The organism is Pseudoxanthomonas taiwanensis (genome assembly GCF_010093135.1).
Classification (GTDB): Bacteria; Pseudomonadota; Gammaproteobacteria; order Xanthomonadales; family Xanthomonadaceae; genus Pseudoxanthomonas; species Pseudoxanthomonas taiwanensis.
The window spans coordinates 1-51,705 of the sequence record NZ_PDWK01000014.1 but is presented as its reverse complement, the minus strand read 5'-3'; the positions used below and the strand labels follow the sequence as shown (position 1 = coordinate 51,705).

Sequence of the window (51,705 nt, the reverse complement as noted above, 5' to 3'; positions counted from 1 at the left end):
AACCAATCTGGTCGAAGGCATCAACAACAAGATCAAGGTCATCAAGCGGGTGGCCTACGGCTACCGGGACGACGCCTACTTCTTCCTGAAGATCCGGGCGGCCTTCCCCGGACTTGGGTGAAGAACCTCTTTTTCCCCGGGTGGCCACATGGCACGTGCCGCGCGGTGCGGCGCGGGGCGCCCGAGGTGCGGCGCATCGTCCCCGCCGGGTCCGGTGGCGCGGCCGGGAGGCTGCCCCGCTCCCGGAGGGAGAAGGGCCCATGGTCAACGCAGCAACAGGGGGATCGTCCCGCGTGCCGCGTGTTCGCTGCGCACCGAGCGGCAATAGGGGCCATTCATCACGAAACGCCGGCAGGTATCCGGGCGGTCGTCGTAGATGCCGCAGTTGCGATGCTCCGCATCCAGCGCCACGCACCAGCCATCGGCGCCGTGCGCCATCACCCGTGCCCCGCCGGGCAGCAGCTCGGTCAGGTGTTCGGGGACATGGTCGTCATCGTCCAGCACCACCGTCAGCCGGCAGCACACCGCGTCGCAACGGCTGCACTCGGCCGCGCAGCGCGCGTGCCGGGCGCCGTGGCGGCTCATGCCTGGCCGCCGGGAACGCCGCGGGTGTAGTGCAGCAGCCGCCCGCGGTAGGGCGGCGCCTCGCCAGGCTGCAATGCGCAGCGCCGCTCCTCCAGGGCGAAGCCGCGCGCGGCCAGCTGGCGGTTGAGGTGCGCGCTGTTGCCGCGCCCCGGGTCGGCCACCAGCACCTCGGCGGCCGCGTGCGCGTGGCGGTCGATCACCCCGCCCAGCAGCGGCGCGTGCGCGGTCTCGTAGAGCACGTCGCTGGCGATGATCAGGTCGAAACGGCCCAGCTCCGGCAGCGGCGCGTCCCATTGCAGGTGGCGGTAGTGCAGCGCCGGCAGCTCGTTGAGCGCGGCGTTGTAGGCCAGGAACACCTCGGCCAGCGGGTGCATGTCCGAGGCGACCACGTCGGCGCCGCGCCGTTGCAGCACCAGGCTGGCCAGGCCGATGCCGCAGCCCAGCTCGAGGATGCGCTTGCCGCGGATGTCGAAGTCCTGCATCGCCCACGCCAGCAGCTGCCCGGCCGGCCACAGCTGGCCGAACAGCGCCCACTGCGCCGAGGAGATGCCCAGGCGCTCGCCGTGCCCGTCCGGATCCCAGAACTGCTGGCGATCGGCGAGCACGCGCAGGCGGTAGTCGTGGCCGCCGATGGCGACGTGTTCTTGGCGGGTTTCGTAGCCAGGCATGTGCTGCTCCCCGGGCTTGGCCGCGCAGGGCGGGCCTCTCAGGTGTGGAAGGGAGCGAATCGGGGCCGCAAGGCCGCGCGGGACGCGCGTGGGAGCACGGAGCTCGCCGCCATGGTACCACCCGGGCCGATGAACCCAGGCCCAAGCGCCGGGCGGGCGCCGCCGCGCGCCACGCCCGGAGGGACATCCGGGGAACTCAGCCGCCGCTGCAGGAGCAGCCGCAACCGCAGCCGCCGCCGGCACCGGCCGGGGTTGGCGCGACAGGGATCCCGGCCGCGGCGAGGATGCGGTCCACTTCTTCCGGGTCAAGCACGGTGAGGACCTGGACGCTGCCGTGGTCCGGATCCAGCGCCACCTGCGCGCCGGGATCGTGCGGGCGCAGCGCCGCGCTGATGGCGGCCAGGCGCGACAGGCCGGCGCCGGTATCGGCCTGGGCGGAGGGATGGCTCATGCGTTCCTCGTGGCGTGACCGGAGTGGCCGCACGTTAGGCAGCACGCTCGCTTCCCGCCTTGACCCTGGTCAAACCCGGCGCAACGCTCCGGGCTGACCTGGGTCAAGGCGGCATCCCTGGACGGGAGACAGACTGCGCCCATGCACATCGAGACCGTTCCCCTGCCCCGCCGCGGCCATGCGCGGCCCTCGCCTGCCTGGCTCGCGCATGCCCCGCACCGGCTGATGTTCTTCATCGGCGCGGCCAATGTGCTGCTGGCGATGCTGTGGTGGGCGCTGTGGCTGGTGTCCGCGCGCTGGGGCGCGTGGACCATGCCGGAGTTGCCGGTTCCCGCCGGATGGCTGCACGCCTTCCTGATGCAGCACCTGGTGCTGCCCAGCTTCGTGTTCGGCTTCCTGCTGACCGTGTTCCCGCGCTGGATGGGACTGCCGGAACTGCAGCGCCACCACTACCTGCCGGTGGGCGCCGGCCTGATGGGCGGGCAGCTGGCGATCCTGCTCGGGGCCGCCGGCTGGGAAGCGGGCCTGACCGTGGGCCTGTGGATGGCACTGGCGGGCTGGAGTACCGCGCTGTTCCTGCTGGGCCGCCTGCTGGTCGACGAGCGCGGCCGCACCTGGCACGCCCGCTCCTGCTTCGCCGCGTTGCTGCTGGGCTGGCTGGGCCTGGCCATGTTCCTGGCCTTCGTGCTGGGTGCATCGGCGCAATGGGCCTTCGCCAGCATCAAGCTGGGGAGCTTCGGCCTGCTGCTGCCGCTTTACGTCACCGTCGCCCATCGCATGTTCCCGTTCTTCGCCGGCAATGCCGTGCCCGGCTACCGCGCCTGGCGGCCGCTGTGGTGGCTGCTGGCGGTGTGGGTGCTGGCGCTGGCCCATCTGGCCCTGGAGCTGGTGCACGGCTACGCCTGGCTGTGGACCACCGATGCGCCGCTGCTGGCGCTCACCGCACTGGCCGTGTGGCGCTGGTGGCCGCGCGCGCGCATGCCGGGCCTGCTGGCGGTGCTGTTCATCGGCACCGCATGGCTGCCGGTGACCTTCGGCCTGTACGTGGCGCAGAGCCTGGCCTATGGGCTCACCGGCGAATTCATCCTGGGACGTGCGCCGATGCACGCGCTGTTCGTCGGCTTCTTCGGCAGCCTGCTGGTGGCGATGGTCACCCGCGTGACCCAGGGCCATTCCGGGCGTCCGCTGCGGATGTACGGCATCGCCTGGTTCGCGTTCGTGGCGATCCAGGTCGTGGCCACCCTGCGCATCCTGGCCGACGTGCTGCCCGATCCGGGGCTGTGGCAGGCACTGGCCGCGGTCGGCTGGCTGCTGGGGCTGTCGCCGTGGGTGGCGCGCATCGGCCATATCTACCTCACCCCGCGCCGCGACGGTCGTCCCGGCTGAGCCACTCCCATGATCGAGTTCTATCCGCAGATCAAGCTCGTCCACGTCAGCGCCGTGATGCTCAGCGGCAGCTTCTTCGCCCTGCGCGGGCTATCGCTGCTGGCAGGCCTGCAATGGCCCCGGCACGCGTTGCCGCGCTACCTCAGCTACACGATCGACACCGTGCTGCTGACCGCGGCGCTGATGCTGCTGACCATCCTGCCGCGCGAGCTGTACGCCAACGGCTGGCTGCTGGTGAAGCTGGGCTTCGTCGCCAGCTACGTGGTGCTGGGCATCCTCGCCTTCCGTCCGCGCCGCGGGCCCGGGGCGCGCGGGGGACTGCTGGCCGCCGCGGCGCTGTGCTTCCTGCAGGCCTACTGCATCGCCCGCGCCCACCATCCATTAGGCGCGCTCTACCTGCTCGGCGGCTGAGCGGAGGAACCATGGAACACGAGTGCCCCGAGCTTCCCGATCCGTGCCTGGCGGCCAGCCCGCTGCTGCAGGAATCCTGCGATGCGGCGGGCGTGGCGCTGTTCCTGGAAGCGGTGCCGCCGGCGGATCCGTCCGCCGGCTAGCCACGCTGCCTCAGTAGCTGTACTGCAGCTGCAGCCAGAGCTTGCCGGTGTCGGCGCTGTAAGCCGGGTCGTCGCTGCGGTAGCGGGCCAGCTTCAGCAGGCCGGTCAGGCCCTGCACGCCCGGTACCGCGTGCGCGTAGGAGACATCCAGCTCCCGTCCATAGCTGCCGCCGCCGCGCTCGGCGGCGAAGTCGTGGTACCAGGCCTGCAGGCTGCCGCCGGCCAGCGGCACGGTGGCGCCCGCGTAGCGGTCGTCCACGCCCTGCGCCGGCGTGGTCAGGAACACGTCGGCCCAGCCCTGGAAGGCATGCCGGGTCGCCAGCGGGGTCTGGAAGGCCCGGTTGCCCTCGCCCTCGCCGCCGCCCAGCGACTCGTACCCGGCCTTCAGCACGCTGCCGCCGGCCAGGGCGTAGCCCAGCTCGGCCAGTACGTAGCGGCTGTCGAGCCGCCACGGGTTGCCCGCAAGGTCCCGCTGGCGCGCGTATTCGCCCGCATAGCTCCATCGGCCCCGGCTTCCCTCCAGGCGCAGGCCGCTGGTGCGGCTGTCCAGGGTGCCCAGCGGCGCGGCCGCGGTGACCGCCATGTCCTCCAGTTCCACCCGGTAGTGGTAGGCGACCAGGCGCAGCGGCGGCGCAAGCTGCAGCGCGGCGCGCAGCAGATGGCTGTCGCCGCTGCTGTCGGAGGGGTTGGCACCGGTGGAGGCGCTGCTGTCGGCCGGCCCGAAGATGGTGCTGACCCCGCCGATCCAGGCGTAATCCAGCGCCAGGCGCGGCGTGGCGGCCAGCTGCAGGTGCACGCCGTCGTAGGTCTGTTCGTTCTGCCGCCACGCGCTGCCGCCGACGAAGCGCTGGTTGTCCAGGTTGATCCGCTGCCGGCCCAGGGTCGCGACGGTGCGGGTGCCGGCGTGGCGCAGCAGGGCCTGGTTGATCTCCGCGCCGGCCGGATCGGCGACCACGGGATAGGCGCGGCGGCCATTGCGGGTGTCGTTGTAGCGACCATCGTCCTGGCCCAGCACCGCGTCGGCCTCGGCCAGCGCCGACCAGCCATGCCACGGCGCGCTGCGTGCGCCCACGCGCAGGCGCAAGGTGTTGGCGACCGCATCCTCGCCGAAGCCGGACTGGTCGACGCGTTCATGGCGGTAGCGCAGGTCGAGCCAGGTGCCGGGGCCTGCGTCCTGCGCGGCCAACGCGGGCAGGGGAAGCATGGCCAGGGCAAGCAGGGGTGCGACGTGGCGCGGACGGTATTGGGCAGTCATGGGGGAGCCGGAGTGTGGGGTTGCGCGCACGCTAGGCCCGCCAGCGCCAGCGAGCCATGACGAGGGTCAAGACGCCGCGGCGGCGGAGTGATCCGCGCACGCGGCTGACGCACGTCAATGCGCCGCGGCAGCCGCGCTGCGAACGTGCAGCGGCCCGCACCCGCCCGCCGATCGCCATGGCCCATCTGCTCGACCTGCGCCACCTGCCGCCACCCGAACCAATGCAGCGCATCCTCGATGCGCTGGAGGTCCTGCCCGTACGCGCGGTCCTGGTGGCGCTGACGCCGTTCCGTCCGGTACCCCTGCTACCCATGCTGGAAGCGCAAGGCTGGGCATGGCGGCTGCGAGATCTGCCCGAAGGCGGTTGCCGCATCGCGATCTGGCGGCGGCCGCGCAGCCGGGCCGGCTCCATCGCTGCGCCCGCTGCGGGCGCGGCAACGGCACGGGCATGAGCGGCCTGGCCTTCGCCAGCGCGCCGCCGGCGGTGCGGCCGCTGCGCTTCCTGCTGTGCGCGCCTGCGTGGGGCGTGGTTGCCGGCGCACTGCTGGTCGCCGACCCGCACCTCCTGGACGGCGGACGCTGGTCGCCGCCGGTGGTGGCCCTGGTACATGTGTTCACCCTGGGCGTGCTTGGCAACGCCATGCTCGGCAGCCTGCTGCAGTTCCTGCCGGTGGCCGCCGGCACGCCGGTGCGCGCCGGGCGCCTGCTGCCGCTGGCGCATGCGGCGCTGAACCTGGGCCTGGTCCTGTTCGTGCTGGCGTTGTACCGCTGGCCTGCCGTGCTGCCCGCGGCGGCGACCCTGCTGGCGGCATCGTTGTTGCCCGTGCTCGCCCCGCCGCTGCCGGCGCTGCTGCGCCAGGGCACGCAGCGGCTGCTGCGCGCGGGCATCGGCGCGGCGCTGCTGGCACTGGCGGCGACGGCGTTGCTGGGCGTGGTGGCGATCGCAGTGCTGCGCGGCTACCTCATGCTGCCCCTGGACCAGGTGGTGGACGCCCACGCCATGCTCGGTGGCGGCGGCTGGCTGCTTGGCCTGCTGGCGGCAGTCGGCGGGGTGACCGTGCCCATGTTCCAGGGCACCGCGCAGGTGGCGCCCCGCGCGCAGCGCGCCTGGACCCTGGCGGCGGTGGTCCTGCCGCTGGCCGCGGCAGTGGCGCGATTGCTTGGCATGCCGGCGACCGTGGTCACGCTGGCCCTCGCCCTGCAGGCCGGCGTCCTTGCCGCGGCGGTGCTGCGGCTGCAATGGCATGCGCCGCACCGGCGCAATCCGGCGCTGGTGCGCTTCTGGTGCGCCGGCTGCATCGCACTGTGCCTGGCGGCCGCGGCGGCCTGCGCGGGTGCAGCCGGCGCTCCAGGCCTTGAAGCACCGGCGTGGGCCATGCTTGCGGGTGTGCTGGGCCTGGGCGTCGGTGCGCCGCTGCTGGTCACCGGCATGCTGCTGGAGATCGTTGCATTCATCGCCTGGGTGGACCTGCGCGGCCGCTGCCCGCGCGGCATGCGCATTCCCGCGGTGGGCCGCCTGCAGCCGGAGGAAGACAAGCGCCGCGTCCTGGCCCTGCACCTGGTCGCAGCGCTGCTGCTGCCGGCCGCGTTCCTCGGACCGCTGGCGACGCTTGCCGCCGGCCTGGCCCTGTCTGCGGCGCATGCGGCAACCGCGCTCTGCCTGCTGCGTTGCCTGCGACGCGCGCGCCACTTCCGGCTGCATCCGGAAGCCTACCGATGAGGTGCGGATATCCGGCGGCGGTCCCCGACAGCGCCGCCACCGGCAACATCCGGCTCAGTAGCTGAAGTTGAGCTTGATCCAGGCCGTGCGCCCCGGCTCGGCGATGCGCTCCGGCTCGGAGGGGTAGCCGAAACCGCTGTTGCCGGCGGCATTGAGGTGCTCGCGGTAATTGCGGTCGAACAGGTTGTCGATGCCCGCGGCCAGCTGCACGCGCTGCCCGAAGCGGTAGCCGCCGTTGAGCGAGAACACCGCGAAGCCCGGGCTCGGGCCCAGGTCGCGGCCGACCACGTTGCCCTGCCCGGTATTGCTGCGGTGCTGGGCCGCGGCCACGCGCAGCAGCGCGCCCCAGGACCAGGGACCGCGCTCGCCACTGGCGGTCCGGCGCTCCTCCAGCGGCGGCATCTGCGGCAGCGCGCCCTCCGTGGTCCGGCCCCCGGCATAGGCCAGGGCGCCGCCCAGCTTCAGTCCGGGCCGCGGCTTCCNGTCCGCGCCCAGTTCGCCGCCGGCGATGTCCGCATCCAGGTTCCGTGCACGCGTGCTGCCTCCCATCATCCCGCCGGGGACATAGTCGAACACGATGTAGTCGTCGATCCGCCCGGCGTAGACCGAGGCCCAGGCTTCCACCTTGCCGGCGCGGTACTGCAGGCCGGCGTCGAGCTGGGTGGTGCGCTCCGGCTGCAGACCGATGAAGGCATTGGCCGCGCCCTGCGGCCCCATCGTGGGCGAGAACAGCTCCCAGTAGTCCGGCATGCGCTCGGCGTGGCCGAGGCCGGCATACCAGCCGAAGCGCCCGGCCATGTCGTGCTCGTAGCGGACGAAGCCGCCGGCGAGGGTTTCCCCCCGGCGCTGGCCCGCGGTCGGGTTGGGCATGGCGTCCATGCCGCTGCCGGTGCGCGCGCGCCGGTCCTCGGCACGGGCGCGGTCCACGCGCAGGCCGGACATCAGGTGGTGCACCTCGTCGATGTGCCAGTGCGATTCGGCGAACGCGCCGACGGTGCGGGTGCGTGCGTCATGGGTCCAGGGCGCCTGGCGCCAGGCGTCGCGGCCCATGCCGCTGCGCCGGCGGTGTTCGCCCTGCCTGCCGTCCACGCCGGCGGTCACCTCCCAGCGGCCGTGCTGGAAGGTCAGGGCAATGCGCCCGCCCTCGCTGGTGTCGCCGACATTGCTGGCCATCGGCATGGGCATGGCCGAATCCGAATCCGGGTCGCGCAGGCTGTAGTTGTCCATCACGTGGTCGACCTCGTTGCGGTAGAGGCTGGCCACCACCGCATCGAGCACGCCACCCATGTGCTTCTTTTCAAAGCGCAGGCCGAGGCTGTCGCGGCGGAACCGCGAGCCGTCCATGCCGCGGCCGGCATAGCGGGCTTCGGCATCGCCGGTGCCAGCCGACAGCTCCAGCACGGTGTCCGCATCTGGGGTCCAGCCGATTGCCGCGTCGGCGTTCCACTTGTCCCAGGCCGAGGGCACGCGGCGGCCGTCACCGGCGCGGTAGTCGCTGGCCTCCGAACGGTTGCCGGCGACACGCGCATAACCGCGCGGGGTGCCGGCACTGGCATCCAGCACCTGGTCGTTGCGGCCGTTGCCGCCGGCCAGCAGGCTGCCCTGGGCACGCACGCCCGGGCGGTCGAAGTACGGGATCTCGCGCTCGAAGCGCACCGTGCCGGCCGAGGCGCCGCCTCCCCACAGCACGGTCTGAGGACCCTTCACGACGGTCAGGCGGTCGTAGGTCTCCGGCGCGATGTAGGACATGGCGTTGTCCATGCGCGAGGGACAGGCGCCGCTGAGCACGCCGTCGTTGGTGAGCAGGGCGATGCGCGAGCCGAACATGCCGCGCAGTACCGGATCGCCGTTGGTGCCGCCACTGCGCAGGGTGGAGAAGCCGGGGATGGTCTTCAGGTAGTCGGCGCCATCGCTGGCGGGGACCGGCTGGCGCGGCAGCTTCGGATCGGTGGTGAAGGTGGCCGCGGCCACCGGGGCCACGCCCAGTACCACCACCCCATCCAGGTCGGTGGTGGCCAGTTCGGCATGGACATGCCCGTCCGCGGCCACGGCGGCGGGGACGGCGGCGCAAAGCGCGGCGACCAGGGCATGGGCAAGGGGATTGCGGATCATGGCTGCGCCTCGTGCGCGTTTCCTCGGGGTACGGGCAGTCTTGCGCCGGCCGCCGCATGCGCCTTGATGGTGGTCAATCGCAAGCCCCCGCAGGCGGCCGCCATGCACCGGCTTGACCTGGGTCAAGTGGAGCGCAGGTCGTGCCCGCCGCGGGTAGCGGATTGATGCAAATCAAGGTCCGTCCGGTGGCGTACGCGCACTGTTCGTCCCGCAGCCCAACGAGACGAAGGAGACGAAACATGAAGATCCGTCACCACCTGGCCATCGGCGCGCTTTCGGCGGCAATCGCCCTGGCTTCCGCTCCCGCCTTCGCCGCCAAGGCCAAGGCTTCCGATGCCCCGCTGCCGGTCGTGCAGGCGCAGCTGACCGCGCCGCCGCTGGTCCCGGCCCCGATCTCGCGCAAGACCCCGGCCAAGGTCGTGGTCGACCTGGAGATCGTCGAGAAGGAGATGCAGCTGGACGACGGCGTCACCTACAACTTCTGGACCTTCGGTGGTTCGGTCCCCGGCAGCTTCATCCGCGTGCGCGAGGGCGACACGGTGGAGTTCCGGCTGAAGAACCACCACAGCTCGCACTTCTCCCACAACATCGACCTGCACGCGGTGACCGGCGAAGGCGGCGGCGCCGAGGCCACCTTCACCCTGCCCGGCCGCGAGACGCAGTTCACGTTCAAGGCGCTCAACCCCGGCCTGTACGTCTACCACTGCGCGATGGCCCCGGTGGCGATGCACGTGGCCAACGGCATGTACGGCCTGATCCTGGTCGAACCGGAGGAAGGCATGGAGCCGGTGGACAAGGAGTTCTACGTCATGCAGGGCGACTTCTACACCGAGGGTGCCAACGGCGAGAAAGGCCTGCAGGCCTTCAGCCTGGAGAAGGGCATCGCCGAGGATCCGACCTACGTGGTGTTCAACGGCTCGGTCGGCGCGCTCACCGGCGACAACGCGCTGCAGGCCAACGCCGGCGAGAAGATCCGCATGTACGTCGGCAACGGCGGCCCCAACCTGACCTCCAGCTTCCACGTCATCGGCGAGATCTTCGACAAGGTCTACTTCGAGGGCGGCAGCAAGTACCAGGAGAACGTGCAGACCACGCTGATCCCGGCCGGTGGCGCGGCCATCGTCGAGTTCAAGGCCGACGTGCCCGGCAACTTCGTGCTGGTCGACCACAGCCTGTTCCGCGCCTTCCACAAGGGCACGCTGGGCATCCTCAAGGTCGACGGCGAGAAGCGCCCGGAGATCTACACCGGCCAGCAGCACGACGTCGAGTACCCGGAAGCCGAACCCCAGGGCCACCAGCACTGAGCGCAGCCGCCGCCATGTCCCGCAGCATGCCCCTGTCCACCACCCTCGCCGCCTTCCTGGCGCTGGCTCCGGCCCTGGCCGGGGCCGCCGCCACCGACGCGGCGTCCGGCGGCGGGATCGCATGGCGGTCCATTCCCGGCGGCGCGTTCCGTTCGGCGGTGCGCTTCGAGGAGGAGCGGCCGGTGCTGCCGGTGGCGCCGTTCCAGCTGATGGAGCGCCCGGTCAGCAACGCCCAGTTCGCCGCATTCGTGGCGCGCCGCCCCGAGTGGCGGCGCGACCGCATCCCCGCGCTGTTCTCCAGTCCCGGCTACCTGGGCCACTGGGAAAGTGCCGACGCCCCCGGCGCCAGGCTGGACCCGGACGCCCCGGTGGTGCACGTGAACTGGTACGCCGCCGATGCGTTCTGCCGCGAGGCTGGCGGGCGCCTGCCGGACTTCCTCGAGTGGGAATTCGCCGCGGCCGCCGACGCCACCCGCGCCGATGCCCGCCACGACCGCCAGTGGCGCCTGCGCCAGGCCAACGACGGCACCCCGCACGCGCCCGATGCCGCGGCGGACGCCCCGGCCAACGTGTACGGCGTCCGTGGCCTGCACGGCGCCTACTGGGAATGGACCGGCGACGCCACCTCGTTGCTGGGCGGCGGCGACCGCCGCGGCCGCGACGACGGCGACGCCCTGCAGTACTGCGGCGCCTCGGCCATGGCCTTCAACGATCCGGCCGACTACGGCGCGGTCAAGCGCTTCGTCCTGCTGTCGGCCCTCACGCCCGCTGCCACCCTCGGCAACCTGGGCTTCCGCTGCGCGAGGAGCCAGCCATGAACCACCACTTCAAACCCCTGCGTACCGCCCTGGGCCTGGCCCTGGCGCTATCCCTGTGCGGGCCGCTGCCGGTCGCCCTGGCCGCGCTGGCCGGGCCGGACGCGCCCGCGGCGACCATGCTGCCCGGCAGTTCGCTGTACCAGGTCGATGCCGGCCTGACCGACCAGCACGGCCAGCCGCTGCGCTGGTCCGACCTGCACGGCCGGCCGCAGCTGGTGTCGATGTTCTACGCCAACTGCCACCTGATGTGCCCGCTGATCCTGGAGAACGCCAAGGCCCTGCAGAAGCAGCTGGGCGCCGACGGCGAACGCCTGGGCGTGGCGGTCATCACCCTGGACCCGGCGCGCGACACCCCGCAGGCCCGGGCCGCGGTCGCCGCCGACCACCGCACGCCCGCCGCCTGGCGCTACCTGCGCCCGGAACCGGACGCGGTCCGCGCCCTGGCCAGCGTGTTGGGCGTACGCTACCGCTTCCGCGACGACGGCAGCATCAACCACACCAGCGTACTGGTGCTGCTTGACGCCGAGGGCCGCGAGGTCGCACGCTCCGAAGTCACGGGCATCGCGCCCGATCCCGCATTCGTGCAACAGGTCCGCGCCACGCTGGCCGCGGACTGACGCTTCCATCCATCCCCGTCAAACCGGAGTAACCACCATGAAGAACCGCACCCGCATCCTCGCTGCCCTGGCCCTGATGGGCGCCGCCGGCATGGCCCAGGCCGCCGGCAACTGCACCATCTCGCTCAAGGGCGACGACGCCATGAAGTTCGACCTGAAGGAGGCCACCGTCTCGGCCAGCTGCCCGACCATCACCGTCGAGCTGGCGCACACCGGCAAGCTGCCGGTCACCGCGATGGGCCACAACGTGGTCATCAGCAAGACCGCCGACATGGCCGGCATCGCCCGCGACGGCATCAAGGCCGGCGCCGCCAACGCCTACGTGCCCAAGGGCGACGCCCGCGTGATCGCCCACACCGAGCTGATCGGCGGCGGCCAGAAGACCAAGGTCACCTTCCCGGGCAAGGCCCTGACCCCGGGCGGTGACTACAGCTTCTTCTGCACCTTCCCGGGCCACTCGGCCATGATGAAGGGCAAGCTGGTCGTCACCAAGTAAGTCCCGCGCCACCCGTGCCGCCGAGGCACGGGTGGCCCGTTCCCGGCCGCGACGCGGCCCCAAGGGGATTCCCGCATGGAACTGGACATCCGCATCGATCCGACGCGGGTCGACCTGGCACGCATCGAGCAGGCCCTGCTGGAAAGCGACCCGGCCGCCCTCGTGGACCTGGACCCGGCCAGCGGCCACCTGCGCGTGGCCACCTGCGCCGGCACCGCCGAGGTCGGGGCGATCCTCGCCGCCGCCGGCGTCCCGGTGCCGCAGCAGGCCATCCACATCGTGCCTTCGGTGTGCTGCGGCGGCTGCAGCGGCTGAAGCGCCGCGGCGATCCGTTGATCGCCGGCATCAATACGAGACCCGCATTCAGGCCGCAAACCCGCTGTTTCCGGCCTCCGGCGGCGGGTCGTGGCGCGACGCAGGGGTAAGATCGGTCCTCCGATCCATGCCCGGCCCGCCCGGCAGGCCGGTGCGCTCCGCACCGGCGGCAGGCAGGCCGGCGCGACCAGCGACCTGCCCGCCATGAATACCAAGCACCGCAAGCCCCTCCCCGGAACCCCCCTGCACTGGTACGACGCCCGCGAGGCCGTGGAGGCCATCCGCCCGGGCGCCTGGGCCGGCCTGCCCTACCCCAGCCGCGTGCACGCCGAGAACCTGGTGCGCCGCGCCGACCCGGCGCACCTGCGCGACTACCTGTTGCAGCTGGTCGAGCGCCGCCGCGACCTGGACTTCCCCTGGTACCCGGTGCGCGTGGTCTGCCACGACATCCTCGGCCAGACCGCGCTGGTGGACCTGGCCGGCCTGCGCGACGCCATCGCCGAGCGCGGCGGCGATCCGGCCAAGGTCAACCCGGTGGTGCCGGTGCAGCTGGTGGTGGACCACTCGCTGGCGGTGGAGTGCGGCGGCCACGACCCGCAGGCCTTCGAGAAGAACCGCGCCATCGAGGAGCGCCGCAACGCCGACCGCTTCCACTTCATCGAGTGGTGCCGGCACGCCTTCCGCAACGTGGAGGTGATCCCGCCGGGCAACGGCATCATGCACCAGATCAACCTGGAGAAGATGTCGCCGGTGGTGTACGTGCAGGACGGGGTGGCCTTCCCCGACACCTGCGTGGGCACCGACTCGCACACCCCGCACGTGGACGCGCTGGGCGTGATCGCCATCGGCGTGGGCGGCCTGGAGGCCGAGAACGTGATGCTGGGCCGCGCTTCGTGGATGCGCCTGCCGGAGATCACCGGTGTGCGCCTGACCGGGCGCATGGCCCCGGGCATCACCGCCACCGACGTGGTGCTGGCCCTGACCGAGTTCCTGCGCGCCCGGCGCGTGGTCGGCCACTACCTGGAGTTCTTCGGCGACGGCGCCGCGTCGCTGACCATCGGCGACCGCGCCACCATCTCCAACATGTGCCCGGAGTACGGCGCCACCGCCGCGCTGTTCCACATCGACCAGCAGACCCTGGACTACCTGCGCCTGACCGGCCGCGACGAGCAGCAGGTGCAGCTGGTGGAGACCTATGCGAAGACCGCCGGCCTGTGGGCCGACGACCTGCGCCAGGCGCAGTACGAGCGCGTCCTGGAGTTCGACCTGTCCGGCGTGGTGCGCAACCTGGCCGGCCCGTCCAATCCGCACCGCCGCCTGCCCACCACCGCCCTGGCCGAGCGCGGCATCGCCACCCCGGAGCTGCTGCAGGCCGCGCGCGAGCAGGAAGCCCGGGGCCTGCTGCCGGACGGGGCCGTGATCATCGCCGCCATCACCTCCTGCACCAACACCTCCAACCCGCGCAACGTGATCGCGGCCGGCCTGCTGGCGCGCAACGCCAACGCCAGGGGCCTGGTGCGCAAGCCGTGGGTGAAGTCCTCGCTGGCGCCGGGCTCGCGCGCGGTGCAGCTGTACCTGGAGGAGGCCGGCCTGCTGCCGGAGCTTGAGAAGCTCGGCTTCGGCGTGGTCGGCTTCGCCTGCACCACCTGCAACGGCATGAGCGGCGCGCTGGACCCGAAGATCCAGCAGGAGATCATCGACCGCGACCTGTACGCGGTGGCGGTGCTGTCGGGCAACCGCAACTTCGACGGCCGCATCCACCCGTACGCCAAGCAGGCCTTCCTGGCCAGCCCGCCGCTGGTGATCGCCTACGCCATCGCCGGCACCATCCGCTTCGACATCGAGAAGGACGTGCTCGGCCACGACGCCGAGGGCCGCCCGGTCACGCTCAAGGACATCTGGCCCGCGGACGAGGAGATCGACGCGGTGCTGCGCGCGGCGGTCAAGCCGGAGCAGTACCGCAAGGTGTACGGCCCGATGTTCCAGGTGCGCGTGGAACACGGCGAGCCGGCCAGGCCGCTGTACGACTGGCGCCCGATGAGCACCTACATCCGCCGCCCGCCTTACTGGGAGGGCGCGCTGGCCGGCGAGCGCACCCTGCGCGGCATGCGCCCGCTGGCGGTGCTGGGCGACAACATCACCACCGACCACATCTCCCCGTCCAACGCCATCCTGCCCACCAGCGCCGCCGGCGAATACCTGGCGAGGATGGGCGTGCCGGAGGAGGACTTCAATTCCTACGCCACCCACCGCGGCGACCACCTCACCGCGCAGCGCGCCACCTTCGCCAACCCCAAGCTGCTCAACGAGATGGTGCGCAACGAGGACGGCAGCGTGCGCCAGGGCTCGCTGGCGCGGCTGGAGCCGGAGGGCAAGGTGATGCGCATGTGGGAGGTGATCGAGACCTACATGGAACGCCGGCAGCCGCTGATCATCATCGCCGGCGCCGACTACGGGCAGGGCAGCTCGCGCGACTGGGCCGCCAAGGGCGTGCGCCTGGCCGGCGTGGAGGCGATCGTGGCCGAAGGCTTCGAGCGCATCCACCGCACCAACCTGATCGGCATGGGCGTGCTGCCGCTGGAGTTCAAGCCGGGCACCACCCGCCTGACCCTGGGCATCGACGGCACCGAGACCTTCGACGTAGTCGGCACCCGCGCCCCGCGCGCGGACCTGACCCTGGTCATCCACCGCCGCAACGGGGAGACCCTCGAGGTCCCGGTGACCTGCCGCCTGGACACCGCCGAGGAGGTGAGCATCTACGAGGCCGGCGGCGTGCTGCAGCGCTTCGCCCAGGATTTCCTGGAGGCCTCGTCGAAAGCGGCCTGATCCGATCGTCGCTCCGGGTGTGACCCACCCGGAGGACCATGACATGAACCACACCACCGCCACCGGCACCGTCCACCTGCACCGCGTCCTGGCCGCACCGCCGGCACGGGTGTACCGCGCGTTCACCGATCCGGACGCGCTGGTGCGCTGGCTGCCGCCGTACGGCTTCACCGCGCACATGCACGATTTCCAGCCGGGCGTGGGCGGCGGCTACCGGATGTCCTTCACCAACTTCGGCAGCGGCCGCAGCCAGTCGTTCACGGTCAGGTTCCTGGAGCTGGTGGAGGGCGAGCGCCTGGTCTACGCCGACCGCTTCGACGATCCCGCCCTGTCGGGCGAGACCCGCACCACCGTCACCCTGCGGCCCAGCGTCGCCGGCACCGAGCTGCGCGTCGTCCAGGAGGGCATCCCTGCCGCCATCCCGGTGGACCTGTGCCACCTGGGCTGGCGCGACTCGCTGGACATGCTGGCGCGGCTCGTGGAGCCCGAGATACCGGATGAGGCCTGAGCCGTCCCGCACCGGAACCGGGGCGGCGCACCGCGCGCCGCTGCCGCTGGCGTGGTGGGGCGGCCACGGTGACCGCCTCCTGTTCATCCTCCATCCGCCGGCACCGGTGCGCGACGCCGTCATCCAGTCGCTCGAGCATGCCGGCATGCTGGACCTGCTGGGCGACCACTGGCCGGTGGAATGCTGGCACCAGCGGGTCAGCGCCCGCTACGAGGACACCCCCGAGATCCGCCAGCGCCTGCTGCAGGCCGGTGCGCGGGTGCAGGCCGACACCTTCCGCATCGAACTGGACCGGGTGCGTGTCACCGCCGACGGCCACGCGCAGTTCTGCGCGCACCGCCGGCACCGGCCGCTGGAACAGCTGGTCTCCCGCCTCGGCCAGGCGCTGGTCGCCGAAGGCCTGCCTGCGCTGTACGGCCATGCTCCGCACATCGTCCTCAATCACGCCTGCGACGGCCCCCCGCAGCCGGGCCGGCCGGCGCCGCCTGTCCCGTGGCAGGCCGGGGCGTTCGAGCTGGTGCGCGGCGGCGGTGATCCCTACCGTTACACCCTCCTGGCCCGCTGGCCGCTGGCGCCGGCGCGTGCCGGGCAGTTCCGATTCCTTCCCGAACCCTCGACGCCGACATGAGCCACCAGCCCCAGCTCCGCATCCCCGCCACCTACATGCGCGGCGGCACCTCCAAGGGCGTGTTCTTCCGCCTGCAGGACCTGCCGCCGGAGGCGCAGGTGCCCGGCCGCGCGCGCGACCGCCTGCTGCAACGAGTGATCGGCTCGCCCGACCCCTACGGCAAGCACACCGACGGCATGGGCGGGGCCACCTCCAGCACCAGCAAGTGCGTGATCATCTCCGCCTCCACCCGGCCCGGCCACGACGTGGACTACCTGTACGGCCAGGTTGCCATCGAGGAAGACTTCGTCGACTGGAGCGGCAACTGCGGCAACCTCACCACCGCGGTGGGGCCGTTCGCCGTGGCCAACGGCTTCATCGACCCGGCGCGCATCCCGGACAACGGCACCGTCCCGGTGCGGGTGTGGCAGGCCAACATCGGCAAGACCATCGTCGTGCACGTGCCGGTCCGCGACGGCCAGGTGCAGGAGACCGGCGACTTCGAGCTGGACGGCGTGGCCTTCCCCGCCGCGGAGATCGTGGTCGAATTCCTCGACCCGGCCGACGGGGGCGGGGAGGGCGGTGGCGGCATGTTCCCCACCGGCCGGCCCGTCGACACGCTCGAAGTGCCCGGGGTGGGCACGCTGGAGGCCACCCTGATCAACGCCGGCATCCCCACCGTGTTCGTGGACGCGCAAGCCATCGGCTTCACCGGCACCGAGCTGCAGCCGGCCATCAACGGCGATCCGGCCGCCCTGGAGAAGCTGGAAGCCATCCGCGTGGCCGGCGCGCTGCGCATGGACCTGATCCGCACCCCGGAGGAGGCCGCCACCCGCCAGCACACGCCCAAGGTGGCCTTCGTCGCCCCGCCGCGCGACTACGTGGCCAGCAGCGGCAAGGCCGTGGCCGCCGCGGACATCGACCTCAACGTGCGCGCCATGTCCATGGGCAAGCTGCACCACGCCATGATGGGTACCGCCTCGGTGGCCATCGCCACCGCCGCCGCGGTGCCGGGCACCCTGGTCAACCGCGCCGCTGGCGGCGGCTCGCGCGAGATCGTGCGCTTCGGCCACCCCTCCGGCACCCTGCGCGTGGGAGCCTCGGTGGCCCAGGTGGACGGCCAGTGGACCGTCACCCGCGCGGTGATGAGCCGCAGCGCGCGCGTGCTGATGGAGGGCTGGGTGCGGGTGCCGGCCGACGCGCTGGAAGGCTAGTCCGGCGCGCGCGGCACGAACGGCAGGCGCGCGTGCAGGTGCAGCGCGGCCAGCGCCGCCTGCCCCACCGCCACCGAGATCTGGTTCAGGCCGCTGACCACGTCGCCGATGGCGTACAGGCCCGGCACGCCGGTGGTCTGCTGGCCCGGCTCCACCGGGATCTCGCCGGTGCCGGTCAGCACCACCCCGGCCTGGCGGGCCAGCGCCGCGCTGGTGTCGCAGCCCAGGAACGGATAGACCGTGTCGAAGGCGTGGCACCGCCCGTCCACCACCCAGGCGCAGTGCACCCCGTCGAACTCCAGGCGGCCGCCGGGCGGCAGCACCTCCACGTCCGGCAGGTCATCGGCCTGCCCGGCGTGGTCGGTAGGCAGCAGCGCCAGGTCCGCGGTGTAGCCGCGCAGGAAGCGTGCGTGCGCGGTGATCGCCGCCCACGGCCCATGCACGCCGATGCGCCGTCCGGTCACCTCGTAGGCGTCGCACACCGGGCACAGGCGCAGCGCGCCGCAGGCGATGGCCGCTTCCACGTCCTCCATCGGCGGCAGGCGGTCGGCCAGGCCGGTGGCCAGGACCACCGCGCGCGCCTGCCACGTGCGACCCTGCCCATCCTCCAGGCGGAAGCCGCCTCCGTCGCGCTGCAGCGCGGTGACCGTGGTCCGCTCCAGGCGCGCGCCGAACTGCGCGGCCTGTTCGCGCAGCCGCGCCAGCAGCGCGTCGCCGGAGATGCCGCCGGGGAAGCCGGGACAGTTATTGCTCTCCGGGATCCAGCGCGCGCGGCTGTGGCCGGCATCGAGCACCACGCAGCCACGGTGCAGCCGGCCCAGGTAGATGGCCGCGGTCAGCCCGGCCGGGCCGCCGCCGACCACCGCCACGTCCACCCTGCCGCTGCCCGTGCCCCGTGCCATGGCCGCATCTTCGGCCAGCGCCGTGAAGGCGGCGCGATCACGCGGCGGTGCGGCACCAGGCTCAGGGCGTGGTGCCGCCGTCCACGTCCAGCAGCACGTCCATCAGCGAGGGATCGTCCGGATCGGGGGTGATGCGGAAGCCCAGCTGCTGGCACATGGCCAGCATGGTCACGTTCTCGCGCAGGACCTGGCCCTGCACCGCCTTCAGGCCGATGCTGCCGGCCCACTCGATCATGATCCGCATCAGCTGCCAGCCGATGCCGTGGCCCTTGAGGTCCGAGCGCACCAGGATGCCGTACTCGCCGCGCTCGTAGTTGGCGTCGGCCAGCAGGCGCACCGCGCCCAGCATCTCGCCGCTGTCCGGGTCCAGCGCCACCAGGGCGATGGAGCGGGCGTAGTCCAGCTGGGTCAGGCGGGCGATGAACTCGTGGCTGAAGTGGCGCACCGCCGAGAAGAAGCGCAGGCGCAGGTCCTCGTCGGTGACGCGGGCGAAGAAGGACAGGAACAGCGCCTCGTCCTCCGGCCGCACCGGGCGCACGAACATCCGCCGGCCGTGCGGCAGCTCGACCTCGCGCTCCCACTCCTTGGGATACGGGCGGATCACGAAGCTGGAATGCCACGGTCCCTTCTGTGCCGGGCCCGGGTGCGGGGCGACAGCGATGCGCGCGTCCACCGCGATCACGCCCTCGTGGTCGGCCAGCAGCGGGTTGATGTCCAGCTCGCGGATCTGCGGCACGTCGGCGGCCAGCTGCGCCAGCTTGACCAGCACCAGCGCCACCGCGCGCTCGTCGGCCGCCGGCACGTCGCGGTAGGCCTTCAGCCGGCGCGCCACCCGGGTGCGCGAGATCAGGTCGTGGGCCAGGCGCAGGTCCAGCGGCGGCAGCGCCAGGGCCTTGTCGTCGATCACCTCCACCGCGGTGCCGCCGCGGCCGAACACGATCACCGGGCCGAAGGTGGCATCGTCGGCGATGCCGGCGATCAGCTCGCGCGACTTGGAACGGCGCACCATCGGATGCACGGTCACCCCGTCGATGCGCGCCTGCGGGCGCAGCTCGCGGGCGCGGGCCAGCACCAGCTTCACTGCCTCGCGCACCGCCTTCTCGCTGCCCAGGTTCAGGCGCACGCCGTCCACGTCGGACTTGTGCACGATGTCCGGCGAGAGGATCTTCACCGCCACCTGGCCGCCCTCGGCCAGCACCGGCGCGGCCGCGGCCACGGCCTCCTCCGGGGTGGCCGCCTTCCAGGCCGGCGTGACCGGGATGCCGTAGGCCTCCAGCACCGCGACCACCTCCAGCGGGTCGAGCCAGCCGCGGCCCTGCTCCAGGGCGCGGGCCACCACCTGCCGGGCGGTGGCGGTGTCCACCACGAAGTCCTCCGGCAGGCTCGGCGGGGTCTCCATGAGCGCCTGCTGCGCCTCGCGGTGGCGCACCAGATACATGAACCCGCGCACCGCGTCCGATTCGGTGGCGTAGGTGGGCACGCCGACCCGGTCCAGGTGGGCGACGGCCGCATCCTGCGCGCCCAGCCACACGCCCAGCACCGGCTTGCGGCCCGGGCCCTTGGCGCGTTTCTCGATCACCCGGGCCACGGCCTCGGCCGCGCCCTCCGGCGAGGCCAGGGCGGTGGGCACGTTCATCACCAGCACCGCGTCGGTGCCCGGGTCGTCCAGCAGCGCCTCCAGCGAGGCGGTGTAGCGGTCCGCGTCGGCGTCGCCGACGATGTCCACCGGGTTGGCGTGCGACCAGGTCGGCGGCAGCACCCTGTCCAGCCGCGCCAGGGTCTCCGGGTCGAGGCTGGCCAGGGGGCCACCCAGGTCCATCAGCCGGTCCACCGCCAGCACGCCGATGCCGCCGCCGTTGGTGAGGATGGCCAGGCGCCGGCCCGGGGCCTGGCGCAGGTGGCCGAGGGTCTCGGCCGCGGCGAACAGCTCGTCCAGCGCGTGCACGCGCAGCAGGCCGGCGCGGCGGAAGGCGGCGTCGTACACCGCGTCGGAGCCGGCCAGCGCGCCGGTATGGGTGGCGGCGGCCCTGGCGCCCTGGGCGTGGCGGCCGGACTTGACCACCACCACCGGCTTGGAGCGGGCGGCGGCGCGCGCGGCGGACATGAACTTGCGCGCGTCGCGGATGGATTCGATGTACAGCAGGATCGCCCGGGTCCGGGTGTCCTGGGCAAACCAGTCCAGCAGGTCGCCGAAGTCCACGTCCAGGGCGTCGCCCAGCGAGACCACCGCCGAGAAGCCGATCGAGCGCGCCGCGCCCCACTCCACCAGGCCGGCGGCGATCGCGCCGGACTGCGAGATCAGGGCCAGGTCGCCCGGGATCGGGCTGCGCGCGGCGAAGCTGGCGTTGAGCCCCACGTGCGGGGACATCACCCCCAGGCAGTTGGGCCCGACGATGCGCATGCCATGCGGGCGGGCCTCGTTGCGCAGGTGCTCCAGCAGCGAGCCCGGGCCGTGGCCCAGGCCGGCGGTGACCACGATCGCCGCGCGCGCCCCCACCTCCACCGCCTGGGCCACCACGCCCGGCACCGTTTCGGCCGGGGTGGTGACCACCACCAGCTCCGGTTTGAACGGCAGCTGGCGCAGGCTGGGTACCGCCGGGACGCCGTCGATCTCGCGGTACTTGGGATTGACCAGGCCTATCGGTCCGGCGAAGCCGGCCTGGCGCAGGTTCTGCACCACGGTGCGGCCGACCGAGCCGGGCCGCTGGCTGGCGCCGACCACGGCGACGGACTTGGGGGCGAATACGGCATCCAGGGCGTAAATGCTCATCGGCGCGGCTCGGTCTCTCGTCTCACTGGGAGGTGATACCAGGTCTGGTGCGCCCGGGGCGCGTGACCCGGCGGGGTTGCACAGACCCCCCCATTCAAAGGGTTAGCAGATGAACGGTTCGCGGAGCTTGATCAGGATCAATGCTTCCTCGCGGCCGCCGCGGATGATGCGCGCTATCCACAGGAGGATAGGGACGTGTCGACCGCGCAGGAGACATATAACGACAAAGTGGTGCGCCAGTTCACGGTCATGACCGTGGTCTGGGGCATCGTGGGCATGCTGGTGGGCGTGATCATCGCCGCCCAGCTCTACTGGCCGACGCTGGGCGAGGGCATCCCGTGGCTCAGCTACGGCCGTCTGCGGCCGCTGCACACCAACGCGGTGATCTTCGCCTTCGGCGGTTGCGCGCTGTTCGCCACCAGCCTGCACGTGGTCCAGCGCACGTGCCATGTCCGCCTGATCTCGGACAAGCTGGCCGCCTTCGTGTTCTGGGGCTGGCAGGCGGTGATCGTGCTGGCCGCCATCACCCTGCCGCTGGGCCTGACCCAGGGCAAGGAGTACGCCGAGCTGATCTGGCCGATCGACGTGCTGATCGCCGCGGTCTGGGTGGCATACGCCGTGCTGTTCATCGGCACCATCGCCAAGCGCCGCGTCAAGCACATCTACGTGGCCAACTGGTTCTACGCCAGTTTCATCATCGCGGTGGCGCTGCTGCACATCGTCAACAACATCGCCCTGCCGACCGGCCTCCTGCACTCCTATCCGGTCTACGCCGGCGCGGTCGACGCGATGGTGCAGTGGTGGTACGGCCACAACGCGGTGGGCTTCTTCCTGACCGCGGGCTTCCTGGGCATGATGTACTACTTCGTGCCCAAGCAGGCCGGCCGCCCGGTCTACTCGTACCGCCTGTCGATCGTGCACTTCTGGGCGCTGATCGCCGTGTACATGTGGGCCGGCCCGCACCACCTGCAGTACACCGCGCTGCCCGACTGGGCGCAGTCGCTGGGCATGGTGTTCTCGCTGATCCTGCTGGCCCCGTCCTGGGGCGGCGCGATCAACGGCATCATGACCCTGTCGGGTGTCTGGTACAAGCTGCGCACCGACCCGATCCTGAAGTTCCTGATCGTCTCCGTCTCGTTCTACATGATCGCCACCTTCGAGGGGCCGATGATGTCGATCAAGACGGTCAACTCGCTGTCCCACTACACCGACTGGACCGTCGGCCACGTGCACGCCGGCGCCCTGGGCTGGGTGGCGATGATCTCGATCGGCTCGATCTACTCGCTGCTGCCGCGCCTGCTGGGCCGCGAGCAGATGTTCTCGGTCAAGGCCGTGGACCTGCACTTCTGGCTGCACACCGGCGGTGTGGTCCTGTACATCGCCTCGATGTGGATCGCCGGCGTGATGCAGGGCCTGATGTGGCGCGCCACCAACCCCGACGGCACGCTGACCTACAGCTTCGTCGAGTCGCTGAACGCCACCTACCCGTACTACCTGATCCGCCTCGGCGGCGGCGTGCTGGTGCTGGCCGGCATGGGCGTGATGGCCTGGAACGTCTGGCGTACCTACCGCAGCGCCCAGGCCATTGCCCCGCAGCCCGTGCTGCCCGTCGAAGCCTCCGAAGCGCGCGCCTGAGGAGGAAGGAATACCATGAGCGACAACCAGAACCCGCACGCTAAAGTCGAGAAGAACGTCGGCCTCATGGCCGCGCTGATCGCGGTGGCCGTGTCCTTCGGCGGCCTGGCGGAGATCGTGCCGCTGATGTTCCAGGCCGAGGCCATCGAGCCGCTGGAGGGCGTGGAACCCTACCCGGCGCTCGAGCTGGCCGGCCGCGATATCTACGTCCGCGAGGGCTGCTACAACTGCCACTCGCAGATGGTCCGAACCCTGCGCTTCGAGTCCGAGCGCTACGGCCACTACTCGCTGGCCGGCGAGTCGGTCTACGACCGCCCGTTCCAGTGGGGCTCCAAGCGTACCGGCCCGGACCTGGCCCGCGTCGGCGGCCGCTACTCGGACGACTGGCACCGCGTCCACCTGATCAACCCGCGCGACGTGGTGCCCGAGTCCAACATGCCGTCCTTCCCGTGGCTGGCCGAGAACAAGGTCGACGGGCAGACGGTGGCCAACCGCATGAAGGCCCTGAAGAAGCTGGGCCATCCGTACAGCGAGGAGCAGATCGAGCAGGCGCCGGCCGAGCTCGAGGGCAAGACCGAGCTGGACGCCGTGGTCGCCTACCTGCAGGGGCTGGGCCGCGCCGCGCCCAAGGGGGGCCAGCAATGATCTCCGGAATCGTGACCGCGCTGCTGCTGGTGCTGTTCATCGGCGGCTGGATCTGGGCCTGGAGCCCGGCACGCAGGACCGAGTTTGATGCCGCGGCGCGCCTGCCGCTCGAAGAAGACCGGCATCAGGGCAACATTGGGGAGAACCGCGCATGAGCATGGGATGGACGTGGTACGTCATTGCCCTGGTCGCGCTGAACATCGTCGGTTGCGCGTGGCTGCTGTGGTGGACCTCGCGCCGGCGCCCGGGCGATCCGAAGCCCGAGGACACGCTGCACACCTGGGACGGTGACATCACCGAGTACAACAAGCCGCTGCCCAGGTGGTGGATCAACCTGTTCTACATCACCATCGTCTTCGCGATCGTGTACTTCTTCTGGTACGGCGGCCTGGGCGGCATCCCCGGCTTCAGCGGCTGGACCTCGCAGAAGGAGCACGCCGAGCAGAAGGCGGTGTGGGACGCCCGCCTGGAGCAGACCTTCAAGCCGTACGCCGGCAAGCCGATCGACCAGCTGGCCTCCGATCCGAAGGCCGTCGAGCTGGGCCGTTCGATCTTCGCCAACACCTGTGCGGTGTGCCACGGCTCGGCCGGCCAGGGCGCGGTGGGCTACCCGAACCTGACCGACGACATCTGGCACTGGGGCGGCGAGCCGGAGCAGATCCTGGCCACCATCCTCGACGGCCGCGAGGGCGTGATGCCGCCGTGGGGCGAGGTGCTGACCGGCATGGGCGGCCCGGAGGCGGTGAACTACGTGATCGCCTACGTGCGCACCCTGTCCAACCCGGAGGCCATGCAGGGCGACTTCCTGGCGGCCCAGGGCAAGAAGCTGTACGAGGGCGTGTGCGTGGCCTGCCACGGCATCGACGGCAAGGGCAACCAGGAGCTGGGCGCCCCGGACCTGACCGACAACTACTGGATGTACGGCAGCAGCCGCGAGAGCCTGTACAAGACCATCACCGAAGGCCGCCACGGCAGCATGCCGGCCCACCGCGAACGCCTGGGCGAGACCCGCGCCCGCCTGGTGGGTGCATACGTCTGGTCCCTGTCGCATAATCGGGACGGTTCCAAGGAAGCCTCGGGGGCGCAGTGAGCGACCACGGCGAGTCCAGGATCGACCACCCCCCACGCCCACTCGTGTGGCGCGTGGGGGCCATCGCCTGGCCGAGCTTCTTCGCGGCCGGCGTGGCGACGATGGTGTTCTTCGCCTTCGTCGACCCGCTGGCCCTGCGCGACCTGACCTTCCCCAACCTGCCCATGACCCGGGAGCTCGGCTACACGCTGGGCTTTTTCGTGTTCTGGCTGGCCACCGCCTCCTCCAGCCTGTTCACCTGGATCCTGCTGAGGCCCGCCAGCCGCTTCAACCGTCCGCTCCCGCCCGACTGAGGGGCCACGCGCCCGGCGCCTGGGACAATCTGTCGCTTTTGGCGCCCGCGCGGGGAACGGATACTTGGATGTCGCGGCGGTCCGCCCCGCGCGTCCCCCCCACACGCACGCCGGCCCTCCGGCGAAGCCATCGCCATGACTGTTGATCGTTCCACCTGCCGTCACCGCCCGTTCCGCCGTGCCGCGCGCCACGGGAGGCCGGCATGAGCAAGCAGATCCCCGCCACCATGGTCGACGATCAGGGCGGTTCGTTCTACGTCAGCGAGCGGAAGATCTATCCGCGCGACGTCTCCGGCCGCTTCGCCCGCCTGCGCGTGGCCGCGGTCTGGTGGCTGCTGGGCATGTTCTACCTGTTCCCGTGGCTGGAGTGGGACGGCCGCCAGGCGGTGCTGTTCGACCTGCCGGCGCGCAAGTTCTACGTGTTCGGCCTGGCGTTCTGGCCGCAGGACTTCCTGTTCCTGGCCCTGCTGCTGATCATCGCCGCCTTCTCGCTGTTCTTCTTCACCGCCCTGGCCGGGCGCCTGTGGTGCGGCTACGCCTGCCCGCAGACGGTCTGGACCGAGGTGTTCCTGTGGATGGAGCGCTGGACCGAGGGTGACCGGCCCAAGCGCATGAAGCTGGACGCCGGCCCCTGGAACCGGGAGAAGATCCTGCGCAAGGGCGCCAAGCACGTCCTGTGGGTGGCCTTCGCCCTGTGGACCGGCTTCACCTTCGTCGGCTTCTTCACCCCGATCCGCGACCTGGGTTCGCGCATCGTCCCGTGGGAGCTGGGCGGCTGGGAGACCTTCTGGGTGTTCTTCTACGCCTTCGCCACCTGGGGCAATGCCGGCTTCCTGCGCGAGCAGGTGTGCAAGTACATGTGCCCGTACGCGCGCTTCCAGAGCGCGATGTTCGACCGCAACACCCTGCTGATCGCCTACGACCCGATGCGCGGCGAGCCGCGCGGCCCGCGCAAGCGCGGCCTGCCGAGCGTGCTGGAGCGCGCCCGCGGCCTGCTCGACCCGCAGACCGCCTACGACTACGTGTTCCGCGCCACCGCCCACCCGACCGCGGCCGACAACCGCGCCCAGGCGCGCGGCACCATCAACCTGCTGGGCACCGGCGAGAAGCCCGAGCCACTGCCCAGGTTCAAGCCCGAGGAGCTGGGCGACTGCATCGACTGCACCATCTGCGTGCAGGTGTGCCCGACCGGGATCGACATCCGCAACGGCCTGCAGTACGAGTGCATCGCCTGCGGCGCCTGCATCGACGCCTGCGACGAGGTGATGCGGAAGGTGGGCTACCCGCGCGGTCTGATCCGTTACGCCACCCAGAACAGCATCGACGGCAAGCCCAGCCGCATCCTGCGGCCGCGCGTGCTGGTCTACGGCCTGGTGCTGCTGGCCCTGTGCACGGTGTGGGTGTGGGGCGTGACCCACCGCAGCGAGCTGATCGCCGAGGTGCTGCGTGACCGCAACGCGCTGTACCAGCAGCTGGACGACGGCCGCATCGAGAACCACTACACCCTCAAGCTGGCCAACAAGAGCCAGCAGCCGCAGGTCTACCGCATCAGCCTGGAGCCGGCCGGCGCCGGGCTGCAGCTGGCCGGCCGCACCGAGGTCGCCGCCGGTCCGGAGGAGGTGGTGCCGGTGCCGGTGACCGTGACCGGCCAGGCCGGCGGCGCCCCGCGCCGGGAGATCCGCTTCGTGATCGAGAGCCAGGACGGCCGCGAACGGCGCATCATCGAGAGCAGCTTCTTCGGACCGACCCCATGAACACCCCCGAGCCCCACAAGCATCCTTCCGCCTGGCGCAACCCGGTGATGTGGCTGGTCGTCGGGCTGCCCCTGCTGGCCATCGTGGCCGGCGTGGGGCTGGTGGTGGTGGCGGTGCGTTCAGGCGGCGCCGACGCCGTCTCCGATCCGGTGCGGCGCGTCTCGCAGATCCAGACCGCCGACCTGGGCCCGGACGCGGCCGCCAGGAAGCTGGGCCTGAGCGCGGTGCTGCGCGTGGAGGACGGCATCGTCGAGGTGCTGCCGGCCACCGGCCGTTTCGACACCGGCGTCGCGCTGCGCCTGGACCTGGAGCACCCCACCCGCCAGGCCGAGGACCTGCACCTGGAGCTGCAGCCGGCCGGTCCCGGATGGCGCGTGGCGCAGGCCGTGGACGGCTCGCACGACTGGGTCGCGCGCCTGCGCCCGGCCGACGGCAGCTGGCGCCTCCAGGGCCGCCTGCCCAAGGGCCAGCACGCCGCGCGCCTGGCGCCCTCGCTGGGCAACGGCCGCTGACCGCCATGGCTGCGGCGCCGGCCGTGCCGGCAGGCCCCGGCGCGGGGCACTGCCACCACTGTGGCGAAGCGCTGCCGGCGCAGCCCGTCCGCCTGGAGGTCGGCGGGCAGGCGCGCCTGTTCTGCTGCCAGGGCTGCGCCGCAGCGGCCGAATGGATCGCCCAGGCCAACCTGGATGGCTACTACCGCCTGCGCAGCGCCGCCGCCGGCCGGGTCGGCGAGGACCTGCCCGACCTGGCGGTGTGGGACCGCGCCGACGTGCAGGCCGAGCACAGCCGCCAGGTCGAGGGCGGCCGCGAGATCACACTGCTGACCGACGGCATGCGCTGCGCCGCCTGCGCCTGGCTGATCGACCGCGCCCTGGCACGCGAGCCGGGCGTGGTGGACTGCAGCGCCAACGCCGTCACCGGCCGCATCCGCATCGTCTGGGACCCGCAGCGCACCGCCCTGTCGGCGCCACTGCGGCGCCTGGCCATGCTCGGCTACCGGCCCTACCTGGCCGGCAGCGAGGCGCTGGAGCGGGCGCGCACGCGCGAGCGCCGCCGCTGGCTGCTGCGCCTGGGCATCGCGGGCCTGGGCACGCTGCAGGCGATGATGATGGCCGAGGCGCTGTACCTGGACTTCGACAACACCATGCCGGCGGCCACGCGCGACTTCTTCCGCTGGCTGACCTTCCTGCTGTGCACACCGGTGGTGTTCTACTCCGGCTGGCCGTTCCTGGCCGGCGCGGCGCGCGAGCTGCGCGAGCGCCGCCTGGGCATGGACGTGCTGATCGCCGGCTCCACCCTGCTGGCCTACCTGGCCAGCCTGGTGGAGACCATCCGCGGCGGCCCGCACGTCTGGTACGACGCGGCGGTGATGTTCGGGTTCCTGCTGCTGGCCGCGCGCCTGCTCGGGCAGCGCGCGCGCGCGGGGGCCAGCGCCCAGGTGGACGCGCTGGCGCGTGCGCGCCCGGCCTTCGCCACCCGGCAGCTGCCCGACGGTCGCCGCGAGACCGTGCCGCTGGCCGCGCTGGCGGCCGGCGACGTGGCCTGCGTGGCCGCCGGCGAGGCGGTGCCGGCCGACGGCGTGCTGCTGGGCGACGGCCCGGGCGATGAGGCCTGGTTCGAGGAGGCGCTGCTGACCGGCGAATCGGCCCCGGTGCGCAAGCTGCCCGGCGAGCCGGTGTACGCCGGCACGGTTTGCCGCGAACGGCCGGCGCGCCTGCGCGTGACCTGCACCGGCACCGCCACCCGCCTGTCGCAGCTGGCGCGCCTGGTCGAACAGGCCCAGGCCCACCGCCCGCGCCTGGCCCGCATCGCCGACCGCATCGGCAGCCGCTTCGTGCTCTCGCTGCTGCCGGTGACCGTGCTGGTGTTCGCCGGCTGGAGGCACTGGCAGCCCGAACGCGCCCTGGAGGTGACCCTGGCCCTGCTGGTGATCAGCTGCCCCTGCGCGCTGTCGCTGTCGGTGCCGGCGGCCCTGGCAGCCGCGCACGGCGCGCTGGCGCGGATCGGCCTGCTGGCCATGCGCCCGGACGCGGTGGACACCCTGGCCCGCGTCACCGACGTGGTGTTCGACAAGACCGGCACCCTCAGCGACGGCCGCCCGAGGCTGGCTGCGGTCGAGGTACTGGACCCGGCACTGGACCAGGCCGCCGTGCTGGGCATCGCCGCCGCGCTGGAACGCGATTCCGGCCATCCACTGGCGGCGGCCTTCGCGGCCGTGGCCACGACGCCGGCGGCGGCCGGCGTGGAGCCCGTGCCCGGGCGCGGCGGGCAGGGCCTGGTCGGCGGCCGCCCCTGGCGTCTGGGCCGGGCCGACTTCGCCGCCGGCCGCGAGGACGACGGCGCCCTGTGGCTGGGCGACGGCGGGCAGGCAGTGGCCCGCTTCGTGCTGGAGGAGCGCACCCGCCCGGACGCCGTCCCGGCGCTGGCCGCGCTGCGTGCCCTGGGCCTGCGCCTGCACCTGGCCAGCGGCGACGGCCGGGCCGCGGTGCAGCGCCTGGCCGCCCCGCTGGGCCTGGACAGCCTGCACGCCCGGCAGTCGCCGGAGGACAAGCTGGCCCTGGTGCGCCGGCTGCAGGCCGAAGGCCGGATCGTGGCCATGGTCGGCGACGGCCTCAACGACGCCCCGGTGCTGGCCGGCGCCGACGTGTCCATCGCCATGGGCGGCGGCGCCTCGCTGGCGCACCGCGCGGCCGATCTGGTGACCACCGGCGAGGGTCTGCTGCGCATCCCGGCGGCCGTGGATCTGGCGCGCCGCACCCGTCGCATCATCCGCCAGAACCTGGCCTGGGCGGCAGCCTACAACGTGCTGGCCATCCCGCTGGCGGCCGCCGGCCTGGTCACCCCGTGGCTGGCCGCGTTGGGCATGGCCGCCTCCTCGCTGGTGGTGACGGTCAACGCGCTGCGCCTGTCACGCCCGGCCACGCCGGGCGCGCGGCATGATGGGGGCCCCGCCCTGGCCCCCACGGAGACGCGCGCATGACCATCCTGCTGATGCTGATCCCGATCAGCCTGGTGCTGCTGGGCATCGCCGTGGCCGCGTTGGTGTGGGCGGTCAAGGGCGGCCAGTTCGACGACCTGGACACCCCGGCCCTGGACATCCTTGAGGACGACGACCGCCCCGCGCCGCAGCCCGCCGACCGCAAGGGACCGCCACCGGCGCCATGAGCCTGGCCGTCGACCTGCCCACCCTGCTGGCGGCACTCACCGCCGGGCTGCTCGGCGGCCTGCACTGCACGGTGATGTGCGGCGGCATCGCCACCGGCTTCCACGCCATGGCACCGGGCGCGCCGGGCACGGTGGCCTGGCAGGCCAACCTGGGCCGGATCGGCGGCTACGTGCTGGCCGGCGCCGCGGTCGGTGGCCTGGGCGGGGGCGTACTGCGCCTGCTGCGCATCGAGTCCCTGGCCCTGGGCCTGCGCATGGCCGCAGGCGTGGCCCTGGTGCTGGTGGCCCTGCGCCTGCTGGACCGGGGCGGCCGCCTCGACCTGCTGGCCCGCCCGGGCATCCAGGCCTGGCGCTGGCTGCAGCCCCTGCGCGGGCGCCTGCTGCCGGCCGACCGCGCCTGGAAGCGGCTGGGCCTGGGCGTGCTGTGGGGCTGGATGCCCTGCGGCCTGAGCCTGGGCCTGCTGACCGTGGCCTGGCTGCAGGCCGGTGCGTCAGGCGGCGCGCTGGTCATGGCCGCCTTCGGCCTGGGCACGCTGCCGGTGATGCTGCCGCTGACCTGGACCGGCGCGCGCCTGGTGCGCTGGCTGCAGCGCCCGGCCCTGCGCACCGTGCTGGCCGTGCTGGTGCTGGGCGCCGGCCTGCTGACCATCGCCGCGCCCTGGCTGATGCAGGTGCCGGCGCTGCACGGCCCGCTGGCCGCGCTGGGCTGCCGCGGCTTCTGAGGCCGGCTCAGAAGCTGGCCTGGTCGCGCCCGGCGGCCTTGGCCCGGTACAGGGCGGCGTCCGCCGCCGCGGTCCAGGACTCGAACTCCTCCAGGCCCGGCCCGATCTCGGCCACGCCGATGCTCAGGGTCACCGGCCGGCCAAGGTTGCGGACCCGCTCGCGCACCAGCTGGCCCAGGCGGCGGGCCACATCCATGGCCGCCTCGCGGGCGGTACCGGGCAGCAGCACGCCGAACTCGTCGCCGCCGAAGCGGCCGGCCGCGTCGCTGCCGCGCAGGGTGTCGGTCAGGCAGGCCGCCACCTGGCGGATGACCTGGTCGCCGACCAGATGCCCGGCGGCGTCGTTGATCTGCTTGAAATGGTCGATGTCCACCATCAGCAGGGAGGCGACGGTGCCGTAGCGGCGGAAACGGCGCACCTCCGCCTCGACCTGGACCTGCCACTGCCGGCGCGTGGCCAGGCCGGTGTGGGGGTCGATCCGGGTGTCCTGCTCCAGCTCGCGCTTGCGCTGGCGCATGCGCTCGTTGACGTTCCAGGCCACCGTGCCGAAGGCCAGCGGGTAGAGCACGAAGAACGGCATGCACCAGAGCATGGTGGAGAAGCTGGTGCGCGGGTGGAACGGGAAGCCGACCAGGATCCAGGCCAGCAGGGCCACCACCGCCATCACGACCAGGGCGCGGAAGGCCAGGCTCCAGCCGCCGGTGATCAGCCGGTCCATCATCATCAGGGCCATGAGCATGGCCGTGGGCAGCAGGTCGAAGCCGCTCAGGGCGGCCCAGAACCCGGCCATGCGGTGTCGATCAGCAGGTTGCGGAACTCGGTCCGCAGCGGGTGCTGCGAGTGCTCGACCAGGCGCCAGGCCAGCGCCGGCCAGCCGAGGGCGTTGAGCCAGACCAGCAGGAGCACCCAGCTGGGATAGGCCTGCTCGGACAGGGAGGACACCACGCCGAAGGCGGCGGCGGCGAAGCCGAGCGCCCGCATGAGCGAGGCGTGGCGGATGAACCGCACCAGGGAGCTTCCTGCCTTGCCTTGTGCCATGGATTACCGGTGCAGCGCAGCCCCTGGTTGCATCGGATGGACACGAAAAAGCCCGGCCGGGCCGGGCTTCTTCGGGAATCTGGCAGCCCCGGATGGATTCGAACCACCGAATGCCTGAGTCAGAGTCAGGTGCCTTACCACTTGGCGACGGGGCTGTGGGCTGGGAATTATAACCCCAAATCCCGGTGTGTCTACAACCCCACCGGGCCGGGCCCGGCACGCACCGGGGTGCGTACCGGGTCCGCTCCAGGCGCCAGGATCAGCGCTTGGAGAACTGGGTCGCGCGGCGGGCCTTGTGCAGGCCGACCTTCTTGCGCTCGACCTCGCGGGCGTCGCGGGTCATGAAGCCGGCCTTGCGCAGGTCGGACTTCAGCGACTCGTCGTACTCCACCAGCGCGCGGGCGATGCCCAGGCGGATCGCACCGGCCTGGCCGGTGGTGCCGCCGCCGCTGGCGGTGGCGATGACGTCGAACTTGTCGGCCGTCTGGGTCAGCTCCAGCGGCTGGCGCACGATCATGCGCGCGGTCTCGCGGCCGAAGAACTCGTCCAGCGGACGGCCGTTGATGATGATGTTGCCGCTGCCCTTGCGCAGGAACACGCGGGCGGTGGAGGACTTGCGACGGCCGGTGCCGTAGTTCTGGGTGATAGCCATCGTGATTGCCTCAGATTTCCAGCGGCTTCGGCTGCTGCGCCGCGTGCGGGTGTTCGGAGCCGGAATAGACCTTGAGCTTGCGGTACATGGCGCGGCCCAGCGGGCCCTTGGGCAGCATGCCCTTGACCGCGATCTCGATCACGCGCTCCGGATGGCGCTCCAGCGCCTGGGCCAGGGTCTCGCTCTTCAGGTTGCCGACGTACCCCGTGAAGCGGTGGTACATCTTGTCCTGCAGCTTGTTGCCGGTCACGGCGATCTTCTCGGCGTTGATCACCACCAGGTAATCGCCGGTATCGACGTGCGGGGTGTAGGTGGGCTTGTGCTTGCCACGGAGGCGGCGGGCCAGCTCGGCAGCCAGACGGCCAAGCGTCTTGCCGGTGGCGTCGACGAGATACCAGTCGCGCTGGACGGTCTCGGACTTGGCGATATAAGTCTTCATGGGAACCTGGTGGTTGTCGGGCTGATTCCGCCCCGGAAACCCGGACGGAACTTCGCCTCGCGTTGTAAGGGGGTACCGCAAAGAAGCGGAATGATAGCCCCTCGCCAACCGGCGCGCAAGCGCGCACCCGGCGGCCGGCCGTGGCGCTTGGCAGGGCCGGCGCACGGGGCCGACAATCTTCCCGCACCCGTCCGCGGAGTTCCACCATGCCCGCCGCCCGCCACCTGTCCACGCTCGACCGCCTGCTCGTGGAGGCCCAGCGCGCCCTGGAGACCACCCTGGGCGACCCGCCGCCAGCCCGCCCCTGCCCGGCCGACGCCCCGGACCCAGTGCTGCCGCCCCCGGCCCGCCGCCACGCCGCCGGGCTGATGCGGATCAACCACGTCGGCGAGGTCTGCGCCCAGGGCCTGTATTTCGGCCAGGCGGCGGTGGCGCGCGATCCGGCCACCCGCGAGCACCTGCTGCACGCCGCCCGGGAGGAGACCGACCACCTGGCCTGGTGCGCGCAGCGCCTGCGCGAGCTGGACAGCCGGCCCAGCCTGTTCAACCCGCTGTGGTACGCCGGCAGCTACGCCATCGGCATGCTGGCCGGTCTGCGCGGGGACGGTTGGAACCTGGGCTTCGTGGTCGAGACCGAGCGCCAGGTGGAGGCCCATCTGGACGAGCACCTGGACAGCCTGCCGCCCGCGGACGAGCGCAGCCGGCAGATCCTGCGGGTGATGAAGGACGACGAGGCACGCCACGCCGACAACGCCGAGCGCGCCGGCGCGCGCGTCCTGCCGCCGCCGATCCCGCAGGTGATGGCGCTGGCCTCGAGGTTCATGAAGCTGGTGGCCTACCGGATCTGACCCCATGTCCTCTCCCGGCAGGGTGGAAGGCGGACCTGGTGCGCCGGCCCGGCCGGAGCACCCGCGCCCCGCCCCGCACGGGGAAGGGGCGGAACGGCCTAGCGGCTGGTCAGCTTCAGGCCGGCGATCCCGGCCACGATGAGGCCGATGCACAGCAGCCGCGCCACGCCGGCCGGCTCGCGGAACAGCAGCATGCCCACCAGCGCGGTGCCGACCGCGCCGATGCCCACCCACACCGCGTAGCCGGTGCCCAGCGGAATGGTCTTCAGCGCCGTGGCCAGCAGCCAGAAGCTGCCGGCCATCGCCACCGCCGTGGCCACGCCGGGCAGCGGGCGGGTGAAACCCTCGGAGTACTTCAGGCCGACCGCCCACACCACTTCCAGCAGGCCGGCCAGCACCAGACAGATCCAGGCCATGCGACTCCTCCTTTGCGGTTGCGCCAGCCCCGGAACGCAAAGCGGCCCGGAACCGGGGTTCCGGACCGCCGTCGGTCCATGCGTTCGCGGCGGGGCCGCGGGCGGGCCGTCCCGCCTGGCGCGGAGCTATTCGACCAGGTTGCGGCCGTGGAACAGCTCCTCGATCTCCCGCTTCAGCAGCGCCTCGATGCGCATGCGCTCCTTGAACGAGAGGTTGCGCGCCTTCTCCTCGAACAGGTAGGTGTCCAGGTCGAACTCCTTCAGGTGCATCTTCGTGTGGAAGATGTTCTCCTGGTACACGTTCACGTCGATCATCTCGTACCGGGACTTGATGTTCTTCGCCAGAAAGTCCTGGATCGAGTTGATCTTGTGGTCGATGTAGTGCTTCTTGCCCTTGATGTCGCGGGTGAAGCCGCGCACGCGGTAGTCCATCACCACGATGTCGGACTCGAAGCTCTCGATCAGGTAGTTCAGCGCCTTCAGCGGCGAGATCACGCCGCAGGTGGCCACATCGATGTCCGCGCGGAAGGTCGCGATCCCGTTCTGCGGGTGCGTCTCCGGATAGGTGTGGACGGTGATGTGGCTCTTGTCCATGTGCGCCACGACCGCCTCGGAGATGACCTCCTTGCCGGCCTGCTTCTTGTCGATCACCGGCTCCTCGGAGATGAGGATGGTCACCGAGGCACCCTGCGGGTCGTAGTCCTGGCGGGCCACGTTCAGGATGTTGGCGCCGATGATCCGGGCCACGTCGGTCAGGATCTGGGTCAGGCGGTCGGCGTTGTACGCCTCATCGATGTACTCGATGTAACGCTGGCGCTCGTCCTCCGAGACCGCGTAGCAGACGTCGTAGATGTTGAAGCTCAGCGCTTTGGTCAGGTTGTTGAAGCCTTGCAGCCTCAGGCGCGGCAGGGGTTTGACCACGGCGGTCATGCCTCCTGGGAGGGATGGAAACGGGTAATTATGCGGCAAACGGCCGTGATGGGTACATGCACACTTGGCCACGATTTGCCCCCGGGCGGCCTATGCCGGTACCCTGTTCAGCGTCCAAATTCCGTCACCGCCTAGAACCACGGCCGTGTCTCCCGTGCGCTTCGCCAGCAGCCCTCTCGCCATGGATCAACCCGCCATAGAACGGCTTCTGGCCTACTGTCAGCGGCGCCGCTACCCCAACCGCACCGACGTGTTCCGCCCGGGCGATCCGGCCGGGACGCTCTATTACGTCGTTAACGGTTCAGTCAGCATTATCGCCGAGGAGAACGACGGCCGGGAGCTGGTGCTGGGCTACTTCGGTCCCGGCGAGTTCGTCGGCGAGATGGGCCTGTTCATCGAAGCCGACCGCCGCGAGGTGATCCTGCGCACCCGCAGCGCCTGTGAGCTGGCCGAGATCGGCTCCGACCGCCTGCAGCAGCTGCTGGTCGGCCCGCTGGTCGCCGACGCCCCGCGCCTGCTCTATTCCATCGGGGTGCAGCTGTCCCGGCGCCTGCTGGCCCCCAGCCGCAAGGCCAGCCGCTTGGCCTTCCTCGACGTCACCGACCGCATCATCCGCACCCTGCACGACCTGGCCAGCGAGCCGGAGGCCATGTCCCATCCGCAGGGCACCCAGCTGCGCGTCTCCCGCCAGGAGCTGGCGCGGCTGGTCGGTTGCTCGCGCGAGATGGCCGGCCGCGTGCTCAAGAAGCTGCAGGAGGACGGCCAGCTGCACGCCCGCGGCAAGACCGTGGTGCTCTACGGCACCCGCTGAAGGCCCAGCGGCCGCTCAGGCCGGCGCGTCGCCGCCGCGCTGGCGGCAGCCCCAGTTGAGGATCGGCGTGTCCGGCGGCAATACCCGCCGGAACAGCGCCACGCGGCTGCGCTTGGGGGTGACCACCACCGGCCGCCGGGCCGCGGTCAGCAGTGGCAGGTCCGCGGTGCTGTCCGAATAGGCGGTCTCGATGCCCTCGTAGCCGGCCTCGCGCAGCATGCGCACCTTCTCGGTGTGGTGGCAATGGCGGCGGGCGCCCATGCCGCCCAGCTTCGGCCCGACCACGGTGCCGAGCACCGGCACGTCCTCATGGGCGACGAAGCCCAGGATGGCCCGGGCCAGCTCCGGCGGCGCGCCGGTGGCCACCACCACCCGGTCGCCGCGGCGGCGATGCGCGGCGAACATCTCCAGCGCCACCGGCAGCAGGCGCGCGGCGATCTGCGCCCGGTGGGCGAGCACGTACTGGTCGATCAGCCGGTTGAACTCGGCGGTGCTGCGCACGCCGAGGCTGCCGATCCACACGTAGCCGGAGATGCCCCAGCGGCGGGTCGGCAGGAAGGCCACCATCGGCCCCAGCACCGGCGTGGCCAGCAGCGCCGCCAGCGTGCGCCACCAGCTGCGGCGGATCAGCCAGGCGAACAGGTGACTGCCGGAATCGCCGTCGTACAGGGTGTGGTCGAAGTCGAACACCACCAGCGGCGCGTCGGCGCGAGGCGGCGGGCAGGCCGGGGTACTCATGGCTCGAAGAACAGCTGGCGCAGCGCCTCGCCCGGCTCCTCGGCGCGCATGAAGGCCTCGCCGACCAGGAAGGCGGGGATCCCGGCCCCGCGCATGCGGGCCACGTCGGCCGGCGTGTGGATGCCGCTCTCGGTCACCAGCAGGCGGTCGCGCGGCACCGCCCCGCGCAGTTCCAGCGAGGTCTCCAGCGACACCTCGAAGGTGCGCAGGTTGCGGTTGTTGATGCCCATCAGCGGGGCCGGCACCTGGATGGCGCGCTCCAGCTCGTCGATGTCGTGGATCTCCACCAGCACGTCCATGCCCAGCTCCATGCCCAGGCCGGACAGCTCGGCCAGCTGGTCGTCGGACAGGGCGGCCACGATCAGGAGGATGCAGTCGGCGCCGAGCATGCGCGCCTCGTGCACCTGGTAGGGGTCGATGGTGAAGTCCTTGCGCAGCACCGGCAGGGTGCAGGCCGCGCGCGCCAGCTGCAGGTATTCGTCGGCACCCTGGAAGAAGTCCACGTCGGTCAGCACCGACAGGCAGGCCGCGCCGCCGAACTGGTAGCTGACGGCGATCTCGTCCGGGCGGAAGTCCGCGCGGATCAGTCCCTTGGACGGGCTGGCCTTCTTGATCTCGGCGATCACCGCCGGATCCCCCTGGGCGATGGCGGCCTTCAACGCCGCGGCGAAGCCGCGCACCGGCTCGGCGTCGCGCGCGCGCGCGGCCACCTCGGCCAGCGGCAGGCGCGCGCGCCGTTCGGCGATCTCTTCGGCCTTGCGGGCCAGGATGGTCTGCAGGATGTCGCTCATGGAGTCCCAGTACGGCGCGGCAGGCTGCGGGCCGGAGGGCCATTCTCGCACGCGCCGGCCGGCCTGGCGCGCGCAGCCGGCGCCGGCTCCGCGCCGCCGCTCACGGCGTGGCCGCGTCCGCGGCCAGGGCCCGGGTCGCCTCCACGTAGCGGTGCAGCGCCGCGCGCGCCGCGCCAGTGTCGATGGCCTGGCGGGCGCGGGCGATGCCGTCGGGAATGTCCGCGGCCACGCCCGCCACGTACAGGGCCGCGGCGGCGTTGAGCAGGACCACGTCGCGGGCCGGGCCAGGCGCGCCGTCCAGCACCGCCAGCAGCATGCCGCGCGACTGCGCCGCGTCGGCCACCTTGAGGTTGCGGCTGGCGGACATGGACATGCCGAAGTCCTCCGGGTGGATGTCGTACTCGCGCACCCTGCCGTCGCGCAGCTCGCCCACCAGGGTGGCCGCGCCCAGCGAGATCTCGTCCATGCCGTCGCGGCCCCACACCACCAGGGCGCGCTCGGTGCCCAGCTCCTGCAGCACACGCGCCTGGATGCCGACCAGGTCCGGGTGGAACACGCCCATCAGGATGTTGGGCGCGCCCGCCGGGTTGGTCAGCGGGCCAAGGATGTTGAAGATGGTGCGCACACCCATCTCACGGCGGACCGGCGCCACGACCTTCATCGCCGGGTGGTGGATGGGCGCGTACATGAAGCCGATGCCGGTGCGCTCCAGGCAGGCGGCCACCTGCTCCGGCTGCAGCTCGATCCTCGCGCCCAGCGCCTCCAGCACGTCGGCCGCTCCGGAGCTGGAGGAGACGCTGCGCCCGCCGTGCTTGGCCACGCGCGCGCCGGCGGCGGCGGCCACGAACATCGAGCAGGTGGAGATGTTGAAGGTGCGCGAGCCGTCGCCGCCGGTGCCGACGATGTCCACCAGGTGGGTGCGGTCGGCCACCTCGACCTTGCGCGAGAACTCGCGCATCACCTCGGCCGCGCCGGCGATCTCGCCCACCGTCTCCTTCTTGACCCGCAGGCCGGTGAGGATGGCCGCGGTCATCACCGGCGACACCTCCCCGCGCATGATCTGCCGCATCAGGTCCACCATCTCGTCGTGGAAGATCTCGCGGTGTTCGATGGTGCGCTGCAGGGCTTCCTGGGGGGTGATGCTCATGGCCTGGGCCGTCGTGTGGGGTACCCGCCGAGTTTATCGCGACGGGGCGCGCAGGCCCCGCCCCGCGGAGCGGGAGCGCGCGGGAGGATCCCGTGCCGGCATGGCCGGGGCGGGTTCCCTCCTCCCCGCCCGGCTCCCACGGAAGGCGGAAAAAGCAACGCCGGCCCGGAGGCCGGCGTTGCGTGGAAGTCCCTGCCCGGCCGTGGCCGGAAGGGCGTCAGTGCTTGAGGTTGCGGCGCAGGCGCTCGAGGGCCTGCAGCTGGGCGGTGACCTCGGCCAGGCGCTTCTGCGCCTCGGCCACGTCCATCGCCTCGCTGCGGCCGGCCAGCGCGCGCTCGGCATCTTCCTTGGCCTTGCGCACCGCCGCCTCGTCGATGTCCTCGGCGCGGATGGCGGTGTCGGCCAGCACGGTCACCACCTGCGGCTGCACCTCGAGGATGCCGCCGGAGATGGCGAAGTCCAGCTGGGAGCCGTCGGGCAGCGTGACCACCACCTTGCCCGGCTTGAGCCGGGTGATCAGCGGCGCATGACGCGGCGCGATGCCCAGCTCGCCCAGCTCGCCGGTGGCCACGACCAGGGTGGCCTCGCCGTGGAAGATTTCCTGCTCGGCGCTGACGATGTCGCAACGGATGGTGCTCATGCTGCCTCGCTGTGCTCAGTGGGCGGGGAAGACCGCGCTCAGGCGATCTTCTTGGCCTTCTCGACGGCCTCGTCGATGGTGCCGACCATGTAGAAGGCCTGCTCCGGCAGGTGGTCGTACTCGCCGTCCACGATGCCCTTGAAGCCGCGGATGGTCTCCTTGAGCGGGACGTACTTGCCCGGCGAGCCGGTGAACACCTCGGCCACGTGGAACGGCTGGCTGAAGAATCGCTCGATCTTGCGGGCACGGGCCACGGCCAGCTTGTCCTCCTCGGACAGCTCGTCCATGCCCAGGATCGCGATGATGTCCTTCAGCTCCTTGTAGCGCTGCAGGGTGGCCTGCACGCGACGGGCGGTCTCGTAGTGCTCCTGGCCGATGATGTTCGGGTCCAGCTGGCGGCTGGTCGAATCCAGCGGGTCCACCGCCGGATAGATGCCCAGCGCGGCGATCTGGCGGCTCAGCACCACGGTGGCGTCCAGGTGGGCGAAGGTGGTGGCCGGCGACGGGTCGGTCAGGTCGTCCGCGGGCACGTACACGGCCTGGATCGAGGTGATCGAACCGGTCTTGGTCGAGGTGATGCGCTCCTGCAGCACACCCATCTCCTCGGCCAGGGTCGGCTGGTAGCCCACCGCCGACGGCATGCGGCCCAGCAGCGCCGACACCTCGGTACCGGCCAGGGTGTAGCGGTAGATGTTGTCGATGAACAGCAGGACGTCCTTGCCCTTGCCGGTCTCGTCCTTCTCGTCGCGGAAGTACTCGGCCATGGTCAGGCCGGTCAGGGCCACGCGCAGGCGGTTGCCCGGCGGCTCGTTCATCTGGCCGTAGACCATCGCCACCTTGTCGAGGACGTTCGACTCCTTCATCTCGTGGTAGAAGTCGTTGCCCTCGCGGGTACGCTCACCCACGCCGGCGAACACGGACAGGCCCGAGTGCGCCTTGGCGATGTTGTTGATGAGCTCCATCATGTTCACGGTCTTGCCCACGCCGGCGCCGCCGAACAGGCCGACCTTGCCGCCCTTGGCGAACGGGCACATCAGGTCGATCACCTTGATGCCGGTCTCCAGCAGCTCGGTGGTCGAGGCCTGGTCCTCGTAGGACGGGGCCGGACGGTGGATCTCCCAGTACTCGGTGGCCTGCACCGGGCCTGCCTCGTCGATGGCGTTGCCCAGCACGTCCATGATGCGGCCCAGGGTGCCATGACCGACCGGCACGGAGATGGCGCGGCCGGTGTTGGTGGCGACCAGGTTGCGCTTCAGGCCGTCGGTGGAGCCCAGCGCGATGGTGCGCACGACGCCGTCGCCCAGCTGCTGCTGCACTTCCAGGGTGATATCGGTGCCCTCGACCTTCAGCGCGTCGTACACCTTCGGCACTTCCGCGCGCGGGAACTCGACGTCGACGACTGCGCCGATGATCTGAACGATCTTGCCCTGACTCATGGTGATTTCCTCAGACTCTTGAATTTTTTCGCGACCGGGTCGCCGAAGGTTTGTTCCTGGAGGTCGGCGCGCTGGGGCGCGACCGCTTGCGGGTGTTCCGTGTCAGACCGCCGATGCGCCGCCCACGATCTCGGAGATCTCCTGGGTGATCGCCGCCTGGCGGGCCTTGTTGTAGGCCAGGCTCAGCGTGCCGATCAGCTTGGTCGCGTTGTCGCTGGCCGCCTTCATCGCCACCATGCGGGCCGCGTGCTCGGACGCCACGTTCTCGAGCACCGCCTGGTAGACCAGCACCTCGATGTAGCGGGTCAGCACGTGCTCCAGCACGGTGCCGGCGTCCGGCTCGTAGATGTAGTCCCAGTCGTGGCGCGGCACCCCGGTCTGCGCCGGCGGGAGCGGCAGCAGCTGGTCGAAGGTGGCCTTCTGGCTCATGGTGTTCACGAAGTGGTTGTAGACCACGAACACGCGGTCCACGGTGCCCTCCGTGTAGGCGTCGAGCATCACCTTGATGACGCCGATCAGCTGGTCCAGGCGCGGCTGGTCGCCCAGGTGGGAGACCGAGCCGATCATGTTCACCTTGATGCGGCGGAAGAAGGCCTGCGCCTTCTGGCCGATGGTGACCATGTCCACTTCCACACCCTGCGCGTTCCACTGGCGGATCTCCGCCAGCAGCTTGCGGAACAGGTTGTTGTTCAGGCCGCCGGCCAGGCCGCGGTCGGAGGAGACCACGATGTAGCCGACGCGCCTGACCTCGCTGCGCTCGGTCAGGAACGGGTGCTGGTAGTCGGTGCTGGCCTGGGCCAGGTGGCCGATCACCTGGCGCATGGCCTGCGCGTAGGGACGCGACACCCGCATGCGGTCCTGCGCCTTGCGGATCTTGGAGGCCGAGACCATCTCCAGCGCGCGGGTCACCTTGCGGGTGTTCTGCACGCTCTTGATCTTGGTTTTGATTTCGCGTCCGCCTGCCATTGTTCGCTCGTTGCGCTCGTGGGTGGAGAAGGTGGGAGTACGGGGTGCCGCGGGGCCCTGCCCGCACTCCCGCGCCTTGCTGCCTTACCAGGTACCGGTCTGCTTGAACTCCTCGATGACCTTCCTGAAGGTCGCCTCGATCTCGTCGTTCCAGTTGCCGGTGGCGTTGATCTGCTCGACCAGCGCGCCCTGGGTGTTCACGAAGTGGGCGTGCAGGCCCGCCTCGAAGGCCAGGATCTTGTTGACCGGGACGTCGTCCAGGTAGCCCTCGTTGACCGCGTAGATGGAGATCGCCTGCAGGGCGATCGGCATCGGCGAGTACTGCTTCTGCTTCATCAGCTCGGTCACGCGCTGGCCGCGCTCGAGCTGCTTGCGGGTGGCCTCGTCCAGGTCGGAGGCGAACTGGGCGAACGCGGCCAGCTCGCGGTACTGCGCCAGGGCGATGCGGATGCCGCCGGACAGCTTCTTGATGATCTTGGTCTGGGCCGCGCCACCCACGCGCGACACCGAGATGCCGGCGTTCACGGCCGGGCGGATGCCGGCGTTGAACAGGTCGGTCTCCAGGAAGATCTGGCCGTCGGTGATCGAGATCACGTTGGTCGGCACGAACGCGGACACGTCGCCCGCCTGGGTCTCGATGATCGGCAGCGCGGTCAGCGAACCGGTCCTGCCCTTGACCTCGCCGTTAGTGAACTTCTCCACGTACTCGGCCGAGACGCGCGCGGCGCGCTCCAGCAGGCGCGAGTGCAGGTAGAACACGTCACCCGGGTACGCCTCGCGGCCCGGCGGACGGCGCAGCAGCAGCGAGATCTGGCGGTAGGCCACGGCCTGCTTGGACAGGTCGTCGTAGACGATCAGCGCGTCCTGGCCGCGGTCCATGAAGTACTCGCCCATGGTGCAGCCGGCGTAGGCCGAGATGTACTGCATGGCGGCCGACTCGGAGGCGGTGGCGGCCACGACGATGGTGTGCTCCATCGCGCCGTTCTCTTCCAGGCGGCGCACGATGTTGGCCACGGTCGAGGCCTTCTGGCCGATGGCCACGTACACGCACTTGATGCCGGTGCCCTTCTGGTTGATCACCGTGTCGATCGCCATCGCGGTCTTGCCGGTCTGGCGGTCGCCGATGATCAGCTCGCGCTGGCCGCGGCCGATCGGGATCATGGCGTCGACCGACTTGTAGCCGGTCTGCACCGGCTGATCCACCGACTTGCGCCAGATCACGCCCGGGGCGACGCGCTCCACCGGCGCGGTCAGCTTGGCGTTGATCGGGCCCTTGCCGTCGATCGGCTCGCCCAGCGCGTTGACCACGCGGCCCAGCAGTTCCGGGCCGACCGGCACCTCGAGGATGCGGCCGGTGGTCTTGGCCACGTCGCCCTCGCGCAGGTGCTCGTAATCGCCCAGCACCACCGCGCCGACCGAGTCGCGCTCCAGGTTCAGGGCCAGGGCGTAGGTGTTGCCGGGCAGTTCGATCATCTCGCCCTGCATCACGTCGGCCAGGCCGTAGATGCGCACGATGCCGTCGGACACGCTGGTCACGGTGCCCTCGTTGCGGGCCTCGGCGGACAGCTTGACCTGCTCGATGCGGTTCTTGATCAGGTCGCTGATTTCGGAGGGGTTGAGCGTGGTTGCCATGTTGGATTCCTTGGAGTCGCGCCCGGGGGTGGCGACCTAGAAGAGTGACTGGTCTGTTGGCTGCGCCCGCGTCGTCAGCCCGCCAGCGCGGCCTGCATGCGCGCCAGCTTGCCCTTGAGCGAGCCGTCGATCACGACGTCGCCGGCGTCGATCACCGCGCCACCGATCAGGCTGGGATCGACCGCGGTGCGCAGCTCGACCTCGCGGCCGAAGCGGCGCTTGAGCGCGGCGCGCAGCTTCTCGAGCTCGGCGGCCGACAGCTCGGCGGCGGAGGTGACGGTGGCCCTGACCACGCGCTGCTCCTCGGCCCGCAGCTGCTCGAACAGCGCGGCCACCTCGGCCAGCAGGCGCAGGCGCCCGGCCTCGGCCAGCAGCCCCAGGAAGCGGAGGAAGGACCCGCCGGCGCCCTCGGGGGCGACCAGCCGGACGGCGTCCTCGTGGCTCAGCGCCGGGTTGAGCAGCAGCCCGGCCACGCGCGGGTCGGCCGCCACTTGGGCGGAGAACGCCAGCGCCTGGGACCAGGCTTCGATGCTGCCTTCGTCGCGCGCGACCGCGAACGCGGCGCGGGCGTAGGGACGGGCAAGGGTAAGGGCCTGGCTCATGGTCGTCAGATCTCGGCGGCCAGCTCGTCCAGCAGCGCCTTGTGCGCGCTGGCATCGATTTCACGACGCAGCAGCTTCTCGGCGCCGCTCACCGCCAGCACCGACACCTGCTTGCGCAGTTCCTCGCGGGCGCGGTTGGCGGCAGCCTCGATCTCGGCCAGGGCGGCGGCCTTCTGCCGCGCGGCCTCGGCCAGGGCCTCCTCGCGGGCGGCGTCGACGATCTGGTTGGCGCGGGCGTGGGCCTGGTCGATGATCTCGTTGGCCTTGATCCGCGCTTCCTTGAGCAGCTCGTTGACCTTTTCCTGGGCCTGGGCCAGGTCCTTCTGGCTGCGGTCGGCCGCGGCCAGGCCCTCGGCGATCTTCTGCTGCCGCTCCTCGATGGCCTTCAGCAGCGGCGGCCAGATCTTGGTGGCGATCAGCCAGATCAGGCCGGCGAAGGCCAGCGCCTGGGCGATGAGGGTCAGATTGAGGTTCATTGGTGCGCTCTGCCTGTGGTCACGGAACCGGCGGCGGCGCCGCGCGGTTCCTCCATGCCTGTCGGCGCCCGCCTCGGGCGGGCGCCCCCTGACGCGCTATCAGCCGCCCAGCTGGGCCAGGAACGGACCAACGAACGGGCTGGCGAAGGCGAACAGCAGGCCCACGGCCACCGAGATGATGAAGGCGGCGTCGATCAGGCCCGCGGTGATGAACATGCGGACCTGCAGCACCGGGATCAGTTCCGGCTGGCGGGCGGCCGACTCCAGGAACTTGCCGGCCATGATGGCCAGACCCAGGCCGGCGCCCAGCGCGGCCAGGCCGATCATGATGCCGATGGCCAGAACGGTCGAAGCCTGGACGGAAGCGAGGGCGGTCAGTGCGGTTTCCATGGTTTTCTCCGGAACGGATAGCTGAGTGGTGAAACGGTGATGACGAGGGTGGAGCTTGAAAGGGTCAGTGGCTGTCTTCGGACAGGCTCAGGTATACGATCGACAGCATCATGAAGATGAAGGCCTGCAGCGGGATCACCAGCAGGTGGAACAGCATCCAGCCCAGGCCGAACACCGCACCGCCAAGCATGCCGAGGATGCCGGCGCCGCCGAGCACCCAGATCAGCAGGAACACGATCTCGCCGCCGAACATGTTGCCGAACAGTCGCATCGCCAGCGAGATCGGCTTGCTGAGCCATTCAACCGTGTTGAGGATCAGGTTAAACGGCATCATCCACTTGCCGAACGGCGCAGTCAGGAACTCGGCCGTGAAGTGGCCCAAGCCCTTGGCGCGCAGGGCGAAGAACAGCATCAGGAAGAACACGCTGAGGGACATGCCGAGCGTGGCGTTGACGTCGGCGGTCGGCACCGGCTTCCAGTAGGGCACGCCCAGCCACTCCAGCGGCTTGGCGATGAAGTCCGCCGGGATGAACTTCAGCATGTTCATCAGCAGGATCCAGAAGAACAGGGTGATCGCGATCGGCGTCACCAGCTTGCTGGTCCCGTGGTAGGTGTCGCGGGCCTGGCGGTCGACGAACTCCAGGCAGATCTCGACGAAGGCCTGCCACTTGCCGGGCACGCCCGCGGTCGGCTTGCGGGTGGCCAGCCAGAACAGGAACACCATCAGCAGGCCCATCAGCACCGAGGACACCAGCGTGTCCACGTGCAGGGTCATGAAACCGCCCTCGCCGACCTGCGCGGTCAGGTTGTGCAGGTGGTGCTGGATGTAGCTGGTAGGGGTAAGTTCCGCCTCGCCCGCCATAGGTCCGATCTTCCTGTGCTAACGACCTGGAGTTGTGTGTTGCGGTATAACGGCCCCGTCGGCCTGAGCCGTTCAGGGATGTCGCGCCATGGCCAGTACCTGCGCCACCAGCGAGACCGCCGCCGCCACCAGCATCGGCAGCGGGGGCAATCCCAGGGCGACCACCCCGATCACCATCACGGCGACCAGGACGAACCACTTGGCCAGCATCCCTGCCAGCAGCCGCGCCATCGCCGGAACCGCCCCGGTGATGCCGCCGCCCAGTCCGATGCGGGCCGCGATCCAGCCGCCCAGCAGCACCGCAGCCCCGCCTACCAGCGCCGCCGCGCCCGCCTTCCAGCCCTGCCAGAGGCAGGCCAGCGCGGTCAGCAGCGTCGCCATCGCCTGCCAGGCAATCGCGCGAACGGCCTGTCGCCGGGCTGCGGCAACGGAATTGATCACGCGACGGTACCTGTGAGGGAAGGCGGAACCAGGCTGCACTGCAGCAGATGCGCCCGTTGAGCTGCAAAAGTATAGCAGCGGGACAATTTGCGGGACAACCGACGCAAGTCACGGCCCCCGGGCGGGAACTTGCCGGGAAAATCCCGGTCGTAAGCCCCTGCAGCCGCGGAGTACCTCGTCGATCCGTCGCCGCCAAGGCCCCGTCCCCACCGGGGCCTTCGTCTTTCGTAGGGGGCCTCCTTTGGTCGCATCGGCCTTCACCTTGCGTCTGCGCCCGGCTCACGGGGCGTGGACAGGCGGTTGCGCATAGTTGCGGCCCCCCAACCCCCATACGCGACCGAACGATGCAATTGCGCCCCGCCTCCTCCCTGCTTGCCGTCGCCCTGCTGGCCTGCGCCGGCCAAGCCGCCGCCCAGGATGCCCGCGAAGACCGCTTCGCCCTGCGCCTGGGTGCCATGAGCGCCTCCGCCGAGACCACCCTGTCGGCCTCGACCACCTACATGGACGAGCCGTACAGCTTCTCCCAGGGCTTCGACTTCGGCAGCGACGAGATCGTGCCGCGCATCGACGGCATGTTCCGCCTGTCCGAGCGCCAGCGCCTGGTGTTCGACTACTTCAACTACGACAAGAGCCGCCGCGAGACCCTCGGCCAGGACCTGTCCTACGACGACATCACCATCCCGGAAGGCAGCTACGCCGAGGCCGAGCTGGACTTCCAGCTGGCCAGCCTCCTGTACGACTACTCGGTGGTGCAGACCGATTCCTTCAGCCTGGGCCTGCAGATCGGCGCCGAGTGGGCCAAGGCCAAGGCCACCCTGGTGGCGGAAGCCGGCGAGGACCGCTGGAGCGACGACACCAGCGAGGACGGCTACGCCCCGGTGGTCGGCGTGCGCCTGACCGCGCGCCCGGGCGAGCGCTGGCTGCTGAACCTGCAGGGCCAGTACCTGGACGCGGACTGGGGCGATTTCGGCGACTACGACGGCAGCATCACCCGCGCCAACGCCGTGGCCGAGTACCGCTTCACGCGCAACTTCGGCCTGTTCGCCGGCTACGAGTGGTACCGCCTGGACATCAAGCGCACGGTCTCCGGCGACGGCATCCGTGACGGCATCGTCGGCTGGGACCAGCGCTTCAAGGGGCCGGTGGTGGGTGTGACCCTGGCGTTCTGAACCGCGCCGGCGACACCTGCGGAAACGAAGAACCCCGGCGCAGGCCGGGGTTCTTCGTTGCGGTGCCAGCGGCGCCGGCTTACTTCTTCTTCGGCAGGTACAGGTCGGTGATCGTGCCCTCGTACACCTCGGCCGCCATCGCCACCGTCTCGCCCAGGGTCGGGGGCGGATGGATGGTGTGGCCGATGTCGCCGGCCTCGGCGCCCATCTCGATGGCCAGGGCCAGCTCCGAGATCAGGTCGCCGGCATGCACGCCGACGATGCCGGCACCGATGATGCGGTGGGTGGCCTCGTCGAAGATCAGCTTGGTGAAGCCCTCGGTGCGGTCGATGCCGATGGCGCGGCCGCTGGCCGCCCACGGGAACTTGCCCACGCCCACCTTCAGGCCCCTGGCCCTGGCCTCGGTCTCGGTCACGCCGACCCAGGCGATCTCCGGGCTGGTGTAGGCCACCGAGGGGATCACCCGCGCCACCCACTCGCGCTTCTCGCCGGCGGCCACCTCGGCGGCCAGCTTGCCCTCGTGGGTGGCCTTGTGCGCCAGCATCGGGTTGCCGACGATGTCGCCGATGGCAAAGATGTGCGGCACGTTGGTGCGCATCTGCCGGTCCACCGGGATGAAGCCGCGCTCGGTGACCTGCACGCCGGCCTTCTCGGCGTCGATCTTCCTCCCGTTCGGCGCGCGGCCGACGGCGACCAGCACGCGGTCCCAGGTGCCCGACTCCAGCGCCGGCTTCTGGCCCGGCTCGGCGGCCTCGAAGGACACCGTGATGCCCTTCCTGTCCGCCTTGACCGTGGCCGCCCTGGTCTTCAGGTGCACCTCGATGCCCTGCTTCTTCAGGCGGTCGGCCAGCGGCTTGACCAGGTCCTTGTCCGCGCCCGGCATCAGCTGGTCCATGAACTCGACCACGGTCACCTGCGCGCCCAGGGCGCTGTACACGGTGGCCATCTCCAGGCCGATGATGCCGCCACCCACGACCAGCAGCTTCTTCGGCACCTCGGCCAGGGCCAGCGCATCGGTGGAGTCCATGATGCGCGGGTCGCCCCACGGGAAGTTGGGCAGCTTCACCGCCTGCGAACCGGCGGCGATGATGCACTGCTGGAAGCGCAGCAGCTGCACCTTGCCGTCCGCGCCGGTGATCTCCAGCTCGTGCGGGGAGACAAACCGGGCCTCGCCCTGCACGGTGCGCACCTTGCGCTGCCTGGCCATGCCGGCCAGGCCGTGGGTCAGCTGGCCGACCACCTTCTCCTTGTAGGCGCGCAACCTGTCCAGGTGGATCTTCGGCTTGCCGAACTCCACGCCGAAGTCGCCGGCGTGCGTGGCCTCCTCGATGACCGCGGCCGCGTGCAGCAGCGCCTTGGACGGGATACAGCCGACGTTGAGGCACACGCCGCCCAGGGTCGGATAGCGCTCGACCAGCACGGTGTCCAGGCCCAGGTCCGCGGCGCGGAAGGCGGCGGTGTAGCCGCCGGGGCCGGAGCCGATCACCACCATGCGGCACTCGATGTCGGCCGGGCGGCCGCTGTCCAGCGCCGGCCTGGGCGCGGCCGGCTCGGCCGGCGCGCGGTGCGACGGAGCCACCGGCGGCTTGCCGGCCGGCGCCACCGGCGCGGGGGCGGCAGCGGCGCCGGCCGCGTCGAGCACGGCCACCACGTCGCCCTGCGACAGGGTGTCGCCGACCTTGACCCGGATCTCCCGCACCACGCCGTCGGCCGGCGACGGCACTTCCATCGTCGCCTTGTCCGATTCCAGGGTGACCAGACCCTGGTCCTTGCGCACGCGCTCGCCGGGCTGGACCAGCACCTCGATCACCGGCACGTCGCGGTAGTCGCCGATGTCCGGCACCTGCACCTCGACCGTGCCGGCCGCGGCGGCGGCCGGCGCCGCGGCCGGGGTGGACGCGGGCTGCTGCGCAGGGGCGGCGGCCGGCGCGGGCGCCGCGGCCCCGCCGGTTCCGGTTTCCAGGATCGCGACGACGCTGCCCTCGGACAGCTTGTCGCCGACCTGCACGCGGACCTCGCGGATCACGCCGTCGGCCGGCGCCGGCACCTCCATGGTGGCCTTGTCCGACTCCAGGGTGACCAGGCCCTGGTCCTTGCGCACGGCATCGCCCGGCGCGACCAGCACCTCGATCACCGGCACGTCGTGGTAGTCGCCGATGTCCGGGACCTTCACTTCGATCGTGTTCGCCATCGCCGCCCCCCCTCAGAGCAGCACGCGGCGCATGTCCGCCAGGACCTGCGCCAGGTAGCCGGTGAAGCGTGCGGCGGCGGCGCCGTCGATCACGCGGTGGTCGTAACTCAGCGACAGCGGCAGCATCAGCCGCGGCACGAACTGCTTGCCGTCCCACACCGGCTGCATGGACGACTTCGACACGCCGAGGATGGCCACCTCCGGCGCGTTGATGATCGGGGTGAACGCGGTGCCGCCGATGCCGCCCAGCGAGCTGATCGAGAAGCAGCCGCCCTGCATCTCGGCCGGGCCCAGTTTGCCCTCGCGCGCCTTCTTCGCCAGCTCGGCGGTCTCCCGGGCCAGCTCCAGCACGCCCTTGCGGTCCACGTCACGGATCACCGGCACGACCAGGCCGTTGGGCGTGTCGGCGGCGAAGCCGATGTGGAAGTACTTCTTCAGCACCAGGTTCTCGCCGGTCTCGTCCAGCGAGGCGTTGAACTCGGGGAACTTCTTCAGCGCCGCCACCGAGGCCTTGAGCAGGAAGGCGAGCATGGTCACCTTGATGCCGGCCTTCTCGTTCTCCCTGTTGAGCTGCACGTTCTCCCTGTTGAGCTGCAGGCGCAGGGCCTCCAGGTCGGTGATGTCGGCCTGGTCGAACTGGGTCACATGCGGGATCATCGCCCAGTTGCGCGACAGGTTGGCGCCGGAGATCTTCTTGATGCGCGACAGCGGCCGGGTCTCGACCTCGCCGAACTTGGCGAAGTCCACCTTCGGCCAGGGCAGCAGGTTGAGGCCGCCGCCACCGGTGGCAACGCCGGCCGGCGCCGTGCCGCCGGTGAGCACGGACTTGACGTAGCGCTGCACGTCCTCGCGGGTGATGCGGCCGCCGCGCTCGGTGCCGGTGACCCTGGAAAGGTCCACGCCCAGCTCGCGCGCGAACAGGCGCACCGCCGGGGTGGCGTAGGGCACCTTCTCCGGCAGCACGCTGTCGGCGTTGAATTCCACCGGCGGGGTGCGCGGCGGCGCGATCTCCGGGTCGGTGCCCGGACGCGCCGCGGTTTCGCGCGCGACCACCGGATCCTTCTTCTCCGGCACGGCCACCGGCTCGACCCTGGCGCCGGTCTCGGCGGCCGGGACGGTGGCGGCCTTGGCCGGGGCCGGAGCGTCGGCCCTGGCGGGCGCGGCCGGCGGCGGGGCGGCGGCGTCCCCGGAGACCTCGATCAGGGCCACGACGTTGCCCTCGGACAGGGTGTCGCCCACCTTGACCTTCAGCTCCTTGACCACACCGGAGAACGGCGAAGGCACTTCCAGCGTCGCCTTGTCCGATTCCAGCGTGACCAGGCCCTGGTCCTTGGCCACGGAGTCGCCCACGGCGACGAGGACTTCGATGACAGGTACGTCGCTGTAGTCCCCGATGTCGGGAACACGCGCTTCCTTGATTTCGGCCATGCCAAGACTCCGGCGGTTCTAGCGTGGGGGAAAAGAGGTCCTATTGTGGCCGCGCGCGTGCCCCCCGCCAACCTCCGCAGGGTGCACGGTGCGTGCTGCGCCGCAATACGCCCGGGTATGCGCATGCCGGTTGCGAATGGAACCTTCCTCCGCGCAAGCGCGCCCTCCGCCGCCCCGCCCGCCTTCACCGCGCGCCCACCCGACTGAACCGGTCCGCGCAGCGGAACGCCCGCGCCACGGGCATTTGCGGCCATTGCCTGAACGACGGCGGCCGCCTGCGGCCGCGGTCAGGGCACGGTTCATGCGCAGGCGCCTAGCTTCGGCCGCGCCCACTCCAAGGGCACTACAACAACGAAAGAGGAGACTCCCCCATGCGGTCCATTCGCACTCTCTCCCTGGCCCTGCTGCCCGCCCTGGCGCTGGCCGCGCCGGCGTTCGCGCAGGAGGCCGGCGACTCGGCCGCCGGCAAGCGGTTCTCCGTGGTCGGCAGCCTGTCGCACCTGCATCCGTCCGACCCGGGCAACGGCCTCCGAGTGGACGGCGATCCGGCCCCGACGATCAGCGCCACCTGGCACGCCACCGACAACTTCGGCGTGGAGCTGTGGGGCGCGGCCGACAAGTTCAACCACCGCGTGCGCGCGGACGGCGCCGGCAAGGTCGGCACGGTCGACCAGCAGCCGGTGGCGCTGAGCGCCCAGTGGCACTTCGGCCAGCCGGACAACGTGTTCCGCCCGTTCGTGGGCCTGGGCTACTACCAGTCCAACTTCAGCCACGAGACCATCGGCGGCGACGGCGCCCACGTGGGCCTGGACACCGCCAAGGGCGCCATCGGCACCGTCGGCCTGGACTACAACATCAACTCGACCTGGTTCGCCCGCACCGACCTGCGCTACATGCGTTCGCGTCCGGACGTGCGCGTGGCCGGCCAGGGCACGGGCCAGGAGCTGGAGCTGGATCCGTGGGTGGTCGGGGTGGGCGTGGGCGCCCGCTTCTGATCCACCGCGGCACCGCGGCAACACCGGCGGGGGGGGCCCCGGGCCCGCCCCCCCCCGGGCCCGCGCCGGGAAGGGCCCGCCGCGGGGGGCGGGGGCCGGGCCCCCCCCCGCCCCCCCCCGGCGAAAGAAAACAGCCGCCGCCCCCCCAGATTGGCGGCACCCCCCCCCCCGGCGCCGCCCGCCGGGGGCGGCTCCCCACCACCGCCACCGCCCCTCCCCCCCACACGAGCGGGGTGGGACCGGCCGGGGAGCGCG

At 71.4% G+C, this 51,705-nt stretch carries 56 protein-coding genes and 1 tRNA gene; 29 read left to right on the top strand and 28 right to left on the bottom strand.

Annotated features, from left to right (window positions below; genetic code table 11):
• Positions 1-121 (top strand): transposase (locus CR938_RS04425; RefSeq protein ID WP_149860985.1); only part of this gene is annotated, 121 nt, incomplete at its 5' end.
• Positions 122-264: 143 nt separating this feature from the next.
• Here the strand turns inward: CR938_RS04425 and CR938_RS04420 are convergent.
• The 3 genes from CR938_RS04420 to CR938_RS04410 form a co-directional block, all read right to left on the bottom strand.
• Positions 265-585: a YkgJ family cysteine cluster protein gene (locus CR938_RS04420; RefSeq protein WP_019398262.1), complete on the bottom strand. Its 321-nt coding sequence runs from the start codon at positions 583-585 to the stop codon at positions 265-267.
• Positions 582-1,253, bottom strand: a complete 672-nt coding sequence (locus CR938_RS04415) for a class I SAM-dependent methyltransferase (RefSeq protein WP_162123850.1) — start codon at positions 1,251-1,253, stop codon at positions 582-584. The genes CR938_RS04420 and CR938_RS04415 overlap by 4 nt, the downstream gene beginning before the upstream one ends.
• A 196-nt stretch (positions 1,254-1,449) precedes the next feature.
• Positions 1,450-1,704, bottom strand: a complete 255-nt coding sequence (locus CR938_RS04410; protein WP_019398260.1) for a hypothetical protein — start codon at positions 1,702-1,704, stop codon at positions 1,450-1,452.
• Between the two features lie 141 nt (positions 1,705-1,845).
• On the opposite strand from CR938_RS04410, the gene CR938_RS04405 reads away from it, so the two are divergent.
• From CR938_RS04405 to CR938_RS14775, 3 genes are read left to right on the top strand one after another with little or no spacing between them, the layout of a single operon-like run.
• The gene (locus CR938_RS04405; protein ID WP_162123849.1) at positions 1,846-3,090 is read left to right on the top strand and encodes an NnrS family protein; all 1,245 of its coding nucleotides are present in this window, start codon (positions 1,846-1,848) and stop codon (positions 3,088-3,090) included.
• Between the two features lie 9 nt (positions 3,091-3,099).
• The gene (locus CR938_RS04400; protein ID WP_028914488.1) at positions 3,100-3,501 is read left to right on the top strand and encodes a SirB2 family protein; all 402 of its coding nucleotides are present in this window, start codon (positions 3,100-3,102) and stop codon (positions 3,499-3,501) included.
• Positions 3,502-3,512: 11 nt separating this feature from the next.
• Positions 3,513-3,644 carry a hypothetical protein gene (locus CR938_RS14775; protein WP_281350216.1) on the top strand — a complete coding sequence of 44 codons (132 nt, stop codon included), beginning with the start codon at positions 3,513-3,515 and terminating at the stop codon, positions 3,642-3,644.
• Between the two features lie 10 nt (positions 3,645-3,654).
• On the opposite strand, the gene CR938_RS04395 is transcribed toward CR938_RS14775, so the two are convergent.
• On the bottom strand, positions 3,655-4,899 hold the full coding sequence (locus CR938_RS04395) for an alginate export family protein (RefSeq protein WP_170296517.1): 1,245 nt from the start codon (positions 4,897-4,899) through the stop codon (positions 3,655-3,657).
• A 56-nt stretch (positions 4,900-4,955) separates the two neighbouring features.
• On the opposite strand from CR938_RS04395, the gene CR938_RS04390 reads away from it, so the two are divergent.
• Positions 4,956-5,351, top strand: a complete 396-nt coding sequence (locus tag CR938_RS04390) for a DUF2249 domain-containing protein (RefSeq protein WP_246190968.1) — start codon at positions 4,956-4,958, stop codon at positions 5,349-5,351.
• Positions 5,348-6,619 (top strand): hypothetical protein, encoded by a 1,272-nt coding sequence (locus CR938_RS04385; protein ID WP_162123848.1) that lies wholly within the window; start codon positions 5,348-5,350, stop codon positions 6,617-6,619. Before CR938_RS04390 ends, CR938_RS04385 begins: the two co-directional genes overlap by 4 nt.
• A 54-nt stretch (positions 6,620-6,673) precedes the next feature.
• Here CR938_RS04385 and CR938_RS04380 read toward each other — a convergent pair whose 3' ends face one another.
• Positions 6,674-8,731 (bottom strand): TonB-dependent copper receptor, encoded by a 2,058-nt coding sequence (locus CR938_RS04380; RefSeq protein WP_162123847.1) that lies wholly within the window; start codon positions 8,729-8,731, stop codon positions 6,674-6,676.
• Between the two features lie 239 nt (positions 8,732-8,970).
• Between CR938_RS04380 and nirK the strand changes: the two genes are divergently transcribed.
• The 9 genes from nirK (at position 8,971) to prpF (ending at position 17,436) form a co-directional block, all read left to right on the top strand.
• Complete coding sequence (gene nirK / locus CR938_RS04375) at positions 8,971-10,035, top strand: copper-containing nitrite reductase (RefSeq protein ID WP_162123846.1); 1,065 nt, start codon at positions 8,971-8,973, stop codon at positions 10,033-10,035.
• A 14-nt stretch (positions 10,036-10,049) separates the two neighbouring features.
• On the top strand, positions 10,050-10,853 hold the full coding sequence (locus tag CR938_RS04370; RefSeq protein WP_162123845.1) for an SUMF1/EgtB/PvdO family nonheme iron enzyme: 804 nt from the start codon (positions 10,050-10,052) through the stop codon (positions 10,851-10,853).
• On the top strand, positions 10,850-11,470 hold the full coding sequence (locus CR938_RS04365; protein ID WP_162123844.1) for an SCO family protein: 621 nt from the start codon (positions 10,850-10,852) through the stop codon (positions 11,468-11,470). The genes CR938_RS04370 and CR938_RS04365 overlap by 4 nt, the downstream gene beginning before the upstream one ends.
• Positions 11,471-11,507: 37 nt before the next feature.
• Positions 11,508-11,966 (top strand): azurin, encoded by a 459-nt coding sequence (gene azu / locus CR938_RS04360; protein ID WP_162123843.1) that lies wholly within the window; start codon positions 11,508-11,510, stop codon positions 11,964-11,966.
• A gap of 75 nt (positions 11,967-12,041) precedes the next feature.
• A complete protein-coding gene (locus tag CR938_RS04355) occupies positions 12,042-12,281 on the top strand; it encodes a hypothetical protein (RefSeq protein WP_019398249.1) in 240 nt (79 codons plus the stop codon).
• A gap of 204 nt (positions 12,282-12,485) precedes the next feature.
• Positions 12,486-15,107 carry a Fe/S-dependent 2-methylisocitrate dehydratase AcnD gene (gene acnD, locus CR938_RS04350; protein WP_162123842.1) on the top strand — a complete coding sequence of 874 codons (2,622 nt, stop codon included), beginning with the start codon at positions 12,486-12,488 and terminating at the stop codon, positions 15,105-15,107.
• Between the two features lie 43 nt (positions 15,108-15,150).
• Complete coding sequence (locus CR938_RS04345) at positions 15,151-15,615, top strand: SRPBCC family protein (RefSeq protein ID WP_162123841.1); 465 nt, start codon at positions 15,151-15,153, stop codon at positions 15,613-15,615.
• On the top strand, positions 15,605-16,243 hold the full coding sequence (locus CR938_RS04340; RefSeq protein ID WP_162123840.1) for a hypothetical protein: 639 nt from the start codon (positions 15,605-15,607) through the stop codon (positions 16,241-16,243). Before CR938_RS04345 ends, CR938_RS04340 begins: the two co-directional genes overlap by 11 nt.
• The gene (prpF, locus tag CR938_RS04335; RefSeq protein ID WP_162123839.1) at positions 16,240-17,436 is read left to right on the top strand and encodes a 2-methylaconitate cis-trans isomerase PrpF; all 1,197 of its coding nucleotides are present in this window, start codon (positions 16,240-16,242) and stop codon (positions 17,434-17,436) included. Before CR938_RS04340 ends, prpF begins: the two co-directional genes overlap by 4 nt.
• Here the strand turns inward: prpF and CR938_RS04330 are convergent.
• Both CR938_RS04330 and CR938_RS04325 read right to left on the bottom strand, forming a co-directional pair.
• Positions 17,433-18,338, bottom strand: coding sequence for an NAD(P)/FAD-dependent oxidoreductase (locus CR938_RS04330; RefSeq protein ID WP_162123838.1), 906 nt, complete (start codon positions 18,336-18,338; stop codon positions 17,433-17,435). The genes prpF and CR938_RS04330 overlap by 4 nt on opposite strands.
• 61 nt (positions 18,339-18,399) lie before the next feature.
• Entirely contained in the window at positions 18,400-21,108 is a 2,709-nt protein-coding gene (locus tag CR938_RS04325) for a bifunctional acetate--CoA ligase family protein/GNAT family N-acetyltransferase (protein WP_162123837.1), read from the bottom strand.
• 195 nt (positions 21,109-21,303) lie between these two features.
• Between CR938_RS04325 and ccoN the strand changes: the two genes are divergently transcribed.
• From ccoN to CR938_RS04275, 10 genes are all read left to right on the top strand, one after another.
• Positions 21,304-22,743, top strand: a complete 1,440-nt coding sequence (gene ccoN / locus CR938_RS04320) for a cytochrome-c oxidase, cbb3-type subunit I (RefSeq protein WP_162123836.1) — start codon at positions 21,304-21,306, stop codon at positions 22,741-22,743.
• Positions 22,744-22,758: 15 nt separating this feature from the next.
• The gene (ccoO, locus tag CR938_RS04315) at positions 22,759-23,388 is read left to right on the top strand and encodes a cytochrome-c oxidase, cbb3-type subunit II (RefSeq protein WP_162123835.1); all 630 of its coding nucleotides are present in this window, start codon (positions 22,759-22,761) and stop codon (positions 23,386-23,388) included.
• Positions 23,389-23,399: 11 nt separating this feature from the next.
• Positions 23,400-23,543 carry a cbb3-type cytochrome oxidase subunit 3 gene (locus tag CR938_RS04310; RefSeq protein WP_246190967.1) on the top strand — a complete coding sequence of 48 codons (144 nt, stop codon included), beginning with the start codon at positions 23,400-23,402 and terminating at the stop codon, positions 23,541-23,543.
• Positions 23,540-24,478 (top strand): cytochrome-c oxidase, cbb3-type subunit III, encoded by a 939-nt coding sequence (gene ccoP / locus CR938_RS04305; RefSeq protein ID WP_162123833.1) that lies wholly within the window; start codon positions 23,540-23,542, stop codon positions 24,476-24,478. Before CR938_RS04310 ends, ccoP begins: the two co-directional genes overlap by 4 nt.
• Positions 24,475-24,771, top strand: coding sequence for a hypothetical protein (locus tag CR938_RS04300; protein ID WP_162123832.1), 297 nt, complete (start codon positions 24,475-24,477; stop codon positions 24,769-24,771). The genes ccoP and CR938_RS04300 overlap by 4 nt, the downstream gene beginning before the upstream one ends.
• A gap of 203 nt (positions 24,772-24,974) precedes the next feature.
• Positions 24,975-26,525 (top strand): 4Fe-4S dicluster domain-containing protein, encoded by a 1,551-nt coding sequence (locus tag CR938_RS04295; RefSeq protein ID WP_162123831.1) that lies wholly within the window; start codon positions 24,975-24,977, stop codon positions 26,523-26,525.
• Positions 26,522-27,037: a FixH family protein gene (locus CR938_RS04290; protein WP_162123830.1), complete on the top strand. Its 516-nt coding sequence runs from the start codon at positions 26,522-26,524 to the stop codon at positions 27,035-27,037. The genes CR938_RS04295 and CR938_RS04290 overlap by 4 nt, the downstream gene beginning before the upstream one ends.
• 5 nt (positions 27,038-27,042) lie before the next feature.
• Positions 27,043-29,505, top strand: coding sequence for a heavy metal translocating P-type ATPase (locus tag CR938_RS04285; protein WP_162123829.1), 2,463 nt, complete (start codon positions 27,043-27,045; stop codon positions 29,503-29,505).
• The gene (ccoS, locus tag CR938_RS04280; protein ID WP_162123828.1) at positions 29,502-29,690 is read left to right on the top strand and encodes a cbb3-type cytochrome oxidase assembly protein CcoS; all 189 of its coding nucleotides are present in this window, start codon (positions 29,502-29,504) and stop codon (positions 29,688-29,690) included. Before CR938_RS04285 ends, ccoS begins: the two co-directional genes overlap by 4 nt.
• Complete coding sequence (locus CR938_RS04275; RefSeq protein ID WP_162123827.1) at positions 29,687-30,412, top strand: sulfite exporter TauE/SafE family protein; 726 nt, start codon at positions 29,687-29,689, stop codon at positions 30,410-30,412. The genes ccoS and CR938_RS04275 overlap by 4 nt, the downstream gene beginning before the upstream one ends.
• 7 nt (positions 30,413-30,419) lie before the next feature.
• Here CR938_RS04275 and CR938_RS04270 read toward each other — a convergent pair whose 3' ends face one another.
• From CR938_RS04270 to rplM, 5 genes are all read right to left on the bottom strand, one after another.
• Positions 30,420-31,202 carry a GGDEF domain-containing protein gene (locus CR938_RS04270; RefSeq protein WP_246190966.1) on the bottom strand — a complete coding sequence of 261 codons (783 nt, stop codon included), beginning with the start codon at positions 31,200-31,202 and terminating at the stop codon, positions 30,420-30,422.
• On the bottom strand, positions 31,178-31,450 hold the full coding sequence (locus tag CR938_RS14550; RefSeq protein ID WP_246190965.1) for an MASE2 domain-containing protein: 273 nt from the start codon (positions 31,448-31,450) through the stop codon (positions 31,178-31,180). The genes CR938_RS04270 and CR938_RS14550 overlap by 25 nt, the downstream gene beginning before the upstream one ends.
• An 80-nt stretch (positions 31,451-31,530) precedes the next feature.
• Positions 31,531-31,605 (bottom strand) — tRNA-Gln (locus CR938_RS04265).
• A 104-nt stretch (positions 31,606-31,709) separates the two neighbouring features.
• Complete coding sequence (gene rpsI / locus CR938_RS04260; protein WP_162123826.1) at positions 31,710-32,102, bottom strand: 30S ribosomal protein S9; 393 nt, start codon at positions 32,100-32,102, stop codon at positions 31,710-31,712.
• A 10-nt stretch (positions 32,103-32,112) separates the two neighbouring features.
• A complete protein-coding gene (gene rplM, locus CR938_RS04255) occupies positions 32,113-32,541 on the bottom strand; it encodes a 50S ribosomal protein L13 (protein WP_162123825.1) in 429 nt (142 codons plus the stop codon).
• Positions 32,542-32,747: 206 nt separating this feature from the next.
• Here rplM and coq7 point away from each other — a divergent pair, with 206 nt between their 5' ends.
• A complete protein-coding gene (gene coq7, locus CR938_RS04250; protein WP_162123824.1) occupies positions 32,748-33,389 on the top strand; it encodes a 2-polyprenyl-3-methyl-6-methoxy-1,4-benzoquinone monooxygenase in 642 nt (213 codons plus the stop codon).
• A gap of 98 nt (positions 33,390-33,487) precedes the next feature.
• Here the strand turns inward: coq7 and sugE are convergent, their stop codons facing one another.
• Together sugE and speD are read right to left on the bottom strand one after the other, a co-directional pair.
• A complete protein-coding gene (sugE, locus tag CR938_RS04245) occupies positions 33,488-33,805 on the bottom strand; it encodes a quaternary ammonium compound efflux SMR transporter SugE (protein WP_162123823.1) in 318 nt (105 codons plus the stop codon).
• A 126-nt stretch (positions 33,806-33,931) separates the two neighbouring features.
• A complete protein-coding gene (gene speD, locus CR938_RS04240) occupies positions 33,932-34,726 on the bottom strand; it encodes an adenosylmethionine decarboxylase (RefSeq protein WP_162123822.1) in 795 nt (264 codons plus the stop codon).
• Positions 34,727-34,916: 190 nt separating this feature from the next.
• Here speD and crp point away from each other — a divergent pair, with 190 nt between their 5' ends.
• Complete coding sequence (gene crp / locus CR938_RS04235; RefSeq protein ID WP_162123821.1) at positions 34,917-35,546, top strand: cAMP-activated global transcriptional regulator CRP; 630 nt, start codon at positions 34,917-34,919, stop codon at positions 35,544-35,546.
• A gap of 15 nt (positions 35,547-35,561) precedes the next feature.
• On the opposite strand, the gene CR938_RS04230 is transcribed toward crp, so the two are convergent.
• From CR938_RS04230 to CR938_RS04175, 12 genes are all read right to left on the bottom strand, one after another.
• The gene (locus CR938_RS04230) at positions 35,562-36,284 is read right to left on the bottom strand and encodes a haloacid dehalogenase-like hydrolase (RefSeq protein ID WP_162123820.1); all 723 of its coding nucleotides are present in this window, start codon (positions 36,282-36,284) and stop codon (positions 35,562-35,564) included.
• Positions 36,281-37,075 (bottom strand): indole-3-glycerol phosphate synthase TrpC, encoded by a 795-nt coding sequence (trpC, locus tag CR938_RS04225; RefSeq protein ID WP_162123819.1) that lies wholly within the window; start codon positions 37,073-37,075, stop codon positions 36,281-36,283. Before trpC ends, CR938_RS04230 begins: the two co-directional genes overlap by 4 nt.
• Positions 37,076-37,175: 100 nt before the next feature.
• The gene (gene trpD, locus CR938_RS04220) at positions 37,176-38,222 is read right to left on the bottom strand and encodes an anthranilate phosphoribosyltransferase (RefSeq protein WP_162123818.1); all 1,047 of its coding nucleotides are present in this window, start codon (positions 38,220-38,222) and stop codon (positions 37,176-37,178) included.
• A gap of 217 nt (positions 38,223-38,439) precedes the next feature.
• Positions 38,440-38,862 carry a F0F1 ATP synthase subunit epsilon gene (locus tag CR938_RS04215; RefSeq protein ID WP_162123817.1) on the bottom strand — a complete coding sequence of 141 codons (423 nt, stop codon included), beginning with the start codon at positions 38,860-38,862 and terminating at the stop codon, positions 38,440-38,442.
• Positions 38,863-38,900: 38 nt separating this feature from the next.
• Positions 38,901-40,298, bottom strand: a complete 1,398-nt coding sequence (gene atpD / locus CR938_RS04210; protein ID WP_162123816.1) for a F0F1 ATP synthase subunit beta — start codon at positions 40,296-40,298, stop codon at positions 38,901-38,903.
• 102 nt (positions 40,299-40,400) lie between these two features.
• The gene (gene atpG / locus CR938_RS04205) at positions 40,401-41,264 is read right to left on the bottom strand and encodes a F0F1 ATP synthase subunit gamma (RefSeq protein ID WP_162123815.1); all 864 of its coding nucleotides are present in this window, start codon (positions 41,262-41,264) and stop codon (positions 40,401-40,403) included.
• Between the two features lie 84 nt (positions 41,265-41,348).
• Positions 41,349-42,896 carry a F0F1 ATP synthase subunit alpha gene (atpA, locus tag CR938_RS04200; protein ID WP_162123814.1) on the bottom strand — a complete coding sequence of 516 codons (1,548 nt, stop codon included), beginning with the start codon at positions 42,894-42,896 and terminating at the stop codon, positions 41,349-41,351.
• 74 nt (positions 42,897-42,970) lie between these two features.
• Positions 42,971-43,498 carry a F0F1 ATP synthase subunit delta gene (locus CR938_RS04195; protein WP_162123813.1) on the bottom strand — a complete coding sequence of 176 codons (528 nt, stop codon included), beginning with the start codon at positions 43,496-43,498 and terminating at the stop codon, positions 42,971-42,973.
• Positions 43,499-43,503: 5 nt separating this feature from the next.
• Positions 43,504-43,974, bottom strand: coding sequence for a F0F1 ATP synthase subunit B (locus CR938_RS04190; RefSeq protein WP_162123812.1), 471 nt, complete (start codon positions 43,972-43,974; stop codon positions 43,504-43,506).
• 99 nt (positions 43,975-44,073) lie between these two features.
• Positions 44,074-44,364: a F0F1 ATP synthase subunit C gene (gene atpE, locus CR938_RS04185; protein ID WP_162123811.1), complete on the bottom strand. Its 291-nt coding sequence runs from the start codon at positions 44,362-44,364 to the stop codon at positions 44,074-44,076.
• A gap of 64 nt (positions 44,365-44,428) precedes the next feature.
• A complete protein-coding gene (atpB, locus tag CR938_RS04180) occupies positions 44,429-45,226 on the bottom strand; it encodes a F0F1 ATP synthase subunit A (protein ID WP_162123810.1) in 798 nt (265 codons plus the stop codon).
• A gap of 72 nt (positions 45,227-45,298) precedes the next feature.
• Positions 45,299-45,667, bottom strand: coding sequence for a hypothetical protein (locus tag CR938_RS04175; protein ID WP_233581615.1), 369 nt, complete (start codon positions 45,665-45,667; stop codon positions 45,299-45,301).
• 344 nt (positions 45,668-46,011) lie between these two features.
• Here CR938_RS04175 and CR938_RS04170 point away from each other — a divergent pair, with 344 nt between their 5' ends.
• Positions 46,012-46,836: a hypothetical protein gene (locus CR938_RS04170; RefSeq protein WP_162123809.1), complete on the top strand. Its 825-nt coding sequence runs from the start codon at positions 46,012-46,014 to the stop codon at positions 46,834-46,836.
• Positions 46,837-46,915: 79 nt separating this feature from the next.
• On the opposite strand, the gene lpdA is transcribed toward CR938_RS04170, so the two are convergent.
• Both lpdA and aceF read right to left on the bottom strand, forming a co-directional pair.
• Positions 46,916-49,027 carry a dihydrolipoyl dehydrogenase gene (lpdA, locus tag CR938_RS04165; RefSeq protein ID WP_162123808.1) on the bottom strand — a complete coding sequence of 704 codons (2,112 nt, stop codon included), beginning with the start codon at positions 49,025-49,027 and terminating at the stop codon, positions 46,916-46,918.
• Positions 49,028-49,039: 12 nt separating this feature from the next.
• Complete coding sequence (gene aceF / locus CR938_RS04160; protein ID WP_162123807.1) at positions 49,040-50,455, bottom strand: dihydrolipoyllysine-residue acetyltransferase; 1,416 nt, start codon at positions 50,453-50,455, stop codon at positions 49,040-49,042.
• 371 nt (positions 50,456-50,826) lie between these two features.
• Between aceF and CR938_RS04155 the strand changes: the two genes are divergently transcribed.
• Complete coding sequence (locus CR938_RS04155; RefSeq protein WP_162123806.1) at positions 50,827-51,450, top strand: OmpW/AlkL family protein; 624 nt, start codon at positions 50,827-50,829, stop codon at positions 51,448-51,450.
• Positions 51,451-51,705 lie beyond the last annotated feature (255 nt).

Coding starts and splice junctions, on each gene's coding strand:
- CR938_RS04420 (WP_019398262.1), bottom strand. CDS start 585: ATGAGCCGCCACGGCGCCCGGCACGCGCGCTGCGCGGCCGAGTGCAGC.
- CR938_RS04415 (WP_162123850.1), bottom strand. CDS start 1,253: ATGCCTGGCTACGAAACCCGCCAAGAACACGTCGCCATCGGCGGCCAC.
- CR938_RS04410 (WP_019398260.1), bottom strand. CDS start 1,704: ATGAGCCATCCCTCCGCCCAGGCCGATACCGGCGCCGGCCTGTCGCGC.
- CR938_RS04405 (WP_162123849.1), top strand. CDS start 1,846: ATGCACATCGAGACCGTTCCCCTGCCCCGCCGCGGCCATGCGCGGCCC.
- CR938_RS04400 (WP_028914488.1), top strand. CDS start 3,100: ATGATCGAGTTCTATCCGCAGATCAAGCTCGTCCACGTCAGCGCCGTG.
- CR938_RS14775 (WP_281350216.1), top strand. CDS start 3,513: ATGGAACACGAGTGCCCCGAGCTTCCCGATCCGTGCCTGGCGGCCAGC.
- CR938_RS04395 (WP_170296517.1), bottom strand. CDS start 4,899: ATGACTGCCCAATACCGTCCGCGCCACGTCGCACCCCTGCTTGCCCTG.
- CR938_RS04390 (WP_246190968.1), top strand. CDS start 4,956: ATGACGAGGGTCAAGACGCCGCGGCGGCGGAGTGATCCGCGCACGCGG.
- CR938_RS04385 (WP_162123848.1), top strand. CDS start 5,348: ATGAGCGGCCTGGCCTTCGCCAGCGCGCCGCCGGCGGTGCGGCCGCTG.
- nirK (WP_162123846.1), top strand. CDS start 8,971: ATGAAGATCCGTCACCACCTGGCCATCGGCGCGCTTTCGGCGGCAATC.
- CR938_RS04370 (WP_162123845.1), top strand. CDS start 10,050: ATGTCCCGCAGCATGCCCCTGTCCACCACCCTCGCCGCCTTCCTGGCG.
- CR938_RS04365 (WP_162123844.1), top strand. CDS start 10,850: ATGAACCACCACTTCAAACCCCTGCGTACCGCCCTGGGCCTGGCCCTG.
- azu (WP_162123843.1), top strand. CDS start 11,508: ATGAAGAACCGCACCCGCATCCTCGCTGCCCTGGCCCTGATGGGCGCC.
- CR938_RS04355 (WP_019398249.1), top strand. CDS start 12,042: ATGGAACTGGACATCCGCATCGATCCGACGCGGGTCGACCTGGCACGC.
- acnD (WP_162123842.1), top strand. CDS start 12,486: ATGAATACCAAGCACCGCAAGCCCCTCCCCGGAACCCCCCTGCACTGG.
- CR938_RS04345 (WP_162123841.1), top strand. CDS start 15,151: ATGAACCACACCACCGCCACCGGCACCGTCCACCTGCACCGCGTCCTG.
- CR938_RS04340 (WP_162123840.1), top strand. CDS start 15,605: ATGAGGCCTGAGCCGTCCCGCACCGGAACCGGGGCGGCGCACCGCGCG.
- prpF (WP_162123839.1), top strand. CDS start 16,240: ATGAGCCACCAGCCCCAGCTCCGCATCCCCGCCACCTACATGCGCGGC.
- CR938_RS04330 (WP_162123838.1), bottom strand. CDS start 18,338: ATGGCACGGGGCACGGGCAGCGGCAGGGTGGACGTGGCGGTGGTCGGC.
- CR938_RS04325 (WP_162123837.1), bottom strand. CDS start 21,108: ATGAGCATTTACGCCCTGGATGCCGTATTCGCCCCCAAGTCCGTCGCC.
- ccoO (WP_162123835.1), top strand. CDS start 22,759: ATGAGCGACAACCAGAACCCGCACGCTAAAGTCGAGAAGAACGTCGGC.
- ccoP (WP_162123833.1), top strand. CDS start 23,540: ATGAGCATGGGATGGACGTGGTACGTCATTGCCCTGGTCGCGCTGAAC.
- CR938_RS04295 (WP_162123831.1), top strand. CDS start 24,975: ATGAGCAAGCAGATCCCCGCCACCATGGTCGACGATCAGGGCGGTTCG.
- CR938_RS04290 (WP_162123830.1), top strand. CDS start 26,522: ATGAACACCCCCGAGCCCCACAAGCATCCTTCCGCCTGGCGCAACCCG.
- CR938_RS04285 (WP_162123829.1), top strand. CDS start 27,043: ATGGCTGCGGCGCCGGCCGTGCCGGCAGGCCCCGGCGCGGGGCACTGC.
- ccoS (WP_162123828.1), top strand. CDS start 29,502: ATGACCATCCTGCTGATGCTGATCCCGATCAGCCTGGTGCTGCTGGGC.
- CR938_RS04275 (WP_162123827.1), top strand. CDS start 29,687: ATGAGCCTGGCCGTCGACCTGCCCACCCTGCTGGCGGCACTCACCGCC.
- CR938_RS04270 (WP_246190966.1), bottom strand. CDS start 31,202: ATGGCCGGGTTCTGGGCCGCCCTGAGCGGCTTCGACCTGCTGCCCACG.
- CR938_RS14550 (WP_246190965.1), bottom strand. CDS start 31,450: ATGGCACAAGGCAAGGCAGGAAGCTCCCTGGTGCGGTTCATCCGCCAC.
- rpsI (WP_162123826.1), bottom strand. CDS start 32,102: ATGGCTATCACCCAGAACTACGGCACCGGCCGTCGCAAGTCCTCCACC.
- rplM (WP_162123825.1), bottom strand. CDS start 32,541: ATGAAGACTTATATCGCCAAGTCCGAGACCGTCCAGCGCGACTGGTAT.
- coq7 (WP_162123824.1), top strand. CDS start 32,748: ATGCCCGCCGCCCGCCACCTGTCCACGCTCGACCGCCTGCTCGTGGAG.
- sugE (WP_162123823.1), bottom strand. CDS start 33,805: ATGGCCTGGATCTGTCTGGTGCTGGCCGGCCTGCTGGAAGTGGTGTGG.
- crp (WP_162123821.1), top strand. CDS start 34,917: ATGGATCAACCCGCCATAGAACGGCTTCTGGCCTACTGTCAGCGGCGC.
- CR938_RS04230 (WP_162123820.1), bottom strand. CDS start 36,284: ATGAGTACCCCGGCCTGCCCGCCGCCTCGCGCCGACGCGCCGCTGGTG.
- trpC (WP_162123819.1), bottom strand. CDS start 37,075: ATGAGCGACATCCTGCAGACCATCCTGGCCCGCAAGGCCGAAGAGATC.
- trpD (WP_162123818.1), bottom strand. CDS start 38,222: ATGAGCATCACCCCCCAGGAAGCCCTGCAGCGCACCATCGAACACCGC.
- CR938_RS04215 (WP_162123817.1), bottom strand. CDS start 38,862: ATGAGCACCATCCGTTGCGACATCGTCAGCGCCGAGCAGGAAATCTTC.
- atpD (WP_162123816.1), bottom strand. CDS start 40,298: ATGAGTCAGGGCAAGATCGTTCAGATCATCGGCGCAGTCGTCGACGTC.
- atpG (WP_162123815.1), bottom strand. CDS start 41,264: ATGGCAGGCGGACGCGAAATCAAAACCAAGATCAAGAGCGTGCAGAAC.
- atpA (WP_162123814.1), bottom strand. CDS start 42,896: ATGGCAACCACGCTCAACCCCTCCGAAATCAGCGACCTGATCAAGAAC.
- CR938_RS04195 (WP_162123813.1), bottom strand. CDS start 43,498: ATGAGCCAGGCCCTTACCCTTGCCCGTCCCTACGCCCGCGCCGCGTTC.
- CR938_RS04190 (WP_162123812.1), bottom strand. CDS start 43,974: ATGAACCTCAATCTGACCCTCATCGCCCAGGCGCTGGCCTTCGCCGGC.
- atpE (WP_162123811.1), bottom strand. CDS start 44,364: ATGGAAACCGCACTGACCGCCCTCGCTTCCGTCCAGGCTTCGACCGTT.
- atpB (WP_162123810.1), bottom strand. CDS start 45,226: ATGGCGGGCGAGGCGGAACTTACCCCTACCAGCTACATCCAGCACCAC.
- CR938_RS04170 (WP_162123809.1), top strand. CDS start 46,012: ATGCAATTGCGCCCCGCCTCCTCCCTGCTTGCCGTCGCCCTGCTGGCC.
- lpdA (WP_162123808.1), bottom strand. CDS start 49,027: ATGGCGAACACGATCGAAGTGAAGGTCCCGGACATCGGCGACTACCAC.
- aceF (WP_162123807.1), bottom strand. CDS start 50,455: ATGGCCGAAATCAAGGAAGCGCGTGTTCCCGACATCGGGGACTACAGC.
- CR938_RS04155 (WP_162123806.1), top strand. CDS start 50,827: ATGCGGTCCATTCGCACTCTCTCCCTGGCCCTGCTGCCCGCCCTGGCG.